The following is a 57,671-nucleotide window of genomic DNA, read 5'->3' on the forward strand; positions in this document are numbered from 1 at the left end:
GTCTATTTTACCACTAATTATAAACTGGAAGTGGGGATGGAATTTTCAGGAATTAGTTTCGCATTAAATTTCACAGACTTTTTCAGTGGCCTCGCTTTGGCGCCTGCGGGGTCTCAAGTGCCCTCTACATCCCGCAGGAGTCGAGTGTCCTTCGCTCCAATCAACAGGGAGGCAAGTCAACCTAATGTATTGCAACTCACTTTTTCTAACTTTGCCAAGTGTGTTGCAATCTTTTTTATATTTTGGCAGGCTGCGTAAGAAGAGCCTGTTCACTTGCGTTCTTCAATCCCCGTAACCGGCAATAACGAAGCCCGTGCAGCTCTTCCCGAGTCTGCGAAGCTTCGCTCAATCTTTTCCTTTCTAAGACTTGTATTCTCTATAACCCTCACGAGTTGTTGTTCTGTATGTTAATTCCTGGTTATTAGGGCAAATGTTTTGGATTCAAGGTAGAAGCGGTAGCTCTGGATTCATGTTATCTCACTAACCCTATTTGTAAGGGGCTTTCTGATCGTAAAATTTTTGGAGTTATTGCTCATAGAAGGTTTCATCCTACTACTGGTTTTTTCCCTAAATGGAAATTTACATATGAAAAAGAACAAGATATATAATGGATACAAATTCATATTCATTTTGGCTAGACTCTTTCGGCTTAAACATTGAATTCACCACGTCTTTTTAATATTTATTAGTTCAGTTGAAGTCCTTATTGTAAACACTCTGTTGATTGGTGCGGAAGGCACGAAGACTCCTGCGGGAGTACGGGACAGGGGAGACCCCACAGGTGCTTTAGCGCCGAGGAGGGTCCTCGGCACGCCCGCGAACCGCTTGTGCCTGGAGCGCCAATCAACAGACTTGTTGAGAACCCAAATATACTAATAATATTTTAACAAATTAACGCAGTGAATTGTTAAAGTGATTGAATAAAATAATTGGATGTCGAGAGTTTTTCGACAGCCTGAAAACCAGATTCTTCTGGTTTTTTCTTTTTTTTCGAAATAATTCAAAATAAATAGGCAAAAGTATACACAAATTTAGCTATTTTTATTATAATAAATCTAAAGAATTTGCACGAATGCAACTTTTGTTGATTAGCGAACAAACCTTGCGCCTATGAAAAACAAACTGAGAGAAAGGATGGTGTCTTATGAGCCAGACTAATTCAATTGCAGTTGATAAGGCTCGGGCAACAGAACATAAAACCGTTACTGCTGCAAGGGATGCCATAAATGGAAAAGTAAAAGGAATCCGAGCATTATTACCCTTCCTTGGTCCAGCCTTTATTGCATCGATTGCTTATGTAGACCCGGGTAACTTTGCCACTAATATTCAAAGTGGTGCCCGTTTTGGATATAAAATGCTTTGGGTTATTGTTTTAGCAAACCTAATGGCTTTGCTCCTTCAAAATATGTCAGCTAAGCTTGGGATCGCCACTGGAAAGAGTTTGCCGGAGATCTGTCGAGACCGAATGCCAAAATGGCTAACGATGATCATGTGGATTGTTTCGGAGCTTGCCGCAATGGCAACCGACCTTGCCGAATTTTTAGGTGCCACACTCGCTCTTAATTTACTTGCGGGAATCCCTATGCTGTATGCCACGCTCATCACTGGTGTCGTCACCTATTTAATCCTGATGCTCGAAAAATTTGGTTTCAGGCCATTAGAAAAATTTATCGCTGCCTTTGCCATGTTAATCGGCTTATGCTATTTGGTGGAAACCTTACTATCACAGCCTGATTTTTCGCAAATCGCCTATCATAGTGTGGTTCCATGGCTCGGCAATAGTGAAAGTATCATGCTTGCCGTTGGGGTAATTGGTGCCACGGTTATGCCGCACGCGATATATTTACATTCAAGTTTAACCCAAAATCGAATTGTGCCTAGAAACGATCAGGAAAAGATTAAAATCCAAAAGTTTAGTACAAAAGAGATTATTATTGCGATGACATTAGCAGGGTTTGTTAATCTTGCCATGATGTATATGGCAGCTTCTGTTTTTAACACAACTGGTCAAAGCCATGTTGCTGATTTGACAACAGCTTATCATACCCTTACACCACTGTTAGGTTCGGCTGCCGCTAGTGTTTTTCTAATCTCCTTACTTGCATCAGGTCTTTCGAGTTCAGTAGTCGGAACAATGGCTGGCCAAGTGATTATGCAGGGATTCGTTGGCTTCAGCATTCCATTATGGATCCGCCGATTAGTAACCATGGCTCCAACTGTTATTATCGTCGCACTTGGTGTCGATCCGACCCAGACACTAATTATAAGTCAAGTCATCCTAAGTGCGGTCTTGCCGTTTCCTATTATCGCTTTGATTTATTTCACTCAGAAGAAAGAACTAATGGGTGTTCTTACAAATAAGCGAATCACCACAATTCTTTCGTCTCTCTTTGCCTTAATCATCCTAGGTCTAAATATTTGGATGGTTATACAAATGATAATGGGTTGAATATTTAAACCGTTAAACAAACACCATTCTTTCCCGATGGTGTTTTTCCATTTTATTTAACTTTCTTCCTCTTCCTATTTAAAAAAACCCCTCAAAAGTGAGGGATTTAGTGGTTATGCAACCTTAATGGCTTTACCAAATGGCACGCGCGGCAAGAAATCCCCTGGGACGAGCCAAAATAATTCAAAATCAACCTTTTCAATCTCCTCAGAAAAAAATCCGGTGACATCGGTTATATAAAATAGTGTATCAATCTGTTCTTCTTTCGCCCACTCTAATACTAATGTATAGGAAGATTTCCCATGTGTCTGATACTTTATCGAATCACTTTTTACAGGGGAAATGCTTCTAATTTTAAAATCTGCTTGAACCAATAAGGTATCCGGTTTTAACTGTTCAAACAGTTTGACTATGTTATTGATAAGGATAACGGGTGCTTCATTTGTAGAGGTATCCACCGCCAATGCCACCTTTTTTCCTTGCCGCTGCTGAATCATAGAAAGTATGGTTTTATGCCATCTCAAACCCCAACAACCCCTTTGCATTGAATGAGTGAACTATCTTATTTTGGATTTTTGGGAAAGGGTTTATGATTGGTTAATTGCGGGAAAATCTTCTCCCAATATAATTTCCATTATATTTTCTCCAAAAGGATCATTTACTTATGAGACTTTTTTTATATATGGTTCATACTAGCATTAGTGGTTAAAAAACTCCTGTTTTTTCTTCAGGTACTCTTTTTCACACTTTAACAGCTGATAATGAACAGAATTTCCCTCTTTCTTTTGTTTGCCTGCCACTACCCATTCAAGGTCCGTTAGTTTTAAATGGATAGCTACGTTTGTATTATCAGGTTGTTTATAAAGTAAATAGGCTTCTTTAGGTTTTACATAAAGAGTCGGTTTACCTCGCGAGGCAACTATAAATTGTTTATGTAATGATTGATAGTTTTCATCGACTTCTTTTCCGCCGTAAATCATATGGGCAGCATCTAAATCCTTATCGGTTACTTCTATGTATTTCTTATTATCAATATCAAGCCCAAGTTCACTAATAATATCCTTCATAATGGCTTTATTATATGTTTCATCCCGATTTTGCATGTCCTCAAGGCAATCCGAGGATAATCGAGGAAGTTCATCTGCCTGGGTAATAAGCGGACAAAGGATGATCATTAGACTCCAGAACATTATGGATATTTTTTTCATAAATAATCCTCCTAACCATTTAAACTTATTATTCGGTCTTACCGAATGAACTATACGGTTAAAAGCTGACATATCTATTATTATGAATAAATTACAGCTATACAGGGACAACCATGCTATAATAAAAATACTGACTATTCAGAAATCAAATAAATATATAAATTATAAGGGGGAAGAAATTTGATCTATGATGTGATCGTGGTTGGCGCCGGACTTGCCGGCTTAGTTGCAGTTTCAGAGCTGGCTGGTGCAGGTAAAAAAGTTCTTCTTCTAGACCAAGAGCCAGAAGCATCTTTAGGTGGCCAAGCATGGTGGTCATTCGGTGGTTTATTTTTAGTTGATTCACCTGAACAAAGAAGGATGGGCATAAAGGACTCACGAGACCTGGCCTGGCAAGACTGGTTAGGAGCAGCCGGCTTTGATCGCGAGGATGATGAAGATTATTGGGGCAAAAAGTGGGCAGAATCCTATGTAGATTTTGCTGCCGGAGAAAAACGACAATGGCTATACGATATGGGGGTTCGCTTCTTTCCGGTCGTCGGCTGGGCTGAGCGTGGGGGTTATACAGCGGAAGGCCATGGTAACTCTGTACCCCGCTTTCATATTGTCTGGGGAACGGGTCCCGGAATTGTAAAACCATTCGAGGAACGAATGCGCTTGGGGTTGGCAAAAGGTCTCGTTGATTATCGTCCGCGCCATCGTGTTAATGAATTATTGAAAGAAAATAGTAAAGTTGTCGGTGTGCGCGGTGATATTCTCATCGAGAGTTCAGTAGCTCGAGGGGAAGCCAGTTCACGTGAGGTAATTGGAGATTTTGAATTCCGCTCCAATGCTGTTCTGGTGACAAGCGGTGGTATCGGCGGAAATCATGAATTGATTAGGAAAAATTGGCCGTCACGACTTGGTGATCCACCAAAACAAATGATTTCTGGTGTTCCTCTGCATGTGGATGGCAGAATGCTTGCCATCACGGAAAATGCCGGCGGGCGAATTGTCAATCGTGATAGGATGTGGCATTATACCGAAGGCATTAAAAACTGGGATCCGGTTTGGCCAAACCATGGGATTCGAATACTTCCTGGTCCCTCTTCGATATGGTTTGACGCAAAAGGAAATCGCTTCCCTTCACCAAACTTCCCCGGTTTTGATACACTAGGAACCCTAGAAGCTATCATGAAATCAGGCTACGATTACTCGTGGTTTATCCTAACCCAAAAAATTATTGAAAAAGAATTTGCCCTTTCCGGTTCTGAACAAAATCCCGATTTAACAGGAAAGAGTGTTAAAAAGGTTCTGGCCCGTATCCTACCGGGACCCACTGCACCGGTAAAAGCGTTTATGGACAAAGGGGAGGATTTTATTATAGCAAACACACTGGAGGAATTAGTGGAGGAGATGAATAAGCTGACTGGAGATAACCTCCTGAAAGTGGATGAGCTTAGGCGGCAAATTCTCGCACGTGACCGAGAAATCGATCATAAATTTACCAAGGACTTACAAATAACAGCGATGCGAGGGGCACGGAACTATTTAGGGGATAAACTTATTCGGGTGGCACCCGTCCATAAAATTCTTGATCCAAAGATGGGACCGCTTATAGCTGTCCGTTTAAATATTGTCAGCCGAAAAACACTAGGCGGGCTGCAAACGGATTTATCTGGAAGAGTACTTGATATAACAGGTAATCCGGTGCCAGGGCTATATGCTGCTGGCGAAGTCTCAGGATTTGGCGGCGGAGGCATTCATGGGTACCGTTCCCTTGAAGGTACATTTGTCGGGGGCTGTCTCTTTACTGGAAGACAGGCCGGACGGGCCCTTGTCAAGGAACTAAATTGAAGCAAGGGGATGGTTTTTATGCACACTACGTATAAAAACCATCCCCTGTTTTACATTTCACATTAATTCGTAAACATAAACTCTGTTCGACTACCAGCTTGTCCAGAAGTTACTTCGAGTCTTACATCGATTCTCTCTTTTAACTCAGGAACGTGTGAAATAATTCCCACCATCCGACCACTGCTTTGGATATCCATTAATGCCTCAATTGCTTGATCAAGTGATTCAGGGTCAAGCGTACCAAAACCTTCATCAATAAACATCGTCTCTAACGATACACCGCCGGCATAGTTCTGTACCACATCTGCTAATCCCAAGGCAAGTGATAACGATGCTTTAAAACTTTCTCCACCTGATAATGTTTTGACATGGCGTTCCTGACCTGTATATTGGTCAAACACCAGCAATTCCAAGCCACTCTGGACATTCCCTTTTGAGCGATCTGTTTTTCTTTGCAGCCTATAGCGTCCAGAAGTCATTTTTCGTAAGCGCATATTCGCTTCCCGTAAAATATCATCTAAGAAAGCAGCAAGTACATAGCGTTCAAAGGTTATTCGCAAATGATTTTGTCCCCTGGCAATATCAGAAAGATCACCAATAATGCTATACCGTTCCTCCAAGGCCTTTACCTCGTTATTCAGAAGAACGACGCGGGTATAAATTTCCTCATTATCACGCTTTTTAACAAATAAATCAGTTCGTTCCTGTGTCAGCATGTCAATTTCACTTGCAAATTTCGCTAACTCTAGCTTAATTCCCTCAACATCCGGCGTTTTTACTTCGGCTAGAAGATCGGTTAATTCCTTCAACCTGTCGGAAACAGAGCGTAACTCCTCACGATAGCTGCGGATTTCATCTTGCAGGCTTTGGATTTCTTCTTCTGTCTTTTTTGAAGCGGCATAAATACTATAATTTTCAAAACCCTGTTTAGATAGCCTCATTATAAAGATATTGCGTTCCGTCTCCAAATCCTTCTGTTTTGCAGCCAAATGCTTTTCGGCGTCTTCTAATCTTGCTTTTTGATTTGATAACTTTTCACGAACAGCTTGAAGATGTTCTTTTGCTCCTTCAAGCTGTTTTACTAACATTTCATGACGGTTTCGAGAGGAAGCTAGAGCTCTTTCATATTCCGCTTCTGAGCGTAGATTTTCCGGGATGACCTTCATCATTCTAGAAAGATCGGTTTCTTTTTTTGTAAACTGAACGGTTAAATCATTCACCAATGCCCTTAATTGATCAATCCCATTTTGTAAAACTCCTCGTTCATTCTCTCGAGAATCAATCTCTGTCTTACAACGTTCAAGATTTTGAATCTGCTCCTGCAACTTCTTTTGCTGTTGAACTAATTCATTCATTGCCGAAGCGGCTTCGGTCTTTACATTTAGTAATTCATCAAGTTTAAAATCTGGATGGTTTACCTTGATGTCACTCAAAATGTCTTCCACAGCTTCCTTTTGCGTTTTCTCTTCTGATTGAAACTGATAAAAGTTAGCCTCGACTCGTGATTTTTCTGCTTCCCATTTCGCAGATTGTTCCTTAGCAACCTTCAAGTCTTCTTCAGTAGGGATACTATTTTCTTGCCCAATTGCTGGAGCTGGATGATGCAACGAGCCACATACAGGACATGCTTCATCATTATGAAGATTTGCAGCTAAAATGGCTGCCTGCCCATGAATCCATTTTTTCTCCAACTCATCCATTAACGCCTTTGCATCATTATATCGAGCCACCGTATTTTCAAAACGTCGAGTTATTTCAGCTAGTTTTTGCTCCGTCTTTTGGTGACGCATAAGTAATATTTCTAGTTTTTCAAAACGGTCAAAATTAACTTTTAATTTTTCATGCTTACTCTTATTTTCTAAAAAAGTTACCTTTCCTTTGTCAATTTCCTCTTTTTGAACCTTCAAAAAGGCAATTCTTTCTTCTAATTGTTTTAAACTTTGTTCATCATTCACAAGATTCCCTTTAGAAGCTTTTAGCTCGGCGGCTTTCTGATTTGTCTCTTTCATTAAGGCTGCAAAAGAGTAGACATCTTCCTTCATATTTGCAAGCTGATTTAATTCAGCTTGTGCAGTTTGACGATCATCCTCACGATCAAGTTCTTTTTGCAACTGCTTTTTCGCCTGCTCTTCTTGCCCATTCAAAGTTTTAATCTCAGACATTATCGCGTTAATATTTGCCTGCATCCTGACTGTCTCCTGCTTTAACCGATGGCATAGTTCCTCTTGTTTCGCTAAAAGGGCTGCCTTTTGTGCCCGTTTTACCTGTATTTCTTTCTCAGAGAAAACGTCCTCTTGAGCACGAAGAAGCTCCTTTTGCCCTTTTAATTCTTCTTTGGTTTGCAGTTGTTTTAAAATAGCCTCAGCTTCGAAAAGAGTTTCCTTTATCTTGTCTTGCTCCTGAACCTTTTCGGTCAACTGACTAGATAATTGTTCTAGTTTGACCTCCATACCGTTCATTTCTTCTAGTAAAAGCGGCATGATGAGAATGTGGTTTTCGGGATCCGTTTCTAGTGCTAGACGGAGCTCTTGGTTTGTAACAGCTTGGATCCGTCGTAAGGCTGCGTTTCGGGTGCGTTCTTGATCTTCAACCGTCTTTTTGAGTTCAGCTGCTTCCAATTTTAGTTTTTCTTCTATTAATTTATAAACTTGAGTGTGGAACAGCCGCTGTAGGATTACTTCCTTATCCTTACTATCAGACGTTAACAGCTTCCGAAATTCGCCTTGTGGAATCATTAAGATTTGCCTGAATTGATTGGCATCGATCAACATGATTTCTTTAATTTTTTCTTCTACATCGCTTGTCTTCGATGCAATTAATTTTTTCTCGCCTTCATCCCACATATATAATTCCGCTTTGGCGCCAATAGATGTGAACCCATCACCTCTGTCTTTTTTCTTTTGCTGCTGGGGTGAGCGCGTAATCGAATATACTTTGTTACGGAGGGAGAAATCGAGTGAAACCTCTGTTAACAAATCATCTTTTGCAAATTGGCTGCGGAGTTCAGGACCATTGCGGTCTTCCCCACTGGCTTTACCGTAAATAGCATAACTAATGGCATCAAAAATCGTTGTTTTACCCGCACCCGTTTTTCCAGAAATCACAAACATTGTCCGATTGCCAAGCTGGTTAAAATCAATTTCTTCCCTCTCTGCATAAGGGCCAAATGCCTGCATCGTTAATTTTATCGGTTTCATCTCATACCCTCCTCACGCAACACCTTTTCAATAATTTCTGTCATAAGGTCCTTTTTTTCCGTTGTGAATTCAGAAGTTGTCATGTCTGAATAAAACTGTTCAAATAGGTCCATTTCTGACTTTTTCTCACTTTTATTGGCAATGTAAGATTGTATTTTCTTACTATCTGTAAGGTCTATTTTCTTTTCAAGATGAAGGACATTTGGGTATACTTGCCGCAATTTATTAATCGGGTCCATTAGTGCACCTTCGTCTAACAAAGTAATTTTCAAATAATCATCGACACGTACTTGATCATAAAAGCTCGGGTCGAGTAATTGTTCTAGATACCCTTCCATTTCCCGCATATCATGTTTAGGAGTCAGGGAACGATACCGATGCATGAAATTCCCCTTTTCATCCATTTCAATAATCGAAATCGACTTTCTTTGCTTTGCTTCTGAAAAAGAATATTTTAAGAGGGAGCCGGAATACTTGACCCTTTCATGATTAATGGCATCTGGACTATGCAAATGACCCAGTGCGGTATAAGAAAAAGGAGCAAATAATTCTGCGCCAACACATCCAGAGCCACCAACAGATAAAACACGTTCAGAATCTGAAGTTTGACCACCTAAAACAAAGGCATGTCCGACAAAAACGTTTGGTTCATTTGGATTCAACGTTTCTTCTATTTTACCAATCAGGGCCTTCATCGCCTCCTGATGGGAGTGGATGGAATCATCCTCAAGAAGTTGACGGACGACACCCGGCTCTGCATAAGGCACCTGATAAAAATTGACACCCTTTATTTGTACCGGCTTAAAATGATTCGTCAGTTTCCCAGTTAAATAGAATTGGCTATGTTTATACCATGAGCTGCCAAATGAAAGTCGTTCTGCACTATCATGGTTTCCTGCGATGGCCACTACGGGGGTTTTTAGTTCTACATTTATTTTAAAGAGAATCTCATCAAGCAACTCTACTGCATCTGTCGGCGGAACAGAACGATCGTAAAGGTCGCCGGCAATAACCACTGCATCTGGTTTCTCTTCTTCCACAATCGAAACAAATTCCATTAGTGCTGCACGTTGATTTTCCGTCATATATATACCATGTACTAATTTACCTAAATGCCAATCAGCCGTGTGAATGAATTTCATTAATGTCACCTCGTGATTAATCGAATACTACTATTATACCAAAATACCAATTGGAATGAATCTGGGAATAACTTAAATAAGTAAAAAGTAGACAATAAAAAACAGCCTGAAACCAAGTCCAGGCTGTTGTATTAGTTGTATAGGTAGAATTACTTTTTAGTTACGTTAGCAGCTTGTGGTCCACGAGCTCCTTCAACTACTTCGAAAGAAACTTCTTGACCTTCTTCTAAAGTTTTGAAACCTTCTGTTTGGATTGCAGAATAGTGAACGAATACGTCGTTACCGTCTTCTGCTTCGATGAATCCAAAACCTTTTTCTGAATTAAACCATTTTACTTTACCGTTTTTCATGTAAAAAAATCCTCCTATTGGCTTACTATCAAGCCATGTGTAAAATTCACCAAAGTACAACGTGATAGCTTTACCTTCATTTCCTCATCCAAACATCGGTTAAAACTTTGAACAAGCTAGTACATAAATCTAATCTCGTGTGCAACGGCTGTTTAAAATTTATCATTTTTACGAATTTCTGTCAAGAAAGGGCTTTACGACACAATCTTTCACAATTCTACAAAAATCTTTTTCTTCTTTTCGATATTGCTAATCTTAATATCTATTAAAAACAGAAATGTCGTTAATTGAAGAAAAATAATTAGGTACCATCTTAATTTGTACCCCTATAACTGGGATAAAAAAAAGCCAAAGACATTAAATCTTCGGCTGCGGCAGGACTTCTTCTTCTTCTTCTTTAAACTTATCTAATTTCGTAATCGTATCGACCAGGTGATTATTAAAAATCTGGCGGGCAACGGCCAGCAGTTCAATAATCATCGGATCCTTCAAAGTATAGATGACTTTGTTTCCTTCCTTAGTTCCTGAGACAATATTTTTAGCACGTAAAATGGTCAGCTGCTGTGAAACAGCCGAACCTTCGCTGCCAATAAGGGTTTGAATTTCATTCACATTCTTATCCCCTTCGGCGAGCAGTTCCAAAATGCGGATTCTCAGCGGATGGGCAAGTGCTTTAAAAAATTCCGCTTTAAATTGCTGTATTTCTAAATTCAAAACATCACTTCCTCATTTTTAAAAGGTAGCCGTTAACTTCGCCCTGTTGTCAACAACCTCATTTGCAGACAATTGCTTACATTCTCTAAAGGCAAAATGCTTACAACCCAAGCATCTATTTTCATTAATTTGTGAAAGTCCATACTGAATGGCTTCGCCTGTGTGTTCAAAAAAATGATCTTGCCCGATTAACTCAAATAAGCCCGTTTTATGAAGAACACTCTTTGGCTGCGAATTCAATCCTGATACCAACACTATACCACTTTTAGAAAAATGTTTCACAATACTTGCAAGGATGGCTTCACCGGTTGTATCCATTAAAGGCACCTTACTCATCCGTAATAAGAGGATTTTGGGATGATAGTTGATGGTTTCCATAATCGTTTTCTCAAACGTTTGGGCTGCTCCAAAGAATAAAGGTCCTTCCACATTAAAAATACTGATTTGCGGGCAATCGTGAGTATCGGTGACCATAGAGGTTTCCACTTTTCCTTGACTATGCTCGGGATTAGGCAATGCTTTCGCTGTCGTCGTAACATCACTCATGCGTTTAACAAACAGGATGGCAGACATGACCAATCCTATTTCAACTGCTGTCGTTAAGTTTACAAAAACGGTAAGTAAAAATGTTACCAAAAGGACAATGGAATCGGTTGATTTTGTTTTGACAATATGGGCAAATACCTTCCTTTCACTCATATTCCAAGCAACCACCATTAAAATAGGTGCCATGCTGGCAAGGGGAATATAGGAAGCCTTTGGCGCTAAAAACAGTAAAACAAGAAAGACAACGATTCCATGTGTGATTCCTGAAATAGGAGAAACAGCGCCATTCTTAATATTGGTTGCCGTCCGGGCTAATGCCCCTGTCGCTGGGATACCACCGAATAACGGAGTAATCATGTTCGCAATCCCTTGACCAATTAATTCCTTGTTGCTGTTATGTCGGCTGTTGGTCATACCATCTGCTACTACTGCTGAAAGAAGGGATTCGATTCCTCCGAGCATGGCAATTACAAATGCAGGTTTTAAAAGTTTGATCATAACATCTATATTAATTGCTGGAATGTGGAGTTCTGGTAATTTGCTTGGGATTTCACCGTATGCTGTTCCAATTGTCGCCACATGCCCTGGATAAAACAGTGCTGAAACACACGTTGATACTAATAAACCAATCAGTGGTCCGGGAACTTTTGGTGCAAATCTTGGAGTTAACAACACCATGATTAAACAAATCGCTGCTGTGATAAGACTAAATAAATTAATGGTATCTAAATGAACCACAATCTCCTTCAGATTTAATATAAATTCTTCATGTTTTTTAATACCTGTTAACCCTAAGAAACTAGCCATTTGTCCAGCAAAAATAGTAACAGCGATCCCCGCTGTAAAACCAATCGTCACCGGTCTAGGTATCCATTTAATCAGTGAACCTAGGCGAAAAATACCCATTAAAGTTAAAATCATTCCTGCCATAAAGCCCGCAATAAGAAGATTTTCATAACCATATGTCATGACAATCCCAAATAATATTGGGATAAATGCCCCTGTTGGTCCGCCAATTTGGTATTTGGAACCGCCAAGCAAGGAAATAAGAATACCTGCAACAATCGTGGTATAGATCCCGTACTCCGGCTTTACCCCAGAAGCAATGGCAAATGCCATCCCTAATGGAATGGCGATCACGCCGACAATCATCCCTGATAGCAGGTCTTTTTGTAAACTTCCAATAGAGTAATGATGGAATCTCTTATCAATATACATAGTAACCCTTCTTATCATTTATTTTATATATCTGATTATTTGAATATATAGTAATACAGATGAAACTTCAAGTACTTTTATTTAAAAAGTTTTTCTTGTTTTTCTACTTATTATAGTGTTATAATAAATGAGCGATGAGCTGAATTGTGTAAGTCGAGAAACATTCCTTTATGGAGCACACTATGTGGAGTGTGGTTGCTCGCCTCAATACGCAGGAGACGTCTGTTTTTACAGACGTCTTTTTTGTTATCTAAAATTAGCACTTTTTTCCTAAATTTCTTATAATAAACATAGGCATAGATAGAGTATGAAATGTGGAGGGATCTGGATGAATAACCATGAAATTGATTACAAGATTTATGGTGATGATATGCAATTTGTTGAGGTTGAACTTGATCCGCAAGAAACGGTTGTAGCTGAAGCAGGAAGTTTTATGATGATGGAAGATAACATACATATGGAGACAATTTTCGGTGATGGGTCCGGCAGTACAGGTGGCAGCGGTATAATGGGGAAATTATTTAGTGCTGGGAAACGAATCATAACCGGTGAGAGCCTCTTTATGACCACCTTTACTAACGTTGGTGCTGGCAAAAGACATGTTTCCTTTGCCTCCCCTTATCCAGGTAAGATTATCCCGATGGATTTAAGTGAACTTGGCGGAAAAATTATCTGTCAAAAAGATGCCTTTCTGGCTGCTGCAAAAGGAGTTCAAGTAGGCGTTGAGTTCCAACGAAAAATGGGCGTCGGCTTCTTCGGCGGCGAGGGCTTTATTATGCAAAAGCTTGAAGGTGACGGTTTGTGTTTTGTTCACGCCGGAGGGACCATTATTCGCAAAGAGCTGCTCCCAGGTCAATCACTACGTGTTGACACTGGCTGTTTAGTGGCGATGACCAGCAATGTCCAATATGATATTGAGTTTGTTAAGGGTGTTAAAACAGCCCTTTTTGGCGGAGAAGGCTTGTTTTTTGCAACATTACGAGGACCTGGATCTGTTTGGATTCAATCATTGCCTTTCAGCAGACTGGCCAGCAGGGTATTTGCTGCTGCACCATCCCGTGGTGGAGCTAAGGATGAAGGCAGTATTGCACGCGGAATTTTTGATATGTTTAATGGAGATTGAATTTCTAAGGCAGGGTCGTTTGTCGCCCCTGCTTTTTTTGTTCCTCGGCAAAAAATAAAAGTGACGATGTTAATCGCCACCCGTTATTTCATTTTTAAATTCTTCTTTTGCCTTTGGATCATTTGATCCCGTTCACCCCCATCAGATAATTCCTCAGAAAATTCATGTTCTGATGCTTTGCCCGTCAACTCACCAGTTTTAAGCGTTTTTGGTGGTAAATTATTATTAGGTGCTGCTTGTTCGTTCCAATCACTCATTGATTATCACCTCAGGCTTAGTATGGATTTTTGCAGGTACTTTATCCAAAACAAAAACGTTTGGAACCGTCCAAACGTTTTTGCCCTATTTAAATAATCATTTTCTTATTTTCATTTAAATTTAATTCTTGTTCTCCTAATCCATTGTGTTCACGTTTCTTGCTAATTTTAAAATGGTAAATAAAATAACAGGCTGCCACAAACGGAATTCCTAAATATAAGGCGAGACGTTGTTCAGAATCGAAAGCCAAACTAGTTAGCACAAGGCAGTTTAAAACTAGTCCAATGATTGGCAAGACCGGGAAAAACGGTGTTTTAAACTTCAAATCTTCAACCTTCCCGCCCTCACGAATAAACTTCCTGCGAAAAGCAATCTGTGAGGCTGTAATGGAAATCCATCCCACCTGCGCCCCTAACCCCGCAATCGAAAGAAGCCAAACAAAGACAGTCTCCTCTGCAAAAAATCCTGATAATAAGGACAACAATGCAATCCCAATGGTTAATACTAGGGCGTTAAACGGAACACCCTGCTTATTCACTTTTGTCAGCCTAGCATCAGCCATTTTTTCTTTCGACATTGCGTATAACATCCTAGTGGCCGCATAAAGACCGGAGTTTGCGACAGAAAGTAAGGCGGTAAGAATAACAAAATTCATCAAGTCCGCAGCATATGGGATCCCAATACTGTCAAAAACCACAACAAATGGACTTTCGACCACACCTGCTTGTTTCATTGGAATTAAACTTGCTAACACAAAAATCGCTAAGACAAAGAAAAATAGTGTACGCCAGACTGTTTGTTTGATTGATTTTGGAATGGTCTTCTCAGGTTCTTCACTCTCTCCCGCTGCAATACCAATTAATTCAGTCCCTTGAAAGGAAAAGTTAACGGTGATCATGGTAATGATCAAGGCTGTCAAACCATGAGGGAGCAACCCATGGGCGGTGAAATTGGATAAAAACGGTGCGGCTTGTCCACCTTTCATGTGAATGAATCCGAACATTGCAGCGCCGCCTAAAAGAATAAAGGCTAAGATAGCAAAAATTTTAATACTTGAAAACCAAAACTCGGTTTCTCCGAAGGCACGGGCAGAAAGTGCGTTAAGGGAGAATAATACAATCGCGAAAATAGCACACCATATCCAAACAGGAGAGTGTGGGAACCATCTTTGCATAAGTTGTCCGGCAGAAAGCAACTCTAATGCCACCGTTACAGACCAACCTAACCAATATAGCCAGCCAAGCGCAAATCCTGTTCCAGGTCCAATAAACTTTGTCGTATAGGTTTGAAATGAGCCCGAGACCGGCATTGCAACTGATAATTCCCCTAAACAAAGCATCGTTAAAAACATAATAAAACCACCGACAATGTATGACAAAATTGCCCCCATCGGACCAGCCTGGCTGATCGTATAACCAGACCCCAAGAAAAGACCTGATCCAATGACCCCCCCTAAAGAAATCATAAACAAATGCCGAGTTTTCATTGTTCTCTTTAATTCATGAGTCGTACTGCTCTCCTGTAAATTCATTAACCTTCCCCCCTCTAAATTGAATGCGTTTTCAATAAAAAATCATAAAAAAATCGTCAATAGTAAAAGGATAATAACTTTCGGCGCTGACATTAACAACGACCAAATCATTATAATTTTTTTACTATTCTTACTCTAAAACAATGCAATTTTTATGCCAAATTAAAAGCCTTTATTTATGAACATTATTTGAACATCATGCCAATTTTTTTGGCATCATCTATAAAGATTTTTGCATATTTAACGCAAAAATCCCCTTCCCACTTAGTGGAAAGGGGATTTATTCTTAAATCACTTTCGGTTATCAATAAATCATCTTTACTGCCAAGATTTTAAACCCAGCCGCGGAAACTGGATGCCTCCGCTACTTTTCTAATGCCCACCATATAGGCGGCTAAACGCATATCTACTTGGTGTGTCTCGGATGTCTCGTAAATCGTATCAAACGATTTAATCATGACCTTCGCAAGCTTTTCAGCCACTTCTTCTTCAGACCAGTAATAGCCTTGATTATTTTGGACCCATTCAAAATAAGAAACGGTCACACCGCCAGCACTCGCTAAAATGTCCGGAACAAGCAAAACACCTCGTTCTGTTAATATCGTGGTCGCTTCCAATGTCGTGGGTCCATTTGCCGCTTCGACCACAATTGAAGCCTTTATTTGGGCTGCATTTTGAGCGGTAATTTGGTTTGAAATGGCCGCAGGGACAAGAATATCACAATCTAACTCCAACAATTCTTGATTTGTAATCGTCTTTTCAAATAACTGAGAGAACGTACCAAAACTGTCTCTACGATCAAGTAGATAATCAATATCAAGACCATTCGCGTCATAGATACCGCCATACACATCGGATACGCCAATGACCTTTGCACCAGCAGAGTGCAAAAATTTTGCCAGATAGCTGCCGGCATTCCCAAATCCTTGAATCACCACTCTTGCACCTTTTAAGTCGATGCCCTTTTTCTTGACGGCTTCTTCAATACAGATGGTCACACCGGCAGCGGTTGCCGTTTCCCGTCCCTTAGAGCCGCCAAGAACTAATGGTTTCCCTGTAATAAATCCAGGGGAATCAAATTCTCGAATCCGGCTGTACTCATCCATCATCCATGCCATAATTTGCGAATTGGTATAAACATCAGGGGCCGGAATGTCTTTTGTAGGTCCAACAATTTGGCTGATTGCCCGCACATAGCCACGGCTAAGTCTTTCAAGTTCTCTAAAGGACATGTTTCTTGGATCGCAAATGATCCCACCTTTACCTCCGCCATAAGGAAGATCGGTAATTCCGCACTTTAAACTCATCCAAATCGACAATGCCTTTACTTCTTCTTCATCCACCTCTGGATGAAAGCGAACTCCGCCCTTTGTCGGCCCTACTGCATCATTATGCTGAGAACGGTAGCCAGTATACACTTTTACCGTACCGTCGTCCATCCTTACTGGAATTCTTACGGTTAATACACGAAGCGGATCTTTTAAAAGCTCATACATTTCTTCTGTATATCCTAGCTTACCTAGTGCTTTTCGAATCACGAATTGCGTGGAGTAAAAAAGATTTAACGACTCTTGTTCTTTTTGTTGTTCCTTAGACATTTCATCAACTAATGGATTAGCAGGCATCTAGGCCACCCCTTATTTTAATAGAGTAATATTTTTATGATAAAACACGCTTGATTTTTTCAACGGCCCAATTGATTTCTTCTTTTTTAATAATGAGCGGGGGCGCAAACCGAATAACAGTATCGTGGGTTTCTTTGCATAATAACCCTGCTTCTTTTAATTTTTCACAATAAGGTCTTGCAGCCTCAGATAATTCCACACCAATAAACAAGCCTTTACCACGAATTTCCTTAATGAAAGGATTGTTAATGGTTTTTAATTGATCAAGAAAATACTTCCCTAATTCAAGCGAACGTTCGGTTAGGTTCTCTTCCTCAATCACTTCTAAAGCAGCTAGTGAAACGGCGCATGCCAGTGGATTCCCACCAAACGTGGAACCATGTGAACCTGGATTAAATACGCCTAGTATATCTGTATTCGCGACTACGCAAGAAATTGGGAAAACTCCGCCTCCTAGTGCTTTTCCTAGAATCAACATATCGGGCTCAACTTCTTCCCAGTCACAAGCAAACATTTTACCAGTACGTGCTAAACCTACCTGGATTTCATCGGCAATAAATAAAACTTTATTGTCTTTACACAAGTCAGAAGCTTGTTTTAAAAATCCTTCAGGAGGTAAGATAATCCCTGCTTCACCTTGAATCGGCTCGATTAAAAATCCAGCTGTATTTGGTGTAATCGCAGCTTTTAATGCGTCTATGTCACCATAAGGAATCAATTTAATACCAGGAAGCATAGGACCAAATCCGCGTTTATATTCTGGATCAGAGGAGAGCGACACAGCCCCCATTGTCCGCCCATGGAAGTTTCCTATACAAGCTATGATTTCAGCCTGATTTTCAGCAATCCCTTTTACATCATAGCCCCAGCGCCGTGCTGCTTTTAGAGCGGTTTCAACTGCTTCCGCACCTGTATTCATTGGCAGAGCCATATTCTTTTTTGTCAGCTTACATATTTTTTCGTACCATGGACCCAGTTGGTCATTATGGAAGGCACGAGAAGTTAGCGTTACTTTGTCAGCTTGATTTTTTAAAGCTTGAATAATTTTCGGGTGACGATGTCCCTGATTCACAGCCGAATAGGCGCTAAGCATATCCAAATATCGTTTGCCTTCAGGACTTTCCACCCACACCCCTTCTGCTTTTGAAATAACAATTGGCAGTGGATGATAGTTATTTGCACCAAATTTATTTGTTTGATCAATAATCTCCGTAGTTTTAGTCGTAATTGTCATGTCGTTTCCCCCTTTTTTCTTAAAGAGAACATCGCTAGATGCCCTCAATTCATACAATCCTAGAGCATTTCGGAAGTTGTTTTTGCCTGCATATGAAGAAGTAGATAGTCAGGTCCACCGGCTTTTGAATCTGTTCCCGACATATTAAATCCGCCAAATGGCTGATAACCAACAATAGCGCCCGTACATACCCGGTTAAAATAAAGATTCCCTACATGGAATTCTTCTTTTGCTCTCTCAATGTGTTCGCGATTATTGGAAATTAGTGCTCCTGTTAAACCGTAATCTGTGTTGTTAGCAATCTTCATCATATGATCAAAATCACGGGCTTTACAGAAAGCTAACACTGGTCCAAAGATTTCTTCCTGCATGAGGCGGGCATTTTCATCCATGTCAGCAAAGACGGTCGGTTGAATAAAGTAACCTTTTGAGTCATCCCCTTCACCGCCTGTCAGTAATCGCCCCTCTTCCTTGCCAATTTCGATATAATTCATTATCTTTTTGAAGGATCTCTCATCTATTACCGGTCCCATATAAGTTTCTTTTAATTCTGGGTTACCGATGGTAAGTGTTTTTGTTAAGGCAACAGCCTTTTCAAGGACAATGTCATATACGTCTTGATGGACAACTGCGCGAGAGCCAGCTGAACATTTTTGTCCAGAATAGCCAAAGGCTGAGTAAACAATTGAAGCTGCAGCTAGATCCAAATCGGCGTCATTATCAACAACAACCGTATCTTTACCGCCCATTTCTGCAATGACACGCTTTAACCAAATTTGTCCTGGATTAACCTTAGCCGCCCGTTCATATATACGGCAGCCTACCTCCCGTGAACCAGTAAAAGAAACAAAACGGGTTTTTGGATGATCCACTAAGTAATCACCTATTTGGGCTCCGCTGCCAGGTACAAAGTTTAAAACCCCATTTGGCAGACCTGCTTCATGCATGAGCTCCACAAATTTAGCAGCCACGATTGGTGTTGAGTTCGCCGGCTTTAACAGAACAGTATTGCCAGAGACAATCGCAGCAACCGTTGTACCTGCCATAATCGCAAGTGGGAAGTTAAACGGTGAAATAATGATTCCAACTCCGAGCGGAATATAGTGAAACTGATTTATTTCACCTTTACGGCTTTTAACTGGAACTCCATCTTTAATCAATAACATTTGTCTAGCGTAAAACTCAAGAAAATCAATGGCCTCTGCCGTATCTGCATCGGCTTCTCCCCAAGGCTTTCCTGCTTCTTTTACTAGATAGCTAGAAAATTCATGTTTACGACGTCGCAACATGGCCGCTGCACGAAATAAGATATGGGCACGGTGCTCTGGTTTCCACTTTTTCCAAGATTCGAACGCTGTTAAAGCAGCCTGCATCGCTTTTTCTGCTAGTTCTTGATTGGCCATTGAAACACTGCCAATCACCTCTTCTTTATTTGCCGGATTAATGGATTGCATTTTTTCCTCTGTTGTAATGGATTTACCGCCAATAATGACTGGATAGTGTTTTCCTAATTGACTTTGAACGAAGGCAAGAGCATCTTTGAATTCTTGTATATTTTTTTCCTCAGTAAAATTCGTAAATGGTTCATGTGAGTATGAGTACATGATATTTCCCCCTTTTTGATATTCACTAATTTAAATTGCAAATTTCGTGCCAACTATGATTTTGCAGTTTAACAGCTTTCTAATGATATTTAGAGCAAATATTTTTTGCGTAAAATGAAAAATTTTTATTTAAAACGCAAAAATATTTTGCATTATAAAGGTTTCTTTGTTTAAATAAGTGCATAGAGGAAAAACAAGGGGTATGTATATCATGGAAAAAACAAATAAGCATTTACTTTACTTAACCCATATATATAAACGGATATTGGATGAGATTGATGTCGGAGTTCATGCCGTCGATGAAACGGGTAAAACGATTATTTATAATAAAAAAATGATGCAAATTGAATCAATGGATTTTCAAGATGTTATCGATAAAAATTTGTTAGATGTGTTTATGTTTAAAGATGATCAATCAAGCACACTAGTAAAAGCGCTTCAAGAAGGAAAAGAAACAAGTAATGTTAAGCAGACCTATTTTAATAATAAGGGGCGTGAAATTACCACTATTAACAACACAATCCCTATCTATTCAAACGATCAATTAGAAGGTGCTGTTGAAATTGCCAATGACGTAACTAAACTTGAACGCTTAATCAAAGGCAACATGAATAAAGGGAACACTAAATATACTTTTGATAACATTATTGGGATTAGTCCCGCCATTCAAGAAGTCATAGAATCAGCCAAACGTGCAACAAGAACCTCCTCTTATGTATTGATTGTAGGGGATACTGGTACAGGAAAAGAACTGTTTGCCCAAAGTATACATAATGGTAGCGAGCGATTGTCCGGGCCATTTATTTCTCAAAACTGTGCAGCTTTACCGGATAATCTAATTGAGAGCCTTCTGTTCGGAACCAAACGCGGAGCATTTACAGGAGCGGTCGATACACCGGGATTATTTGAACAAGCAAACGGCGGGACCTTGCTGCTTGATGAAATTAATTCCTTAAATTTAAATCTTCAAGCAAAATTACTTCGAGTCCTTCAAGAAAAAACAATAAGAAGGATTGGGGATACAAAGGATACACCTGTTGATGTCAGGGTCATTGCCAACATGAATGAAGATCCGATTGATGCGGTGGCTAATAATCGGATGCGTAAAGACTTGTATTACCGGCTCGGTGTCGTTACGATTTTTGTTCCGCCATTAAGTGAACGGAAAGAAGATATCCCATTACTGGTAGAGCATTTTATTGAGAAATATAATGAACGTTTTCAGATGCGGGTTAGGGGGCTTTCCGAAGAAGTTAAACAGTCTTTCTTTGAATATGAATGGCATGGAAATATTCGCGAATTGGAGCATATTATTGAAGCTGCCATGAACATCATGATGGATGATGAAGACTTCATTCGATACCGCCATTTACCATACCAGTATCGAAACAAAATGCAGTTAAAAGAAAGATTAATGCCTCTCTCTACAGTGGATACCTTTATGAAAGAAAATGGAGATGTGACGGTGCCTTTAAAAGATCAATTAGAACTATTTGAAAAAACCTATATTGCCCATGTACTAAAGAAAAATAATTTTAATATTTCAAAGACTGCCATGTTACTTGGCTTAAGCCGTCAAAGCTTACAATACCGATTGAAAAAATTAAATTTAGATATGGATAACTAAAAAAATTGTACAAGCATTACATCAGAAGAATCACTATTTGAAAGCTTTTTCATATCATATATCAACAGGAAAATATAACGATTAATAACTTAGTAAGCATTCCCTTTTATGATATAAAAACATGCAAGCATAAATATTCCATTTTTCCCCCATACTAAGTAAAAACGATGAGGTGAAGAAAATGGGACTACTCAACTCATTTAATCAATGGAAAGAGGCTAGATACCAAAATCATGTCTCCAATATGAAGGAGCAAGGCAAATGCCCAGATTGTGAAGGAAGAGGGTACACTGTGTATCCTTATAATGAATTTGCCTACTTTAATTCATTTGAATGCCCAGGATGCCAAGGCAGCGGTCAATACGCGGATTGGGAAGAAATGAAGTAATGAAAGAGAATTCCCCCTTAAATAAAATTCCCTGCATGTTTGGACATGCAGGGATTTCCTATTTTTCGCATAATAAACTTATCATTTTTAGACTGCTAACTGACAGATTCAGCCATTAGAACTATGAATAATAAGTGAGAGATAGACAAATAGTAATACTTAGGTTTTGCTTCAATAAATGGAGGTGCTTTTATGTCTGTTTATGTGTATCAGACGTTTATCATTAAACAAGACAAATTTCAAGAAGGGATCGAAAATTTAAGGGAGATTAAAAAGTTTAGAAATGAAAACTATGATCAAAAGGTGGAAATTCTAACTCCCATTTCCGGAGAAGATCACACGTTCGCCCTCCTATCGATTTATGAAGGGCTTGCTGAAATGGAATTACAAAACAAAAAAATGTTTGATGATGAAGAATACATAGAACTTATCGGTCCCTTCTTTTTAGAAAATATTGAGCAGGGCAGTATGTATACACAAATTTATCGTACCTTAAGTGACCGTAAAATGGATAAGAAAAAAGATAAAGAGAAGGAAAAATAAGTTTTTAGAGGAAAAAGGGCGATAAGCCCTTATTTTTTTATCTGTCTAAAAATGACTGATTGAATTTCCTTAACAGCTTCCCAAAAACCTGACGCTCTTCTTCCGGCCAATCTTGTAGTAATTCGGTAATTCGTTCTAAACGAGACTTCATATGATCATGTAATTCTGTTTGTCCTAACTCTGTAATTTGAAAGGTATATGCCCTTCCATCTAACGGATCAGGTATTTTATACAAGTAGCCCTTTTGCTCTAGAGCGGCTGCTTGTCTGCTGACAGTTGATATATCCAATTGAAATTCACCTGCTAAAACCTTTACCCCCACTGCCCCTTTCATTGCAATGCGACGAAGTAATAAATAGGCAGCACGATCAAGATTCCCACTTTTTTTATTGGTGGCAGATGTAGTTCGTCGCAGCAGAATCGCTAATTCAAGTTCAATCATTTCCAGAGCATTATCATTCATTTCTGTGACCTCACCATATTCAAGTTACTAACATAATCATATCATAATCAAAATTATTTACGAATTCATAACGAAAGACTTTTTAAAACATCATTGACGTAGTAGAAAATAGTTGTATAATACAATCATATAGTTTCATTATACAACTATATCTAATATTATTTCAAATTATTAAGGAGAGATGTGAATGTCATCGAAGCCGCAGTCAATTGCGTCAACCTCAGCAAACACTTCAAAATCAGATTCGCAGGGCTCACTATTAAAACAACCAAAAGCAGTATGGGCTGTTTTTTTTGCCAGCATTATTGCGTTTATGGGCTTAGGACTAGTTGACCCTATTTTACCAGCCATTGCAGTACAATTACATGCCACACAAAGTCAAGTTACCCTATTATTCACTAGCTATAATGCAGTTATGGCAGTTGCCATGCTGATTACGGGTATGATTTCATCAAGGCTGGGAATTAAATGGACCCTTCTTTCTGGGATTGTTATTATTGCAGTCTTTTCAGCCCTTGGCGGCTTATCAAATGGTATTTGGTCGCTAGTTAGTCTTCGTGGCGGCTGGGGACTAGGAAATGCATTATTTGTTGCAACTGCTCTTGCAGCGATTGTCTCGCTTTCTAATAGCGGAACAGCAAAAGCCATTATCTTGTATGAGGCTGCCATTGGTCTAGGAATATCAGTAGGTCCGCTTCTAGGTGGCTGGTTAGGAGCAATGTCATGGAGAGGTCCGTTTCTTGGCGTTGCCACACTAATGGTCGTAGCTTTTATCGGGTTAATTCTCTTAATGCCCAAAGCAAGCCAAGATCAAAAAAGCCAAACAAAAACTTCTTTGGCAGATCCTTTCCGTGCACTAAAACACCGTTCACTCTTGGTTTTCGGGATTGCGGCAGCACTCTATAATTTCGGCTTTTTTACATTGCTTGCCTATGCCCCATTTGTTATGGGATTGGATGAACATGGGCTTGGATTTGTATTCCTAGGCTGGGGTGTTTTACTGGCAATTACCTCTGTCTTTATGGCTCCAAAACTGCAACAAAAGTTTGGAACGATTAAATCAATGTGTGCCATGCTGATTATGTTTGGAATCCTACTTTTTGTCATGGGTACATGGACATCTACACAAATGGTTATCATTATTTGCGTCATTGCGGCTGGTGCCTTATTAGGTAATAATAATACACTGATTACAACAGCGGTTATGAATGCAGCACCTGTACAACGCTCTACAGCTTCTGCCGCTTACAGCTTCCTTCGCTTTATTGGCGGTGCCATTGCACCTTATATGGCCGGAAAACTTTCGGAGATTTATAATCCCTCTGTTCCGTTTATTGTCGGGGGATGCTTTGTACTTATCTCTGTAATATTCATATTAATAAACAAAAAGCACATTAACCATGTTGACGAGGTTGAATTAGGTCATTAATTATTTTCAGGTGGGATCTGTCAGATAGATAGATCCTTTTCTTTTATCCATTTGTGAAACATTCAGTGAATATCCCGCTTTTTAAAACGACCGCCTCTAACTTCAGCTATGTCTGCAATAGCTAAAAATGCTGTTGGGTCAATTTCTTCCACAATAGTGGTTAATTTTGATTCTTCTAATCGGGAAATGATACTGAAAATGACCTTCTTATTATCTCCTGTATAGGCACCTTCACCGTTTAAATAGGTTACTCCCCGTCCTAATCGGTCATTAACGGCATTTCCAATTTCTTCTGCATTGTCACTAATAATCCAGACTGATTTTGTTTCTTCAAGTCCCTGGACAACTGTATCAATTGCTTTCGATGCAATCACATAGGCTAATAAGGAGTACATGGCACGATCCCAGGTAAAGACAAAACCGGCCGCTCCTAAGATAAAAATGTTCATAAACATAATAATTTGCCCAACTGAAAAAGGAACTTTTTTACTAATAACTAGAGCTAGTATTTCTGTGCCATCTAATGCTCCACCATTACGAATGACAAGACCAACTCCTATTCCTAAAATCATTCCGCCAAAAAGGGTTGCTAGGAGGATATCTTCTGTAAAAGGAGGAATGGGGTGAAAAAACGAAGTAAAGATGGATAAAACAATAATTCCATATACGGTTGAAAAAGCAAAAGTTTTTCCCATTTGTTTATAGCCCAGATAAACGAAAGGCAGGTTCAATACAAATAGAAAGAGTCCCAATTTCCATCCAGTAATATGCGCCAACATAATAGAGATACCTGTAATGCCCCCATCAATGACATTGTTGGGAACTAAAAATATTTCTAGTCCTGTTGCCATGAGAATGGCTCCAATGGTTATGGCAATGATTCTAATAATGATTCTGCTGAGAGGAAGTTTACGATGCTGAAGATTTTCCTTGATTAATTCGGTCATTCAATCACTCCTTATTCATTGTATTCTGCCATACGATCATCCAATCTATTAGGAATAGGAATACCTATAAAAACGTTCTATATAGTATTATATCATATTTTTCATAAAAAATGAACTGGAGTTCAGATTCTTATTATAAAAAGGGATTGCAGCTGAACTGCAATCCCTTTGTTTTTATACCATAACCTTACAAATATTATTTGTAAATTCAACCGGATCCTCGATTGGTAGTCCTTCTATAAGCAATGCCTGATTATATAACAAGTTTGTGTATAACGTTAACTTCTCTTGATCCTTTTCAAAAGCATCCTTTAATGATGCAAATACATCATGATGCACATTAATTTCAAGGACCTTGTCTGCCTTTACATTTTGACTGTTTGGCATCGCATTTAGAATTTTTTCCATCTCAATTGATACCGCACCATCTGTTGTTAAACAGACAGGATGAGTTTTAAGTCGTTTTGATATTCTTACATCCTTAACCTTTTCAGAAAGAGTATTTTTCATAAAATCAAATAACCCTTTGTTCTCTTGCTCCTCAGCAGCAGTATCTTGGCTTTCATCAGCAGTAAAGCCTAAATCTCCACTTGAAACAGATTTAAACTCTTTTTCTTTGTAGGACATGACCATTCTAATCGCGAACTCATCAATCTCCTCAGTGAAATATAAAATTTCATATCCTTTATCTGCCACTAATTCCGTTTGCGGCAGCTTGTCAATCCGCTCATTGGACTCTCCTGTTGCATAATAAATATATTTTTGATCTTCTGGCATTCTTGAAACATACTCATCAAGCGTGACCAATTTTTTCTCTTTAGATGAGTAGAACATTAATAAATCCTGAAGTTCATCTTTATGGGTTCCGTAATCACTGTATACTCCAAATTTTAACTGTCTGCCAAATGCCTTGAAGAACTCTTCGTACTTTTCTCGTTCATTATTTAAAATTGATAATAATTCACTTTTAATTTTCTTGTTGATATTCTTGGCAATCAGCTTCAATTGACGGTCATGCTGAAGCATTTCTCTTGAGATATTTAATGACAGGTCCTCAGAGTCTACCATCCCTTTAACAAAGCTAAAATAGTCAGGAAGCAAGTCCGCACACTTATTCATGATTAACACACCATTAGAATACAACTCCAACCCTTTTTCATATTCTTGTGTGTAATAATCAAATGGGATGTTCTCAGGAATATAAAGAATCGCATTATATCTTACTGCACCATCCACGCTGATATGAACATGTTTAAGCGGTTTGTCAAAACCGTAGCGTTTCTCAGCATAAAAATGCTCATAATCCTCCTTTGTTAAATCCTTCTTATTCTTTCTCCAAATCGGAACCATACTATTAATCGTTTGCTCTTCAACTACATCCTCATACTCACTTTCACTACCTTCTTTTAACTTTCTTTCTGTTACATCCATCTTAATGGGGTAGCGAATAAAATCTGAATATTTTTTGATGATAGACTTTAAACGATATTCTTCAAGGTACTCATCATAGTTTTCATCTTCCGTATTTTCTTTTATTTTTAAGGTAATTTCTGTACCAACGGAATCCTTTTCAACTGGAGTGATCGTGTAACCATCAGCACCTTGTGATTCCCACTTATAGGCTGCTTCACTGCCCAATGCTTTACTGATAACGGTAACTTCATCAGCAACCATAAATGCAGAATAAAAACCTACACCAAATTGGCCGATGATGTCATATCCATCTTTAATTTCATTTTCCTTTTTGAAAGCTAATGATCCACTTTTGGCAATGGTACCTAGATTATTTTCAAGCTCTTCCAAAGTCATGCCAATGCCGGTATCAGTAATTTTCAGGACTCTATTGTCCTTATCAGCCGTTACTTTTATGTAGTAGCTATCTTTATCAAAGGTCAACGAATCATCTGTTAAGGCTTTATAATATATTTTATCAATGGCATCGCTTGCATTCGACAATAACTCTCTTAAAAAAATCTCCCGGTGAGTATAAATTGAGTTAATCATCATGTCTAATAGACGTTTGGACTCTGCTTTAAATTGCTTTGTTTCCATCAAGACCTCTCCTTTTTCAACCAAATATACCTTTATTTTAGCACTCTAAACAATTGAGTGCTAACCCATTATTTTAATAACATATTTATTGAATTTTTGTCAAGAAAAAATAGCATCACAACGGATGCTAGATAAATTAATCATTATATTTGTTATTGAATAATTTTTGAAGCCCTTGCCAGTTCCGACGTCTTTTGGATTTGTTTGCTCAAAGGTTTTTTCAAAATAAGTGCTAATAGAAAGCTGGCTGCAATAAAAATTAGCAAAAATAACACATCTCTTCTTACCACATCTACTACCATCCCTCCAACGGTCTCCCGAAGCATACTGACAGCATAAGTAAAAGGCATAAACGGATAAATCATTTGAAAGAAGGCAGAGGTGGTACTAACAGGAAAAGTCGCGCCTGAACTTGAAATTTGCAAAACCAATAGAATAATCGCTAAACCTTTCCCCAGTGTGCCGAAAACAGAACGTAATGTAAACGTGATGATGACAAATACCATCCCAATAAATATACTCAAAAGGACAAACCAAACTTTATCAACCGCATAGGTATGAAGGATAAATAAATCGCCCAGTGACACAATAGCAGCTTGAAAAATCCCAATCGTAAGAAAAGTAAGTAGCCTTCCAAAGTAAACTTGATAACTCTTATATGCTTGTTCTGATTCATCAACATCTACTCGAAGTGAAGCAATTAAGAATGTTGCTCCTACCCAAAGTGCCAGCATCGTATAAAAAGGCGTCATCGCAGATCCATAATTTGGGATGGGAAAAATTCTTTTGGTGTTTAACAGAATAGGGCTGGCTAAAAAGTTACTCTCTGCCTGCGGGTTATGCTTTAAGAATTGAATTAAATCTGTAATATTAATACTCCCTTTTAATCTTCGAAGTTTATCAGCCGTACTTCTTATTTGGGCTTCAAAGCTTGGTAAGTCATTTCTGGCAATGTCCGCTGCTTTGTGGACTACTTTTTCCAATTCAGGAAGCCTTGTACGAACAAGACCAGCTGCCTTGTGAAGATCTTTTTCTAGTGCTGGCAAATCATTACGAACAAAATCAGCCGCTTTATGAATTTTCCCTTCAATGACTGGAAGATCATTTTTGATAAAATCGGAAGAGCTGTTAACGATTTTTTCCCCTTCTGAAACTTTCTGCTGAAGGTCAACACGCGTTTGTTGAATCTGATTGTGAATACTTAATAGTTCATCATGGAGCTGTGTCAATTGTTCCTGATTTCCATTGGTTACTCCATTAGAAGCGGCTTGTGCGGAACGATCGATTGACTGAGTAATGTTTGTTTCCATTTCGGACAAAGAATCTTCCACTTGGGTAACTAGTTGATTAATACGATTCATATCACTCAATTTTTTTTGCAGTGCCAATACCTTTTCGCCAGCTTCATTTATAAGCGTCAGATTCGCTTCAACTTTTAAAATACTATTCCCTGCCTGTTTAATCTCAGGTATTCTTTGTTCTAATTCGATTACCTTTTGTGCCTTTTCCTTAATCTCAGGAAGCTGTGCCTCTAGTTCAATGGCCTTCTTCCCCATCGCATCAATTTGCGGGAGAGCTTTTTCTAATGTGAAAATTTCTTTCTCCATATGTTGAATTGATGGTAATTCCTTCTCCAACTCAATTCCAGCCTTATAAAAACCTGAGAACAGGGCATCGCCAACCGTTTTCACAAAAGCCTGACTAATTTGATTCATCACATTTGTGGCTCCAGAGCTGGCGATTTTCGGTGCAACTGCATTGATTTTTTCATTTACACCAAATAAAATTTGCGGTTTACTCGGGTTTATTTCGAGAATACTGGAAAGTTTCTTAGAAAAGTCCTGAGGTATGATCAAATAAGCATAGTACCCTCCTTTTTTCACACCATTTACGGCTGTGGAGCGATCGACAAATACCCAGCCAAGTTTTTTATTCTTCCTTAGGTTTTGCACAATCTCGTTTCCTACGTTTATTTTCTTCCCTTGCACTTCTGCCCCCTTATCTTCATTGACAACAGCCACTTTAATCCCAGAGGTGTTGCCGTATGGGTCCCACATTGCTTTAATATTCACCCAAGCATAGGCCGATGGCAAAACAGTCAATGCTGCTAATAAGATGATAACAATTGGGATCTTAAATATATTTTTCCAATCAGTGGTATAGATTCTCCATATTTGCCGCATGTTTCCCCTCCTCGCAAGTAGTCTTCTTATTAGCTTTCACTATTTGGAAAACTAGATTCAAAGGAGTCCGTGAGAATTTTATAAGAAAAGCGCAAGCGCCTTGGTCAGCCCCGACAAGCTTAAGACGCTTCCAAAAAGAAGGCGCTTTTTGCCTTCATTTTGGGAGTGGCTTAAGACCTCGAGGGGCTAGGCGCTGGAGCTAGACAATTCTCGAAGTAGAAATTTATACTTTCTTATAATTTAAGCTCTGTTAATCGTTTATGTTGATATTTGCTAAAAACGAACACTTGTTCTATAATAAGTTTATGAGAACATATATGGGGCGGGGTTCGGAATGGCACTTAAGGACATTATTAAAGAGATCCAACAACTTAACGATGCAGATCAATTGCGGTTAAAAGACTTTTTCATAAAATCAATCGTCTCTTATTCCGCAAGCGGTCCCATCTTTAAAGAAATATCCGAACAGAAACATAAAGATGGCTACACCTGCACCCATTGCCATTCCACAAATGCTGTCCGCTTCGGAAAATATCGAATCAAAGCGGGAGCGAAAGTGATTGAACGCCAGCGGTACCGTTGTAAGGACTGCGGGAAGACATTTACGGATGTAACCAATACCCCGTTAAAAGGATCTCACCTTCCCCATAAATGGTTGGATTTTATCCATTGTATGATTGAAGGGTATTCTTTACGAAAGGCATCAGAGCTAATCGGCGTTCATCACGTCACCCTGTTCTACTGGAGGCACAAAGTTTTATCCGCCTTGAAGCAGATGGAGATTGACCATTTTTCAGGTATCGTCGAAATGGACGAGACCTATTTCCTGTACTCCGAAAAAGGGAAACGGAAGATAACTGGCCGCAAAGCCCGCACACGTGGCGGTGCATCCAGATTCCGTGGCATCAGTAAGGAACAGGTCTGTGTATTGGTTGCGAGGGACCGCCAAAAACAAACCTACTCAAAAGTATTGGGACAGGGCCGCATTGTTAAATCGAAACTTGACCAAGCGATTGGTTCCAAGGTATCTGTTACGAATACCCTTTGCACAGATGCCTGGAGAGCTTTCAAAGCCTATGCAAAAGAAAAAGGGATTGAACATTACCCGTTTAAATCCGATGGTAAGGAACGGGTTAAAGGGCTTTATCATATCCAAAATGTCAATAACTATCACAGCCGCTTAAAGGGCTGGATGAATCGATTCAATGGTGTGGCGACCAAGTACCTCGACCATTATTTGAGCTGGTTTCTGTTTCTGGATACGATCCGCTTCCGAAACGATTCTACAACTGTTAGTAAGATGATTGTCGAAAGCTGCTTATATCCGACTGTGGCGACTTATGGTAAATTGAGGTTATCTACGTTCAAAGTTTCATAAGCCTTGTTTAACTATCGGGGCAGGTTTGTTGAAGAAGGATAAATAGAAAACGATAGATAATTTATAAAGGAAACACGATTCTTCATATTTGTTTTTTTGGGGGGGAAATTGATGGAAAATAATAAATATATATTGAATGAAAAAAATTACATTCCTACATATTTTTCATATATGGTAAGAAATAAGTTTACAGTTGCATACAATGACTATCATTTCTTTTCAACAAAGAAACTCCCATTAGATAATAATCCATATTCTTTTAAAGAATCGCCAAATAAACTGAAATTTTCAACCCTTGAATACTTACATAAAGGAAAAAAAAGAATTGCTGACTTTAAACAGTTTATGGAGAATACAGGAACTACTGCATTACTTATTATTAAAAATGATACTATTTTTTATGAAGGTTATTTTAATGGACATAAAAGAAATACTCCTCAAAAGCTGTTCTCCATTACAAAATCATTTATTTCTACTCTTGTTGGAATAGCTATTGATAGTGGTTATATAAAAAGTGTAGATGATTTCGTTTCTTCGTATATACCCGAAATAAAACTAAGAAATATTAGAATCAAACATCTCCTTCAGATGGATGCAGGGATAAAGTTCAAGGAAGGTCATTTTCCGTGGAGAGATGAGGCAAAAGTTTACTTGTATCCGAATGCAAGGGAATTGGCACTGACCGTTGTAGAAGATACGAATGATACATTTTTTCATTATAATGATTATCATTTGTTAATACTAGGGCTTATTCTTGAAAGGACAACAGATAAAAGTGTAACAGACTTTTTTTATGAGAAAATATGGAGTCAGTTAGGAATGGAATTTCCAGGCTTTATGATATTAGACAGTGAAAAGCATTCATTTGAAAAGATTGAGAGTGGGCTAGTAATGACTGCAATAGATCTAGCTAAGTTCGGTAGTTTATATTTGAATAATGGGGAATGGAAGGGCAAACAGATTATTAGTAAAGACTGGATTGAGGAATCAGTTAGTCCAAATAATGTGCCCACTAATGTTCAGCATTTCCGCTATTATCAAAACCAACCTTGGGGAAAAATGTGGTTTAATCAAAATAAAGCATATTATAAATATTTATGGTGGGGACATCTAAATAACAACACGAATAATGACTATTTTGCGTTAGGGGCATTAGGTCAAGTTCTATACGTTAGCCCAGATAACAATACAATTGCTATTCGTCTTGGAAGAAAGTGGGGAGTTATGGACTGGTGGCCTACAATCTTATATAAATTAATAAATTCTTCAACCTGATTACATCGTGCATTTAATTAAATCATTGTTGAATAGAAGATTGTGAAGGAGTGTACTTAAGCTAACGGGTGCTAATCTTCAAAAAGGCTTTAAAACAAGGACCCCAAAGCGGGTCCTTGTTTTTATAATCATTTATCAACAATATTATTTAACATAGCTATAATTTTAAAAAAAGGCTGCCAGTATTCGGCAGCCTTGATCATGGTTATTTTGTGATTTCATTTTTGTGCGAAGCATTATAATCATATTTTGTCCGGTCCACTGGAGTGAAGCCTTTTGGAGTGTAGAAACGTAATAAATCCCCGTTTACCACTTTATCCGAGAACGTTAATTTTTGCTGGACCAAATCTTTGTATTTCTTGGCCTCAGCCAACTTGTCTGCTCCTAATTTTAAACCGGTAGTTGTATCATAATATTTACCATCAACAGAGTAAATTGTTGGGCTGACATAGTCACCATTTCGGAATGCCACTACACTATCATGCTGTTTTGATAATAAGTCTGTACCAAATTGAACATAATCTTTTGTATCAATGCCTAATAGGTGAAGAAGTGTTGGAAGAAGGTCAACCTGTCCACCATACTCATGGTTTACCCCACCTTGCATACCTGGAACACGGATAAACAATGGTACCCGTTGTAAGCTAGCACTTTCAAATGGTGTAATTTCCTTACCCATGATTTGTGCCATCGCTTTATTATGATTTTCCGAGATTCCATAGTGATCACCATACATAATAATGATGGAATTGTTATATAGCCCTGACTTCTTAAGGTAATCAAAGAATTGTCTTAACGCTTCATCCGCATAACGTGCCGTTTGGAAATATCCATCCACGGACTTATCACCTGTTGTAGCAGGTGCGATGGTTGCATCTTTTTGATTCATTGCATATGGGTAGTGATTTGCCACCGTAATAAATTTGGTATAAAAAGGCTGCGGCAATGATTCTAACATAGGAATCGACTGCTGATAGAATGGTTTATCCATTAATCCATATTCAGCTTCATCGCTAGAATTAATCTGATAATAGTTCGCATCATAGAAATGATCAAACCCAAATGATTTGTAAATTTCATTGCGGTTCCAGAAGCTTCCGGAATTACCATGGAAAACTGCTGAAGTATAGCCGTTCTGCCCCAAAATAGCAGGTGCAGCTTGGAATGTGTTTAAGCCTTTAGTTGTAAAGACTGAGCCTTCCGGTAAGCCGAACAGTGAATTCTCAAGCATAAATTCGGCATCAGATGTTTTCCCTTGCCCTGTTTCATGGAAAAAGTTATCAAAGTACATAGTATTTTGATCTTTAATTAACGAATTCAAAAACGGTGTGACCTCTTGTCCATTTAACTTGTAATTGATTAGAAAGTTTTGAAAGGATTCAAGATGTAAGTAAATCACATTCATGCCCTTACCTTTTCCAAAGTAAGCCGGGTTGGGTTCAGCATAATTCGACTTCGTATAGTTTAAGACATCGGTAATATCGTCACTATTGGCCATAACCCTTTGTGCAGAGGCATGTGTACTTTTCACCGCATCATAGATCGTGTAGTTATACATCCCTAAATACTTCACAATATAATTCCGGTCAAATCCTCTAGTTAATAATTGCGGACGATCCATTTCTGCGAGCGATAAGTTCGCACAAGAAATCATCAGTGCTAATGAATACAAAACAGAAATCTTTCTCCGCTTTAGATCGATCAATTCAATCTTAACAAATCGGAAAGCAAGTAAAGCCACTAAAACGATAAAATCCACAAAGAAAAGAATGTCATAAGGCTTTAATAAAGTAACAACACTTCCACTCACGTCACCAAAGTTTTGCGTCTGTGTTAATGTAGGCAATGTGATAAAGTCATTAAAGAATCGGTAAAAAACCACATTCGCAAATAATAGAAAAGATAATAAAAAATAAATTACCATTAACGAAATATATTTTTTTCTCCCTTTAAAAAAGGCAGATATACCTAAGAAAATCAAAGAAGAACCCAATGGGTTTAAGAATAATAGAAATTTCTGTAATGAGTTTTCAATTCCTAATTGAAACTGAGTTAATTGGACAATATATGTTTTTAACCATAATAAAAGAACAGACAAAAAGAAAAAGCCAAGATATTTATTTAAAATACTTTGACCCTTGTTAAGTATCTTATTCATTCTTTATATCACCTCATAAAGCATTATTATACAGAAAAAAAGGGACTGGGAAATAGATAATTTGCACCAAATTCACTAATATCTATCATAACAGGTAAATATGAACAATTTATGACCAACCATTGAATTATGCTTGCAAGAAGATTAGGTTGTTTTCCACTCATGAAAAACGGCTTTAATTTATAGAATTAATTTTAATGCTGTAGGAAAACTATCCTTGTGCGCTTCAAGAAGGGAGGCACTTATCCTGTATAGCTTTTCAAATACCTTAAGGAGGGTAACAATGGGAATATTAAGTGGTAATCCAAAAGAAGAGCCATTACATTATGGCGAGGTCTTTGATATTTGGGCATCACATTTAGCTGGCAACAATATGATCGCCGGTTATAAAACCATGATAAATCATGCTGGTGATGAAGATTTAAAAAAGATACTTATTGAAGCAATTGAAATTGGGGAACAACAAAAGAAACAGATTGAGGAAATTTTAAAGGAAAATGGCATTGGTTTGGCTCCTGCACTGCCTGACCCTCCGGAAGCTTGTTTAGAGGATATTCCAATTGGAGCAAGAATTCCAGACCCGGCAATTGCTGCTACACTAGCCGTTGATACGGCTGCCGGTTTAGTCGCCTGCAGTCAAGTCATGGGTATGTCTATTAGAGAGGATATCGGCATTCTGTATGGACAATTTCATATGCAAAAGGCAACTCTTGCCGCAAAAATCCTTCGCTTAAATAAAGAAAAAGGCTGGTTGATTCCTCCGCCGTTACATTTTAATAAACATCACGAATGCTAGTAGTATTCATAATTCAACATGAGGTGAACTAAATGGCAGCTCAAGATTCTAAACAACAAAATCGAAATACAATAAATAGTGCTCAAGGATCTGGTTCTGAATATCATCGGGAGCATGCAGGCAATGTACCAGATTATGGTGGAAACAGTATGGAACAGATTGCAAAAGACGAACTAAATAATCAAACTGATAGAACCAATAAGTAGTTTTTTTCAAATTATTGTTCCTCAATAAAATACATTATAAGAAACCAGCCCTTTACAGGCTGGTTTTATAAAAGTTTATTTTTAAACCTATCTTTATTCCAATCATCCTTAAGAGGAGACTACCTTGTTTTCTAAAACTCCTAGATTTATCTTGTCATCCGATGACTTGATCTCGCAACAAATCAAATCCCCTGCTTTTAAATAATTAGGTAAATTCTTTTGATTGATAATCGTATGTTTTTTTTCTTCAAAAGCAATTGCAGGACTTTGCAGCACTTCCATCTCTTGAGGTGTTAAATGCATTGCCACACCACCCGGAGTTCCAGTCATAATTAGATCACCTGGATAGAAATTCATAAGACCTGATAACTCTGTTAAGGTCTCTTCTGGCTTAAATAATAACTGTGATGTGTTAGCGGATTGGCGTACCTCTCCATTTACGGTTAGTGTAATATCTAAATTATGTAAAATCGGCAGCTCTTGTTTATCCAATAAATAAAGAAAAGGGCCTGTTGGACAGAATGTTCGATAACTTTTTCCTTTATACCATTGTAAATGGGTAAATTGTATATCTCTTGCGGAAATATCGTTGGTGATGACAATTCCGGCCACATATTCGTGGATATTCTCTTTTGTTATATTTAGTTGTTCTGTAATTTCTTTACCAATAACTAGACCTACTTCTATTTCATAATCTAATAGCTCTACATGTGGTGGACAAATAATTTCATCACCAGGCCCCGCGAGAGTACTTGAAGCCTTTGTAAAGATGAGATTAAAAGATGGTCTTTTTACATCAAGACCTGTTTCGGCTCTATGGGCTGAATAGTTAGTCCCTTGGCAGACGATTTGTGCTTGTTGAGTGATGGGACTTAATAATTTTACATCACTAAGTGCTAGACTTGAATCTCCCTCCGATGCAACTTTTTTAGCCTCCGTAATGCCATTTTCTAAAAAAGATTTTAGCGTTTCAAAGTTTTCCTTTAATGGATAAATCCGCTCATTTTCCACCACACCCCAATGAACCTCACCATTGTTCTCAAAACGTGCTACATATATTCCCATTGATACTCCTCCTTAAGCTGTTAAGCTTCTATTCCTATTTTATTTTAAGCTATTTTATGTTGTTTTGCAGGAAGTCTGGATTAGCATAAAAAATAGACATAAAAGTAATAGGTACTTTTATGTCTCCTTATTTTGAATAGGCACCTTCTGTCTGGTTGGCCACAATCGCTCCACCCCATAAAAAATCTTTAGGAAATGAAAACCTTGTCATTCATAGAATGCTTCCCTTCTAACCAATTATTATACTTTATTATTAGTAGAATGTTCAGAATTTGAATTGAATCGAAGCAGACACTATTTTAAAATTCGAACCGGACCAAGAAGGCCTGTAGGTTCTTGAATCATAAATTGTGATAAATAATCCTGCTGTTGTTTTCCAAGATTATTTGTAACCTCAATCACTATTTCATTTTTCCCTTCCTTTAATACCTCTTCTACTTCAAAAATGTACGGAGGATTAATCTTTACTCCAAAGTTTTTACCATTTACAATCACTTCAGCTACTTCATATACACGTCCCAAATCGATAGCTGCCTGATCCGCTTTTTCATTAAGTTCAAACTCAATTTGATATCTGATGGTTCCAGAGAATGTTTCTTTTCCCTCTATTCTTGAAATATCTTGCAGATGGGTCATTATTTTTTCTGAAGTGAAAACAGGATATGATTCAGCAGTAGCAAAAGAAATATTCCATTGTCCTTCCACTTCAGAAAATACTTGTAATGGTACCTCATTTCTCTCAAGTTTTTCTGGGCCTTCTAAAACTATGATAGATTCATAAGGAGATAGAGTTATATTTATTTCGGTTTGTCCATCTACAATTTCTTGGGAGATAGGAACAAGTTTGTTCGTGAATCCATTGTAGCCAACTACTTGGGTTCGGCGTCCTAACGAAATCGTTGTTTCAATTACTTCGTATGGATCTTCATTAAAGAACATATAGAGATTACCGTCTTCCTGCTGGTAATGATAGTAGCGCAGGTATGGTTGGTATTCAGAAACTTTAATATCGTTGTGATTACTATCCTTTAACTCCGTGATGAATTCATTTAAACTTGAAACCTTTACACCTTCTAAAAGATTTTGATTCACATCATTTCCCAGTTCATTTTTTAACGGTAGGCCATCGATAAACTGAACCAAAATACCAGCTAGTGCCATTTCTTTTGTTTTCACTAATAATCGTTGCGGCAATGCTTCAGCATAAGGAATGACAAGAGCACTAAACGTTTCACCATTAATCGTATACGTTTTTTCACCAATCTCAGCTTCTACGATTAAATCAATCGGAATGACATCAAAGTCAATTTGATTCTGTGTCAACTCACGTGCGGGCTTCTGGAAAAGCATATAATCTCCAAGCCATTCTGCTTCAGCATGGTAAAGGAGACCGACATTGGCAACATGTTTACCTCCATTTAACAAATGACTGACACGATTGAGATAATCGAATAATACACGCATAAATCTGTATTGTGGATTATGCCCCCTTGCATAGAAGTGTGGAGGACAGTCTGGGTCTGGAAAGTCCTTCGGTGAGAATGCATGTGGAACAAAATGAGTTACACCGCGGACTAACATATGATCAGTAATCCATTTCATTAATTTAATTCCTTCAGACCAACCATATGCCCCATAAACCTCACACATAGTCCTGTTTTTCTTCTTAGGGTCAAGATGCCCGAGAGATGTTCCCATTTTAGCTAGGCCATAATGGAAAAACTCACCATCCCATCCATTAGAGGTCATCGATTTAAAGGAACCTTTGTCCATCCCAGGCATAATTTGATTCAATACAACATCAATACCAGACATATCTTGTTCCCAAATCGCACGGAAGAAATGCCCTGCACCATATCCAAGTCTTGCATGGGCATTGTTGTCTTCGATTAAATGACCGATATATTCCACACCATGTTCGCGACACCATGCTGCCAATGTTCCTGTGAAAGATTTTCCATACATCTTGCTGACCATATCCATGTACTTATAACGTATAGATTGTTCTTCTCCTCCAGCTTCAATAGGTGAAAGCAATGGAAGTTTTAAAAAATCTTCCGCTGTGAACAATTCCTCTAATCCCCTTTTCCATGGAAGCACCATATCAAATCTACCGATAGAACCCATCGCTCCATGCATATTGCCAAAACGGGGCTCATCCGAAAAGAATCCGGCTAAGGTTTTTCCAAAGTCATCCTTATAGTGGCGATAGTGGGATTCATAGACCTCATCAATAAGCACTTGAACAGCTTTTGGGTCAAGCGGATTAAGATATCCTTCTGTTTGGGGTTCTCCGCCATGAATGGTCTCGAGCATAACAAAAATTCTCCATTCCCCTTCCGGTAGATCCCAGTATACGACGCCATCTCTTTCATTAGCCGTTACATCTATAAGTGTAGAAGGATCAATGCTGTTAGCCCCTGTTTTCTTGGCTGCAATAATCCCCAATATATGATCATTTACAGGTGTCATCATACCTTTGAGAGACATCCGATTTCCGGGGCTTGCCCATTTTACTAGAAACGAAGCATCCTGTAAGGGTCCGACAAAGTCTAGTTGATGTATTTTAAGATATTTCTTTACTAAGTCAGGGTAGTCAGAAACAATTTTTCCATTCGCATACCCGGTTGGAAAATGGGAATCATCAAGAATCCATACTTTCATTCCGCGTTTTCTGGCCTCATCCATGATAATATCCATGTCCCGCCACCATTTATCACCGCAAAAGTCGGGATGTGGTCTTGATTCTATACATACTGCCTTAATACCGGCATCATATATCTTTTCCATCACTTCTCTCAAGATAGCTTCTTCTTCACCATGCATCCAGAAAAACGGAAGGATATAATTTTCCTGTCTATTCTCCAATACTTCTGTTAATCTTTTCACTAAAATCATTCCTAACTGTATATATTTTCATTTGAGTAATTTATTCTAAATCTATCTATTTACGCTGTTCTTATATTGAAATGGTACCAAATAAATGTTTTTCGGAATATCATCATTACTTAACCAATTGACTTACCAAACTTAACTTCTTATAATCATCATTTAGAGGTGAGATAACGATGAACCGTGAAGAATTAAGAAACCGGCTGAAAGAAATGTCAGAAAGTGAATTACGTCATAAAAAAGATCCTGAACGAGGGTTAAAATTATACGAGAATTTTAATAGAGTTAATCACGAATCCAAAGAACCGATATATATTTTTGATTTTGATACTGATTTGAATCGAATCTCCTATCGGAACACCAAATTCCCAAGGAACTCTGACCATAGTGATCTCAACCTGCAACTTGCGATTACCCAGCATTCAAGGTACTCAAAGTTACCCATACATATTCACAATTATGTGGAAATGAACTATGTCTATACCGGTCAGTGTAAGCAGTTAATCAACGGAAAATTAGTCACTCTACAGGAAGGCGACATCTGTATTTTGGATACCAATGTACCGCATACGATTCTTGAAACAACCGAAAATGATATCATTATCAACTTTATTATGTTGAAACCTTTTTTTACGACTTCTTTTTTAAGCAGGCTGGCAGGCACCGGAATCATTTCCAATTTTCTTGTAAATGCCATCTCACAAACCCAAAACCATAATCGGTATATTATCTTTCAAACTGGTAACAACATCTCATTTAAAGAGATGATGGAGAATTTAATGTGCGAATTTTTTAATCCCCAAATTTGCTCGAAGGAAATCATTGAATCCTATATGGTCATTGTTTTCAGTGAGTTAATTCGAACATTTCAAAAGAACCAAGCAAAGGATTATAATGCCTCTTCTAATACAGATCTGGTTAATATCCTAAAATACCTAGAGGATAACTACAAAGACTGTACGCTTAATTCACGGCAGAGCATTTTAATTTTCATCCCAACTATTTTACGGCTTTTCTAAAAAAAGTAACTGGCTATTCGTTTAAAGAATTAATCCAAATGCAAAGAATGACGAAGGCAAGTATCCTATTAACGAATTCTTCTTTAACCGTACAAGAAATAGCGAATGAAATTGGTTACAACAATCTAGGTTTTTTCTATAAAAAGTTTGTTGCCTATTTTGACCAGACTCCGAGTGAATATCGAAAAAGATTCAGTTAACCTTCTGATGATAAAAGCCCTGTACTCGAAGCAAATAATATTGCCGCAAGTCAGGGACTTTTATATGCCGGAAGAATGTTTTAATTCACTGTTAGAACCAATTCTCCTATATTCACTTTTTTATTTTTATCAACTTTTAAGATAACAGATTGATAGTCTGCCGTATTTGTAACAATTATTGGTGTTGTAATATCATAGTTTTTTGTACTGACTAATTTCCAGTTAACTTCAGCTATAAGCTGCCCCTTTTTAATTACTTCATTATCCTTTACCTTGATCTCAAATGGACTACCGTTAAGTTCTACTGTATTAATCCCCATGTGAATGAGTAGTTCTACTCCATCATTAGAAATTAAACCAATAGCATGTTTGGTACCAAAAACCGATAAAACCTTGCCATCAAATGGAGCATAGACTTTATTATCATCAGGAATAACAGCAAACCCATTCCCCATTGCACCACTTGAGAAAACTTCATCTTTTACTTCGCTTAAAGGAATAATCGCTCCTTGAATGGTGTTATAAATGTTAAGATTGTCTTTACTGTCTCTATACTCATTACTCTCTAGATTTTTCGTTTGTGCCTTATCTTTGTATCCAAAAAGATAGGTTAGGAGTGCCGCTCCAATCACTGCTACCAGAGCTGAGATTAAAAAGCCATAAAAACTTGAATCGATTCCTTTAGGATTAATAAACATTGGGGCAGCGAAAATTCCAGCCCCACCAAATCCAAACATCTTTGCCCCCATTGCTGCGGTTATACCACCGCCAATTCCGCCAGCAATACCAGCCATTACAAAAGGTTTTTTATACGGTAAAGATATACCATATATTGCAGGTTCTGTAATGCCTAGTAAGGCAGAAACCGTAGCTGATCCAGCGATGCTACGTACTTTTTTGTTTTTCGCTTTTAAGAATACACCCAATGCAGCACCTACCTGAGCAAATACCGTAACGGTTAAAATAGCATTTACTGGATCGTAGTGAAGCGTTGTCATGTTATTGATCAGTACAGGTATAAAAGCATAATGTAATCCAAAAATGACTACTAATTGCCAAAAAGCTCCTAATATAACACCTGCGATGATTGGGCTTAAATGATAGATCCCCATCGTAATATTTGCAAGTAGTGAACTAAATTCATTAAGGACAGGACCTACAGCCAAAAATGTCAGTATTCCAGTTACAACCATGGTAATCAGTGGTACAAAGATCAATTTTAGAGATGATGGTAATTTCTTTTCCAGCCATTTCTCTATCTTTGCGGCTACCCAAGCGGCCATGATAATTGGAAACAATGATGATGTATAATTTGTAAGTATAATAGGTATACCAGCAAAAGTTAATGCTTTTCCAGCACTAACAGCAGCCACAACGGCTGGATAAACCAATGCTGCTCCAATTGCAGCTGGTATATATGGGTTAGCATTAAATGTCTTACCAGCCGAGAAACCAACCATAATAGGAAGAAAATAGAATAAACCGTCACCAAGTGCATTTAAAAGAATGTACGTTCCGTCTGTAGCTTGTAACCAGTGCAAAGCAGTAGACGCTCCAATTAATCCTTTTAATATACCTGATGCTGCTAATAGTCCCATCATAGGAGAAATAATTCCGATTATTACATCAATAAAACGATTAAAGGCATTTTTTTCCTTTGTTTCTGCAGCCTCTCCTCCGTTTCCCGAGTAAGAATTTCCAAGAATGTTAATTACTTCATTAAATACATCTTTAACTTGGTTTCCAATCACAACCTGATATTGTCCCCCACTCATAACAACGGTTATGACGCCATCCATTTCTTTAATTTTATCTGTATTGGCAAGAGAATGATCTTTTAAACTAAATCGTAAGCGCGTTACACAATGGATAACACTATTAATATTTTCCTTTCCTCCAACATTACGAATAATATCACTGGCTAATTTGCGAAAATCCATCTTTACCCCTCCTTATTTCATGTAAATGTTTTTTTAAATTCATATTAAAAAATCGTTTCACATTCCTCTATATAGCATACATTGAAACGCTTTCTATTAAGCGTTTACATCATTTCTAAAAAACGTATTAAGAAAAAATATATCATTACTAGAATAATCTTGTCTTGATCAAACATGTAATTTATATAAAGATACTAACTTCACTCCCTGCTGCATTTCCTGTATCAAATAAGATAAGGGCCCTTACCTTCTTCAATACTTTATATTTCATATGGTATCAACAATTCTATCCTTACAATAGAGTCCGTACTTAACCACTTGACTTACCAAACTTAATATCTATTTTACTCTATTTATTAGGACATGGATTAAAATCAGAACTATAAAATATGCTAACAAAGCACTATCCCAACTTCCATGTTAGGAAACCTAACACAAACAGTGCAATCCTCTTTTTTCTCCTTTATACTTCAACGTATCAACCACATAAAGGTTTCTCATTTTAAAAATCGGGAAACAAAATTTGCTTTCTAGGGTTCCGTTTAAAAATTTTTAAAGTCTGGACCGAGAGAGAGCGTACAGTTCGGCTGTATACACGGAGGGATAAAAGCCCGGGAGAATTTTTTTAATAAAAATTCTCCCGGGCTTTTACTTTTCCAATCAAATTATGGAAAAGGATGGATCAAAAATGAACGAAAAACCAACACTTGCCAAATCACTAACACTAAGCCAAGTTGTTTTTATGGGGCTCGCTTGGATGACACCGATGATTTATTTCACTGTTTACGGGGTTGCCTTCGAGGCTGCTGGAGGAATGCTCGCAGCGGCTTATGTCACCGCATTTATTGCAATCTTCTTTACTGCTTATAGCTATAGTCAAATGGTAAAGGCCTATCCTATTTCTGGTTCAGCCTATATTTATACCAAAAAAGCTGTTCACCCCATTGCTGGTTATTTAGTTGGCTGGGCCCTTCTATTAGACTATATTTTCTCTCCCATTATTGCGATCCTTACTTTTGGCATCTTTATGAATACCGAATTTCCTTCCATACCTGTTTTTGTATGGATTATCGTGATGAATGTAGTCCTTTCGCTCGTCAATATTATCGGGATTAAATCAGCTGCTCGCGTAAGCGGTTTGTCAGTCCTCTTCCAAATTGCGTTTATCATTCTCTTTTGTATTTTAGTAGCGAAGGATATTCTAACTGGTCAAACGGATTCCACTTCTATTTTCACTTTAGCACCGTTTTTTAATGATCATACGTCAGTTGGCGGAGTTTTATCAGGAGCTGCTTTGATCTGTTTCTGTTTCCTTGGTTTTGATGCTGTTACCACAATGGCTGAAGAGACAATTGAAGCAAAGAAAACTATTCCTAAAGCCATTTACCTGATTGTCATTATTGCGGTGGTTATGTATGTAGCGATTTCCTACTTATCACAAATTGCTTTCCCGAATTTCACTTTTACAAATCCAGATAATGCCGCATACAGTCTTGTTCAGCTTGTTGGAGGCAACTTATTAAGCTCGATTTTTATCATGGTATTAATCGTGGCGACCTTTACACAGGGTGTCTCATCTGTCACAAGTGTCAGCCGCTTCCTTTTTGCTCTTGGACGTGAATCGATATTGCCCAAAAAATTATTTACGACGATTCATCCAAAATACAAAACACCCGTTTCAAACATTGTCTTTGTTTCAGTCATTTCTCTTTCAGCAGTGTTTATCAATCTTGATTCTGCCGTGCTTTTTGTAAGTTTTGGTGCTCTAACTGCGTTTACGTTTGTGAATCTTTCTGTCATCTTCCATTACTATATCAAGCAGAAAAGAAGGTCACCTAAGGAGACGTTCATGTACCTAATCTTCCCACTTATTGGGGCTGGTTTCATCGGATGGCTACTAACATTGCTTGATAAAACAACTCTTATGATTGGATTGATTTGGGTGACGATTGGGTTCATATACCTGTTCGTTAAATCAAAATGGGAATCAGCGCGTGATAGAAAATACGCAATCACCGAGGTGAAACAACTAGTTGACTAGCAAAAACTATGTTAGAAAATCTAACACGAATGTTGTTGGATCTCACATTCAAACGATATACTAAAACCATCTTAAATAAAGGTTCCCACAAATGGTTGGGAACAAAAAGCTCTCTAGGGTTCCGTTTAAAGAAACATCTTTAAAGACTGGTCCGAGAGAGAGCGTACAGTTTAGCTGTATACACGGAAGGATAAAAGCCTGGGAGATTCATCTCCCTATGGTTTTTATCCTTTTTAATTTTATGACGAGGAGGAAAAAACATATGTACACTCTATCACCATCCCAAATATCAAAAACGATACCCGCGGGAGGAAAATGGTCTACCCCTATTAGCCGCGGAAAACAAATCACTTTTACAGCACTCGAGGACGGTGCAAATATTTCGCTTCTGCTATATAACGCCCATGATCCAGCAGAGCGTTATAATATGCCAGATACACTAAAAGCAAAGCACACTTCTCATTTAACAAAGGGACACGTTTTAATGAGCGACAACGGCAGGGTGCTTGCGAGCATCATTGAAGATACTCTCGGCTGGCACGATACCATTTCGGGGTATACCTCTCGGGCACTGACCAACCAAAAATATGGCATCACCTCTTACCAAAAACAACGAAATGATTTTTACAGAAGCGGGGAAGAAAATTTTTCAGTTGAGCTATTCCGTAATGGTTTAACACCTAGAGATCTGACACCAGTCATCAATCTATTTTCTAAGGTTTATGCTGACCATGAAGGAAATTTACATTATGTCGCGGAACATAGCCAAAAAGGTGACACTGTGACGCTTCGGACAGAAATGGACATTATTTTGGTCTTATCCAATACGCCGAACCCACTCAATCCAGCAACGGCATACCCTTCCGTTCCTGTTCAAATATCGATTTCTGAAGCTGATCCAGTTCAAGAAAATGATCTTTGTTTAAATTATCGACCTGAAAACCGTCGTGCATTTGAAAATACATGGGAATACGTTTTACTTTCCAAAGGAGGAATTCGCTAATGGCTGTTTTAAATCATGCAGTAAGTGAGAGAAAAATGGAAAATGCCTTTTATAACAAAACCATCCCGGCTGGTGAAGGATGGATATACACCCTCGAGCCTGGGCAGGTCCTTCGAATTGTCGACCTAGAAGGCAATCAAGCAGCGGATACCCTTTTCTATGACGCAGACCATCCTTCTGATCATTATAGTGCAGTCAACACTATTCAAAGACAGGGCAATGTTTATCTGTCAACTGGATCCGTCCTTGTATCCGAATCCGGAAAAGAACTTGTTCAAATTGTCGCCGACACTTGCGGCCGTCACGATACCCTTGGTGGTGCCTGTTCCGCACAAAGCAACACGGTAAGGTATTCGCATGATACACTGCCAATGCATAATTGCCGTGATACCTTTATGCTCCAATTAGCGAAATACGACAGCAGATTCACAAAGCGGGATTTAGCTCCCAATGTCAATTTCTTCATGAACGTTCCTCTTACACCTGAGGGAGGATTGACATTTGCAGATGGTGTGTCTGCACCAGGTTACTATGTAGAACTAAAAGCAATCTCGAGAACACTCGTTCTAATCAGTAACTGTCCGCAGCTTAATAACCCTTGTAATGCGTATAATCCGACACCTATTCAAGTATTAGTCTGGGATAAATAATAAGAAAAGCGCAAGCGCCTCGGTCAGCCCCGACAAGCTTAAGACCTCGAGGGGCTAGGCGCTGGAGCTAGACAATTCTTGAAGTCGATTTTAACGTTCTTAACATCTCAACTAAAGGAGTGTTCATCCATGTTTAAAAAGATATTAATTGCCAACCGTGGCGCCATTGCTGTTCGAATTGAAAGAACATTGCGAAAGATGGGCATCCAATCTGTCGCTGTATATACGAAAGCCGATCAAGACAGCCTTCATGTAGACTTTGCCGATCAGGCCATATTAATTGGCGAAGGTCCTGCTAAAGATAGTTATTTAAATGCTGACCTCATTTTACAGGCAGCGATTGACAACGGAGTAAATGCCATTCACCCAGGCTATGGATTTTTAAGTGAAAATGCTGATTTCGCTCGTGCTTGTCGTGAAAAAGGAATTACTTTTATTGGACCAACTCCAGAGCAGATGGAGCTGTTTGGCTTAAAACACTCTGCACGTGAAATTGCGGTAAACGCAAATGTTCCCCTTCTTCCAGGAACATCTCTTATTACCGATTTAAACACGGCTCTTTTAGAGGCTGAACGGATCGGCTATCCGATTATGTTAAAAAGTACGGCCGGTGGCGGCGGAATTGGAATGCGAGTTTGCCACGATTCTCTCTCCCTCCGTGAGGCGTTTGATTCTGTGTGTAGATTAGCGGAGGCGAATTTTAATAATGGCGGTGTATTTTTAGAGAAATACATTCAAAAAGCCCGACATGTAGAGGTTCAGATATTTGGAAATGAGTATGGTGAAGTGGCTGCACTTGGTGAACGTGATTGTTCAATCCAGCGCCGCAACCAAAAAGTGGTTGAAGAAAGTCCCGCTCCCTGCTTCCCTTCTGCTGTAAGAGAAGAAATGCTTGCCTCCGCGAAACGATTAGCATCTGAAGTTGGCTATCGTAGTGCCGGTACGGTTGAATTTTTATATGATCCCAACGAGGAACGCTTTTATTTTCTAGAAGTCAACACCCGTCTTCAAGTGGAGCACGGTGTAACCGAAGAAGTGTTGAACATTGATTTGGTTGAATGGATGGTCCGGGAAGCTGCTGGTGAATTACGTTCCTTAGATTCACTCTACTCAGCTCCAAAAGGACACAGTATTCAGGCTCGTATCTATGCCGAAGATTGCTTAAATGACTTCCGTCCAAGTGGCGGTCAGCTTGATAAGGTTGTGTTTTCCGACAATGCGCGTATTGAAACATGGGTTCGTGATGGTCTAGTGGTTACTCCCCTTTATGACCCAATGTTAGCGAAAATTATTGTTCATGCGGACACCCGGGAAGAAGCACTGGATCAGTTGAGTTTAGCTCTTGAAGATACTCGCCTATATGGTGTTACCACAAATCTTCAATATATTCAGGCTCTATTGGCTGAAAAGGATTGCCGGACTGGAAATGTCCATACACAAATGTTAAAGGAGTTTTTCCCAGACGAATCTGCGATTGAAGTGCTCGATGGCGGAATCCAAACAACTGTTCAAGACTGGCCTGGTCGAGTTGGACATTGGGATGTAGGCGTTCCCCCTTGTGGACCGATGGATCCGTTCTCTTTTAGAATCGGTAATAAATTACTTGGCAATGAAGATCATGCTGCTGGTCTTGAATTGACACTTCGCGGCGGCTCCTATCGCTTCCGTAGTGATATGACGATTGTTTTATCGGGTGCAGATATGAATGCCAAGCTTGATGATCAGAAAGTACCAATGTATAAGGTTCTTGAAGTTCAGCGTGGACAGGTTCTTTCCTTTGGAGAAGCCGCTTCTGGTATGCGTACTTATTTATTAGTAGCTGGCGGATTGGATATGCCGCTTCATCTCGGTAGTGCATCAACCTTTACTCTCGGTGGCTTTGGCGGTCATGGCGGCAGAGCTCTTCGAACCGGGGATGTGTTACGCGTTAATCGAAGTGAGATTACTTTGACAAACGAGCTTCCTGCTGTAAAGCAACCTACTATCGAACAGAACTGGACGATTGGCGTGATCCCTGGTCCGCATTGTACAGAAGAATTTCTATTACCTGACTACTTAGATCAATTAACAAGCACAAGCTGGGAAGTTCATTTTAACAGCTCACGGACCGGTGTCCGCTTGATAGGTCCCGCTCCCCTTTGGGCACGAGAAGATGGTGGAGAAGCAGGTCTTCATCCATCCAATATTCACGATAACGCCTATGCAATTGGTACATTGGATTTAACTGGTGATATGCCAATTTTACTTGGACCGGATGGCCCTAGTTTAGGTGGATTCGTTTGTCCTGTAACCACTGCATCAGCCGAATTCTGGAAGATTGGCCAGCTACATGCCGGAGACCGGATTCAATTCCGCTTACTTACTCTTGAAGAAGCAGATAAGCTTCGTAAACAGCAAGAGCAATTTCTAGAATCAGTTGGCACAATGGATACTGGTATTGACGAACTTCCCTCCTTACCTAAAGAGGTTAAATCATTTTCAACGGACTACCCTGTTCTTCGTAGAGTTTCTAACGGTAACTTTCCGATGACGATTCGTGCAGCAGGAGATGCGAACATACTAATTGAATACGGCGACTTGGAGCTGGATCTTCTACTTCGTTTTCAGGTGCATGCCTTAATGGAAGCAATCAAAATGGAGTCAAACATTCCGGTATTAGATTTGACACCAGGTATTCGTTCCCTTCAGGTCCATTTTAATGCAACGGAAATGTCCATTTTATCTGCAGTTGAGATGATTGTTTCGATTCATGAGAAACTGCCTCGATTAGAAGAAATGGAAGTTCCGTCCCGTATTGTTCGCTTGCCGCTTTCGTGGGATGATCCGGCAACAAGACTTGCCATCGATCGTTACCAACAAAATGTACGACCTGATGCACCTTGGTGCCCAAGCAATCTTGAGTTCATCCGCCGCGTTAATGGACTAAAGGACATTGAAGAGGTAAAACGAGTTGTTTTTGATGCCAATTACCTTGTACTTGGTCTAGGTGATGTTTATCTTGGGGCCCCTGTTGCAACACCTGTAGACCCTCGTCACCGGTTAGTAACAACGAAATACAATCCTGCTCGAACATGGACACCGGAAAATGCTGTTGGAATTGGCGGAGCATACATGTGTGTATATGGAATGGAAGGACCTGGTGGATATCAATTTGTTGGGCGTACTGTCCAGGTTTGGAACCGTCTGCGCGAGACAAAAAGCTTCCAGAGAGACACACCATGGCTGCTTCGGTTCTTTGACCAAATTCAATTCTATCCAGTCAGTGCCGAAGAACTACTCGAAATGCGTGAAGACTTTTTACGAGGCCGCTTTGAAGTGGATATTACCGAAACAACTTTTAAACTTGGCGATTATTTAACTTTCCTAGACTCTATCAAAGAGAGCACGGAACAATTCCGTGAAACACAGCAAGCAGCCTTTCGTGCGGAACGAGAAAACTGGCGCAAAAATGGTCTTGCCGAATTTGTTTCAGAGCATGAAGTTGAGGAAGCTGTTGAGGAAGTTCTGCCAGAAGGTGCTGAAGGAGTTCGGACCGCCTTGCCAGGCAGCATATGGAAAGTACTAGTTGCCCCAGGCGATGAAGTAAAAAAAGGTGATACTTTAATTATTGAAGAAAGTATGAAAATGGAATTTCCACAACTGGCACCATGTGACGGCTTTATTCATTCGATCTATGTTTCACCGGGAGATGAAGTTCATGCAGGTCAGTTAATTGTCTCCATTACAAAGGAAAAGCGAGGTGCAACCAATGCAAACGATCAAAATACCGCAAACGCTGTGCATTCATGAGTTGAAGAAAAACTATCAATCTAATACACTTACACCGGAAGCCGTTTGTAAGGAAATTATCAAACGTGCAGAGGCAGATAAAGAGTTTAATATTTGGATTACCCCTCCTTCCATGGAGCTTATGCAGCCCTACCTCAATCGATTAAAGCAAATGGACCCAGAGCAAACACCGCTCTGGGGAATCCCTTTTGCGATCAAGGACAATATCGATTTAGCCAAAGTTTCGACCACTGCGGGCTGTGCAGAATTTGCCTATACCCCAACGGAACATGCTACAACAGTAAAGCGGTTAATTGAAGCAGGAGCCATTCCTGTTGGTAAAACCAATCTTGATCAATTTGCAACCGGACTTGTAGGAACACGGAGCCCCTTTGGAGAAACGAATAACGCTCTTAATCCTGAACTCATTAGCGGTGGCTCTAGTTCTGGTTCAGCCGTATCCGTTGCCCGTGGTCTTGCTTCTTTTTCTCTAGGTACAGATACCGCAGGGTCTGGACGTGTACCCGCTGCCTTAAATAGACTAGTAGGGTTTAAGCCTAGTCTTGGCGCATGGCCAGTTAAGGGTGTTGTTCCAGCTTGCGCGAGCATTGATTGTGTTACAGTATTTGCTAATAGTTTCAAGGAGGCCTTGCTTGTAGACGAAGTAGTCCGTGGGATTGACGAAGAAGATTCTTGGTCTCGTCCAATAAAGCGCCGTCCTAATGCACTCCCTGAAAAAATTCTTTTATTAAAAGAAGAACATGAATTTTTTGGACCCTATGCAGCCGAATATCGTCATGCATGGGAAGCTGCTATTGATCGGATTAAGCGCCTTTCGATTCCTGTTGAATACATTGATGGTAAATTTTTATCCGATGCAGCAGCAACTCTTTATGATGGACCGTGGGTAGCTGAGCGCTGGGCAGATTTAGGCTCCTTCATTACTTCTAACAAAGAGATCGCTTTTCCTGTAACAGAAAAAGTCCTCCGTAATGGTGCAAATCCGAAATATGATGCTGCTTCTGTTTTTAAAGCGATTCACAAGCTGCAAACTTATAAACAAAAAGCACATCAACAGCTTACCAATGCTGTATTGGTAATGCCAACAACCGGAGGGACATGGACACGTGACCAAGTTCGGGAGAATCCTATTGAAACGAACAGTAAAATGGGGCTTTATACGAATCATTGCAACCTTTTAGACCTCTGCGCCATTGCGGTGCCAAGCGATGATGCCGCAGAAAATCTGCCATTTGGCATTACAATGTTTTCTGGAAATGAAAACGAACACTTGATTTCCGGTCTTGCGGAACTTTTTCTACACGGGGTAAAATCTTCATCAAATACCACTACCGCCCTTGTCGCTGTATGTGGCCTGCACATGAGAGGATATCCACTGGAGAAACAGATGATTGAACACCAAGCTGTATTTGTTCGCGAGACCAAAACAGCTGCTAAATACAAAATGATCAAGTTAGCCACTGTTCCAGCAAAACCTGGTTTAATTCGGAATCATGCAGGAACTTCGATTGAATTGGAGTTGTGGGAAATGCCACTTTCAGAGGTTGGTTCTTTTGCTTCCTTAATCCCTTCCCCGCTTGGTCTTGGGAAAGTAGAGCTCGAAGATGGCAGCGAAGTTTTAGGATTTGTCTGCGAGGCAATCGCTGCGGAGGGTTCTGAAGATATTTCGTATACTGGCGGTTGGCGCTATCTTTAATTAAGAAATGTAGAGAGCCCATATAGAATTGTTCTACGTGGGCTCTTTGATTTAGGGGCTCATGAACCTTCTTATCGCCCATTGTCTAGCTTTTTTGCTTTTTCGGGACTTATAAACCCATCTTATCGACTATTCCGCTAGCTTTTTTGCTTCTTCGGGGCTTATGAACCCTTCTTATCGACCGTTGTGCTAGCTTTTTTGCTTCTTCGGGGCTTATGGACCCTTCTTATCGACCGTTGTGCTAGCTTTTTTGCTTCTTCGGGGCTTATGAACCCTTCTTATCGACTATTCCGCTAGCTTTTTTGCTTCTTCGGGGCTTATGAACCCTTCTTATCGACTATTCCGCTAGCTTTTTTGCTCCTTCGGGGCTTATGAACCCTTCTTATCGACCGTTGTGCTAGCTTTTTTGCTTTTTCGGGGCTTATGAACCCTTCTTATCGACTATTCTGCTAGCTTTTTTGCTTCTTCGGGGCTTATGAACCCTTCTTATCGACTATTCCGCTAGCTTTTTTGCTTCTTCGGGGCTTATGGACCCTTCTTATCGACTATTCTGCTAGCTTTTTTGCTTCTTCGGGGCTTATGAACCCTTCTTATCGACCGTTGTGCTAGCTTTTTTGCTTCTTCGGGGCTTATGGACCCTTCTTATCGACTATTCTGCTAGCTTTTTTGCTTCTTCGGGGCTTATGAACCCTTCTTATCGACCGTTGTGCTAGCTTTTTTGCTTCTTCGGGGCTTATGGACCCTTCTTATCGACTATTCTGCTAGCTTTTTTGCTTCTTCGGGGCTTATGAACCCTTCTTATCGACCGTTGTGCTAGCTTTTTTTCTTATTCGGGGCTTATGAACCCTTCTTATCGACTATTCCGCTAGCTTTTTTGCTCCTTCGGGGCTTATGAACCCTTCTTATCGACCGTTGCGCTAGCTTTTTTTCTTATTCGGGACTTATGAACCCTAATCGACTAATTCCACTTCAAGCCATTTCCGTACACTATTTATAAACCAAATCTTCGAGCTTAATCGTAAGTCTGCAATCGTTAAGATTCTTTCACGAATGATCCCTTCTTTTAATAACCTCTCTCTGAAGGTACCAGCTAACAAGCCACTTTCTACAGGTGGTGACCATAGCTCCCCCTCCATTTCCAAGACAAGGTTCCCATTCGTAAATTCAGTTAACTCTTCATCCTTATTCCATAGTAATACATCAAAAACATCAGAAGGCTTGTCCTTCTGAAATGCACTATAAATGGAACGATTTGTCGTTTTGTGATAAAGAAACGGATTGTTGGAATCGATTGGCTTACTAGCAAGCTGCACCTTTAAAATAGAGGACGGTGCAAATACAGGTTGAGCATCTAGTGTTACTTCCCCATTCTTGGTTATAGTTAAGCGAACTTTGAATTTACCACTACTGTTTTGACCAGCAAATCCATCTAGGCACTTTTGGAGTTCCTCTATTTGAATTGAAAATCCAAAGTATTTTGCTGACTTTTTTAACCGGTCAAGATGTTCTGTTAACAAGAAATATTCTCCATCGTCTAATAAAATGCTCTCTAACAGTTGGAACTCTGGACGATCTTCCTCCAGTAAACTTGCTTTTGCAAGTACTTCATCATATTCACCCCGAGAGGTGGAATCCCAGGTGATCCCTCCCCCAACCCCATAGGTGGCCACTCCTTTTTGCTGATCAATCAGTACGGTCCTAATGGGTACATTGAAAACTGCTTCTTTATTTGGGGTAATATAACCGATTGCCCCACAATAGACTTCACGGGGCTGCTTTTCCAAATCATCAATGATTTTCATCGTGCTGACCTTTGGTGCGCCAGTAATCGATGCACACGGAAAGAGTGCTTTAAAAATATCAACGATCCCTTTATTTTCAGCCACTTTTGCTGTTATGGTGGAGGTCATTTGATAGACCGTTGGATAGGGTTCAATCTCGTATAATTTGGGTACTTTAACCGTTCCTAATTCCGCCACAACAGATAAGTCATTTCGCAACATATCAACAATCATAACATTCTCTGCCCGGTTTTTTTCAGATTGATAAAGCCAAAGAGCATTGGCCTCATCCTCTTCAAAGAACCTCCCTCGCTTAATCGTCCCTTTCATCGGTCGGGTAGTAATCTCATCACCATCCAAACGGAAAAATAACTCAGGAGATGCGGATAAAACACTATATTCTCCTGTGTTGATATACGCACAATAATCAGAAGACTGCGCTTTTTTCAGCTTCTGAAAAAAAGCAAAATCATCTCCCTGGAATTGGCTATGTAGCCGAATTGTATAATTGGTTTGATAGGTATCGCCTCTTTCGATTCCCTCCTTTATAGCTTCAATTGATTGTGTGTATTCCTCCATACTTACGGAAGACTGCCATTCTGATAGCGTATAATCCCCTGTATGACCTAAGCATTGTTGTTCTGGTTCTGAAAAAATACCAAACCAGATAAGTGGCATCTGATAATTTGAATTTGTGACAAAGGCAGAATCAAAGGCAGGCGCACTTTCATAAGATAAAAATCCTGCAGCATAATAACCATTATTAACTTCTTCCTGAACTTGCTCGAAACATGGTAATACTTCATTTATGGAAAAAGCAGCCATTACTTTTAGCGGTTCTTTAAATATGAGAGGGTTAATTTCTCCGTTTAAATTTGCGAATTCAAAAACTAGCCATGGTTCTTTTGTATTCATCGTGACGTCCTTTTAATAATTAATTTTTTTTACAGTATAAATAGTGACAATAATTAATGCGAAACGCAACTCTTTTCCTTTTATTTTATCTACTATTATAATATGTTAATGAAGATTGTATGTAGATAAAGGAGTTTTTGAAATGATTAATGTTTTATTTGTATGCCTCGGCAACATTTGCCGCTCACCGATGGCGGAAGCTTTATTTCGTGACCAAGTAAAAACAGAAAATTTATCGGACAAAATTAAAGTGGATTCCGCTGCGACGAGCTCGTGGCATATTGGTTCTCCACCACACAAAGGGACTCTCGCAATTTTAAAGAAATATAAAATCTCTGCACAAGGTCTCGTAGGACGCCAATTAACAAAGGGGGACTTCGAGCAGTTTGATTATATTGTAGGGATGGATAATAGTAATGTTCAGGACATTTCAGAGATAACTGGAATGCCAAAACATCCCAAAATTATTCGTCTGCTGGATTTAACGGAACACAGAAAAGATGTACCCGATCCATATTATACCGGGGATTTTGAAGAAACCTATAACCTAGTTTCTGAGGGGTGTAGCGCATTATTGGAGAAAATTTATGAGGAATATAACTTATCCTAATAGGGTTGGAAAAATTGATTTTCTGAATATACCAACTTAGATTGACTTCCTACAGACACGCGTGATTTCTGGCGTGTGTTGTCCGAACTTCGCTTGACTTCGGACAGCTCCGCGTGATTTCTGGCGTGTGTTGTCCGAACTTCACTTGCCTTTGGACAGCTCCGCATCATTTCTGGCTTGGGCTGTCCGAACTTCGCTTGACTTCGGACAGCTCCGCATCATTTCTGGCGTGTGTTGTCCGAACTTCGCTTGACTTCGGACAGCTCCGCGTGATTTCTGGCATGTGTTGTCCGAACTTCGCTTGACTTCGGACAGCTCCGCGTGATTTCTGGCGTGTGTTGTCCGAACTTCGCTTGATTTCGGACAGATCCGCATCATTTCTGGCTTGGGCTGTCCGAACTTCGTTTGATTCGGACAACCCCTATCATTTCTGGCTTGGGCTGTCCGAACTTCGCTTGACTTCGGGCAGCATCGCATCATTTCTGGCTTGGTCTGTCCAAACTTCGCTTGACTTCGGACAGACCCGCGTGATTTCTGGCTTGGGCTGTCCGAACTTCTCTTGCCTTCGGACAGTTCCACATCATTTCCGGCTTTGGCTGTCTGAACTTCGCTTGACTTCGGACAGCTCCGCCGAATACGGAACTGTTTCGGACAGGAAGGCCCGTATTCAGACAATCTTCTGCTCTACCCTGGAGATTTCTCTCTATTAAATAAGAAACTATCATAAAAGATAGTTTTTTTTAGTAGAATTTTAACTTTCTCTGTTCACGATATATGTCATTAAATGCTTCAGAAAAGTGATATTCATAGGCATCTCTTGCAGTACTTCCATGGCTAAACAATAATGATTCCACATCTCTTTTCTAGCACCAGCCAGACCTAAGATGGATACAAAAGTGGAATTGTTATTTTCAGCATCTTTACCAATAGATTTTCCAATACTTTTAAATTCCCCTTCCACATCCAATACATCATCCTTAATTTGGAAGGCTATTCCGGCATGATAGGCAAATTTCCTTAATGCACCCATTTCAGCTTCACTAGCCTGGGCGAGCATCGCAGGCATAATAAGAGAAGCTTCGAAGGCAATTCCAGTTTTATAGAAAGATAGACGATTCAATTGTTCAAGTGTCAATAGTTTCCCTCTAGACTCCAGGTCCATCGCTTGACCCTGACACATCTTTTCTGTTACTTGAGATGAATATTGAATCAAACGTAAAACAGTTTTTGCATCAAACTGTTCAAGACATGTTTGTTCCTCAATAGCCCGCTGTGTCAAATAGAGTCCGGTCAATTCAGCTACAGCAACATTATATTTCTTATGGACAGTAAGGCGCCCTCTACGGGTCGACGAATCATCTTGAGATGGCAAATCATCAAAAATTAAGGAAGCTGTATGCATATACTCTAATGAGCGAAGCAGAGGTTTTATCGCCGATTGGGATAATCCAAAACCACTAACACCAACCACCCAAGTAATGATCGGTCTCAACCGCTTCCCATTACCTTCAAGACTAAAATTGGCAGCATCTATGATGGCTTTGTTAACAGGAACATCCTCTGTCTTAAGAATGCTCAAACTACTATTGATCTGATTACGAACATATTCAATCGTATCCAAAAAGTCTTCCTGTTCGTTTCGTTCCTGTTTTAAAGTCAAAATCATATGGTCCCTCAGTAGTTTATCAAAAAAATCTACATCATCTGCTTTAACGACCATTTGTTGAATAAGACGATTAAAATCTGGATTTCTAGAAGAAAAAAGGTCCATTATTTCATTGTATTTTTCGGTCCCAATTCGCTCTTTAAAGCGTTTCAATCCGTTAATAGCACGATCAAGCATAACCTCACAGGTCCTTTGATCAGAGTGATACACATTATGGATTAAATGAGCAATGACCGCCCAGTATAATTCAAATGGATTAATCAAATCTGGACGCTGTTCATGGTATTTTAAATAATACGTATAGGGTGTCACGGCGCCAGCCTTTAAATCATCAAACATATCAGCAAAATCATCGGCCAGCTGATTGTAAATACCATAATAAAATGTCCGATTGTCAAAGCCCTCATCCTCAGAAGCACTAATGACAGAGCGGACAATCAAACGAGAAGAAGATGATTTTATAATTACCGGTATAAAGAGCTCTTCATTAGTATAATCAGACCTGTTTAAATCCCTGTCACGGTCTATTTCTTGTGAATTAAAAAACACATAGGATTGTTCAAAAAAGGATGTTAATGTTTCCGGACGCTGTTCATTTTTAATGTATTCATAAGCCTCACGAAGCTCTGCGTGGATATATTGAATCAAATCTTTATTTTCACCTGTCCAATCTCCCAGTTCCGGTACAGATCCAGTAATGAGGGTGGTCCGTATTAAGGTGGAATATTGTTTTTTTTCGCCAGCGGATAAAACGGTGGAATCAAGCAGGTCGTCAATGAAGGGATAGGTTAGTCCATACGAAAGCCCAAGCCTTAACGCTTTGTCCAGTCTTTGTTTCCGTTCTTCCGGAGATACGTTGTCATCCATTTCTTCAACCACATGCATGATGACCCCAGCAATAATTTTGATTAGTTTTCGCTGGGC

At 39.3% G+C, this 57,671-nt stretch carries 42 protein-coding genes, 3 pseudogenes and 2 riboswitches (1 of these 47 only partly in view); of the genes and pseudogenes, 20 read left to right on the plus strand and 25 right to left on the minus strand.

Annotation, left to right across the window (positions count from 1 at the left end; translation table 11 throughout):
- Positions 1-176 precede the first annotated feature (176 nt).
- Positions 177-432, minus strand: a pseudogene (locus JOC76_RS19640) (transposase); the annotation flags it as partial.
- Here JOC76_RS19640 and JOC76_RS19645 point away from each other — a divergent pair.
- Positions 429-602: pseudogene (locus JOC76_RS19645) on the plus strand (IS5/IS1182 family transposase); the annotation flags it as partial. The pseudogenes JOC76_RS19640 and JOC76_RS19645 overlap by 4 nt on opposite strands.
- 542 nt (positions 603-1,144) lie before the next feature.
- Positions 1,145-2,449: an Nramp family divalent metal transporter gene (locus JOC76_RS19650; protein WP_205180485.1), complete on the plus strand. Its 1,305-nt coding sequence runs from the start codon at positions 1,145-1,147 to the stop codon at positions 2,447-2,449.
- Between the two features lie 113 nt (positions 2,450-2,562).
- Here the strand turns inward: JOC76_RS19650 and JOC76_RS19655 are convergent, their stop codons facing one another.
- A complete protein-coding gene (locus tag JOC76_RS19655; protein WP_372441977.1) occupies positions 2,563-2,946 on the minus strand; it encodes a vWA domain-containing protein in 384 nt (127 codons plus the stop codon).
- Positions 2,947-3,147: 201 nt separating this feature from the next.
- Positions 3,148-3,657, minus strand: a complete 510-nt coding sequence (locus JOC76_RS19660; protein WP_205180487.1) for a hypothetical protein — start codon at positions 3,655-3,657, stop codon at positions 3,148-3,150.
- Positions 3,658-3,837: 180 nt separating this feature from the next.
- Here JOC76_RS19660 and JOC76_RS19665 point away from each other — a divergent pair, with 180 nt between their 5' ends.
- Positions 3,838-5,493 (plus strand): FAD-binding dehydrogenase, encoded by a 1,656-nt coding sequence (locus tag JOC76_RS19665; RefSeq protein ID WP_205180488.1) that lies wholly within the window; start codon positions 3,838-3,840, stop codon positions 5,491-5,493.
- 62 nt (positions 5,494-5,555) lie between these two features.
- Here JOC76_RS19665 and JOC76_RS19670 read toward each other — a convergent pair whose 3' ends face one another.
- The 5 genes from JOC76_RS19670 to JOC76_RS19690 all read right to left on the minus strand — a co-directional run bounded on the left by JOC76_RS19670 (position 5,556) and on the right by JOC76_RS19690 (position 12,660).
- A complete protein-coding gene (locus tag JOC76_RS19670) occupies positions 5,556-8,690 on the minus strand; it encodes an SbcC/MukB-like Walker B domain-containing protein (RefSeq protein ID WP_205180489.1) in 3,135 nt (1,044 codons plus the stop codon).
- Positions 8,687-9,832: an exonuclease SbcCD subunit D gene (locus JOC76_RS19675; protein ID WP_205180490.1), complete on the minus strand. Its 1,146-nt coding sequence runs from the start codon at positions 9,830-9,832 to the stop codon at positions 8,687-8,689. Before JOC76_RS19675 ends, JOC76_RS19670 begins: the two co-directional genes overlap by 4 nt.
- A gap of 149 nt (positions 9,833-9,981) precedes the next feature.
- On the minus strand, positions 9,982-10,182 hold the full coding sequence (locus tag JOC76_RS19680) for a cold-shock protein (RefSeq protein WP_007083969.1): 201 nt from the start codon (positions 10,180-10,182) through the stop codon (positions 9,982-9,984).
- A gap of 357 nt (positions 10,183-10,539) precedes the next feature.
- Positions 10,540-10,896, minus strand: coding sequence for an ArsR/SmtB family transcription factor (locus tag JOC76_RS19685; protein ID WP_205180491.1), 357 nt, complete (start codon positions 10,894-10,896; stop codon positions 10,540-10,542).
- Positions 10,897-10,914: 18 nt separating this feature from the next.
- A complete protein-coding gene (locus JOC76_RS19690; RefSeq protein WP_205180492.1) occupies positions 10,915-12,660 on the minus strand; it encodes a SulP family inorganic anion transporter in 1,746 nt (581 codons plus the stop codon).
- Between the two features lie 328 nt (positions 12,661-12,988).
- On the opposite strand from JOC76_RS19690, the gene JOC76_RS19695 reads away from it, so the two are divergent.
- Positions 12,989-13,783 (plus strand): TIGR00266 family protein, encoded by a 795-nt coding sequence (locus JOC76_RS19695; protein ID WP_205180493.1) that lies wholly within the window; start codon positions 12,989-12,991, stop codon positions 13,781-13,783.
- An 83-nt stretch (positions 13,784-13,866) separates the two neighbouring features.
- Here the strand turns inward: JOC76_RS19695 and JOC76_RS19700 are convergent, their stop codons facing one another.
- The 5 genes from JOC76_RS19700 to pruA form a co-directional block, all read right to left on the minus strand.
- Complete coding sequence (locus JOC76_RS19700; RefSeq protein WP_205180494.1) at positions 13,867-14,040, minus strand: hypothetical protein; 174 nt, start codon at positions 14,038-14,040, stop codon at positions 13,867-13,869.
- A gap of 89 nt (positions 14,041-14,129) precedes the next feature.
- Positions 14,130-15,572 (minus strand): amino acid permease, encoded by a 1,443-nt coding sequence (locus JOC76_RS19705; RefSeq protein WP_205180495.1) that lies wholly within the window; start codon positions 15,570-15,572, stop codon positions 14,130-14,132.
- A 332-nt stretch (positions 15,573-15,904) separates the two neighbouring features.
- On the minus strand, positions 15,905-17,197 hold the full coding sequence (locus tag JOC76_RS19710; protein ID WP_275591380.1) for a Glu/Leu/Phe/Val family dehydrogenase: 1,293 nt from the start codon (positions 17,195-17,197) through the stop codon (positions 15,905-15,907).
- Between the two features lie 34 nt (positions 17,198-17,231).
- Positions 17,232-18,431, minus strand: coding sequence for an ornithine--oxo-acid transaminase (locus JOC76_RS19715; protein WP_205180496.1), 1,200 nt, complete (start codon positions 18,429-18,431; stop codon positions 17,232-17,234).
- A 59-nt stretch (positions 18,432-18,490) separates the two neighbouring features.
- Positions 18,491-20,035, minus strand: a complete 1,545-nt coding sequence (pruA, locus tag JOC76_RS19720; RefSeq protein ID WP_239557838.1) for an L-glutamate gamma-semialdehyde dehydrogenase — start codon at positions 20,033-20,035, stop codon at positions 18,491-18,493.
- Positions 20,036-20,246: 211 nt separating this feature from the next.
- Between pruA and JOC76_RS19725 the strand changes: the two genes are divergently transcribed.
- The 3 genes from JOC76_RS19725 (at position 20,247) to JOC76_RS19735 (ending at position 22,593) form a co-directional block, all read left to right on the plus strand.
- Positions 20,247-21,662 carry a sigma-54 interaction domain-containing protein gene (locus JOC76_RS19725; RefSeq protein WP_205180497.1) on the plus strand — a complete coding sequence of 472 codons (1,416 nt, stop codon included), beginning with the start codon at positions 20,247-20,249 and terminating at the stop codon, positions 21,660-21,662.
- 181 nt (positions 21,663-21,843) lie between these two features.
- Positions 21,844-22,050: a DnaJ-like cysteine-rich domain-containing protein gene (locus tag JOC76_RS19730; RefSeq protein WP_205180498.1), complete on the plus strand. Its 207-nt coding sequence runs from the start codon at positions 21,844-21,846 to the stop codon at positions 22,048-22,050.
- A gap of 192 nt (positions 22,051-22,242) precedes the next feature.
- Positions 22,243-22,593, plus strand: coding sequence for a hypothetical protein (locus JOC76_RS19735; RefSeq protein WP_205180499.1), 351 nt, complete (start codon positions 22,243-22,245; stop codon positions 22,591-22,593).
- A 37-nt stretch (positions 22,594-22,630) separates the two neighbouring features.
- Here the strand turns inward: JOC76_RS19735 and JOC76_RS19740 are convergent, their stop codons facing one another.
- Complete coding sequence (locus JOC76_RS19740; protein WP_205180500.1) at positions 22,631-23,056, minus strand: MarR family winged helix-turn-helix transcriptional regulator; 426 nt, start codon at positions 23,054-23,056, stop codon at positions 22,631-22,633.
- Positions 23,057-23,243: 187 nt separating this feature from the next.
- On the opposite strand from JOC76_RS19740, the gene JOC76_RS19745 reads away from it, so the two are divergent.
- Positions 23,244-24,485, plus strand: a complete 1,242-nt coding sequence (locus JOC76_RS19745) for an MFS transporter (protein WP_205180501.1) — start codon at positions 23,244-23,246, stop codon at positions 24,483-24,485.
- 62 nt (positions 24,486-24,547) lie between these two features.
- Here JOC76_RS19745 and JOC76_RS19750 read toward each other — a convergent pair whose 3' ends face one another.
- From JOC76_RS19750 to JOC76_RS19760, 3 genes are all read right to left on the minus strand, one after another.
- Positions 24,548-25,432: a YitT family protein gene (locus tag JOC76_RS19750; protein WP_205180502.1), complete on the minus strand. Its 885-nt coding sequence runs from the start codon at positions 25,430-25,432 to the stop codon at positions 24,548-24,550.
- Between the two features lie 174 nt (positions 25,433-25,606).
- Positions 25,607-27,484 carry a molecular chaperone HtpG gene (gene htpG / locus JOC76_RS19755; RefSeq protein ID WP_205180503.1) on the minus strand — a complete coding sequence of 626 codons (1,878 nt, stop codon included), beginning with the start codon at positions 27,482-27,484 and terminating at the stop codon, positions 25,607-25,609.
- A 152-nt stretch (positions 27,485-27,636) separates the two neighbouring features.
- Entirely contained in the window at positions 27,637-29,667 is a 2,031-nt protein-coding gene (locus JOC76_RS19760; RefSeq protein ID WP_205180504.1) for a YhgE/Pip domain-containing protein, read from the minus strand.
- A 334-nt stretch (positions 29,668-30,001) separates the two neighbouring features.
- On the opposite strand from JOC76_RS19760, the gene JOC76_RS19765 reads away from it, so the two are divergent.
- Positions 30,002-31,045, plus strand: a complete 1,044-nt coding sequence (locus JOC76_RS19765) for an IS1595 family transposase (protein WP_205180505.1) — start codon at positions 30,002-30,004, stop codon at positions 31,043-31,045.
- 111 nt (positions 31,046-31,156) lie between these two features.
- Positions 31,157-32,320 (plus strand): serine hydrolase domain-containing protein, encoded by a 1,164-nt coding sequence (locus JOC76_RS19770; RefSeq protein ID WP_205180506.1) that lies wholly within the window; start codon positions 31,157-31,159, stop codon positions 32,318-32,320.
- 205 nt (positions 32,321-32,525) lie between these two features.
- Here JOC76_RS19770 and ltaS read toward each other — a convergent pair whose 3' ends face one another.
- Entirely contained in the window at positions 32,526-34,478 is a 1,953-nt protein-coding gene (ltaS, locus tag JOC76_RS19775; protein WP_205180507.1) for a lipoteichoic acid synthase, read from the minus strand.
- A gap of 283 nt (positions 34,479-34,761) precedes the next feature.
- Between ltaS and JOC76_RS19780 the strand changes: the two genes are divergently transcribed.
- Together JOC76_RS19780 and JOC76_RS19785 are read left to right on the plus strand one after the other, a co-directional pair.
- Positions 34,762-35,274, plus strand: a complete 513-nt coding sequence (locus tag JOC76_RS19780) for a DUF3231 family protein (RefSeq protein WP_205180508.1) — start codon at positions 34,762-34,764, stop codon at positions 35,272-35,274.
- A gap of 32 nt (positions 35,275-35,306) precedes the next feature.
- A complete protein-coding gene (locus tag JOC76_RS19785) occupies positions 35,307-35,480 on the plus strand; it encodes a hypothetical protein (RefSeq protein WP_205180509.1) in 174 nt (57 codons plus the stop codon).
- A gap of 108 nt (positions 35,481-35,588) precedes the next feature.
- Here the strand turns inward: JOC76_RS19785 and JOC76_RS19790 are convergent, their stop codons facing one another.
- The 3 genes from JOC76_RS19790 to JOC76_RS19800 all read right to left on the minus strand — a co-directional run bounded on the left by JOC76_RS19790 (position 35,589) and on the right by JOC76_RS19800 (position 39,443).
- A complete protein-coding gene (locus JOC76_RS19790) occupies positions 35,589-36,545 on the minus strand; it encodes a fumarylacetoacetate hydrolase family protein (RefSeq protein ID WP_205180510.1) in 957 nt (318 codons plus the stop codon).
- A gap of 127 nt (positions 36,546-36,672) precedes the next feature.
- Complete coding sequence (locus JOC76_RS30905) at positions 36,673-36,756, minus strand: family 1 glycosylhydrolase (RefSeq protein ID WP_205180540.1); 84 nt, start codon at positions 36,754-36,756, stop codon at positions 36,673-36,675.
- Positions 36,757-36,839: 83 nt separating this feature from the next.
- Positions 36,840-39,443, minus strand: coding sequence for a glycosylhydrolase-like jelly roll fold domain-containing protein (locus tag JOC76_RS19800; RefSeq protein ID WP_239557839.1), 2,604 nt, complete (start codon positions 39,441-39,443; stop codon positions 36,840-36,842).
- A 170-nt stretch (positions 39,444-39,613) separates the two neighbouring features.
- On the opposite strand from JOC76_RS19800, the gene JOC76_RS19805 reads away from it, so the two are divergent.
- Positions 39,614-40,456: a cupin domain-containing protein gene (locus JOC76_RS19805; protein WP_239557840.1), complete on the plus strand. Its 843-nt coding sequence runs from the start codon at positions 39,614-39,616 to the stop codon at positions 40,454-40,456.
- 14 nt (positions 40,457-40,470) lie between these two features.
- Positions 40,471-40,656 (plus strand): annotated as a pseudogene (locus tag JOC76_RS30130) (helix-turn-helix domain-containing protein); the annotation flags it as partial.
- Positions 40,657-40,736: 80 nt separating this feature from the next.
- Here JOC76_RS30130 and JOC76_RS19810 read toward each other — a convergent pair.
- On the minus strand, positions 40,737-42,596 hold the full coding sequence (locus tag JOC76_RS19810) for a beta-glucoside-specific PTS transporter subunit IIABC (RefSeq protein WP_205180512.1): 1,860 nt from the start codon (positions 42,594-42,596) through the stop codon (positions 40,737-40,739).
- A gap of 519 nt (positions 42,597-43,115) precedes the next feature.
- Positions 43,116-43,216: riboswitch (guanidine-I (ykkC/yxkD leader) on the plus strand.
- A 68-nt stretch (positions 43,217-43,284) separates the two neighbouring features.
- Here JOC76_RS19810 and JOC76_RS19815 point away from each other — a divergent pair.
- The 5 genes from JOC76_RS19815 to atzF all read left to right on the plus strand — a co-directional run bounded on the left by JOC76_RS19815 (position 43,285) and on the right by atzF (position 51,775).
- Positions 43,285-44,637 (plus strand): APC family permease, encoded by a 1,353-nt coding sequence (locus tag JOC76_RS19815; protein ID WP_205180513.1) that lies wholly within the window; start codon positions 43,285-43,287, stop codon positions 44,635-44,637.
- 102 nt (positions 44,638-44,739) lie between these two features.
- Positions 44,740-44,844: riboswitch (guanidine-I (ykkC/yxkD leader) on the plus strand.
- A gap of 55 nt (positions 44,845-44,899) precedes the next feature.
- Entirely contained in the window at positions 44,900-45,640 is a 741-nt protein-coding gene (locus JOC76_RS19820) for an urea amidolyase associated protein UAAP1 (protein ID WP_205180514.1), read from the plus strand.
- Positions 45,640-46,290, plus strand: a complete 651-nt coding sequence (locus JOC76_RS19825) for an urea amidolyase associated protein UAAP2 (RefSeq protein WP_205180515.1) — start codon at positions 45,640-45,642, stop codon at positions 46,288-46,290. The genes JOC76_RS19820 and JOC76_RS19825 overlap by 1 nt, the downstream gene beginning before the upstream one ends.
- Before the next feature lie 129 nt (positions 46,291-46,419).
- Positions 46,420-50,079, plus strand: coding sequence for an urea carboxylase (uca, locus tag JOC76_RS19830; protein WP_205180516.1), 3,660 nt, complete (start codon positions 46,420-46,422; stop codon positions 50,077-50,079).
- Complete coding sequence (gene atzF / locus JOC76_RS19835; protein WP_205180517.1) at positions 50,039-51,775, plus strand: allophanate hydrolase; 1,737 nt, start codon at positions 50,039-50,041, stop codon at positions 51,773-51,775. Before uca ends, atzF begins: the two co-directional genes overlap by 41 nt.
- A gap of 950 nt (positions 51,776-52,725) precedes the next feature.
- Here atzF and pabB read toward each other — a convergent pair.
- Positions 52,726-54,471, minus strand: a complete 1,746-nt coding sequence (pabB, locus tag JOC76_RS19840) for an aminodeoxychorismate synthase component I (protein ID WP_205180518.1) — start codon at positions 54,469-54,471, stop codon at positions 52,726-52,728.
- 142 nt (positions 54,472-54,613) lie between these two features.
- Between pabB and JOC76_RS19845 the strand changes: the two genes are divergently transcribed.
- Positions 54,614-55,081 carry a low molecular weight protein-tyrosine-phosphatase gene (locus JOC76_RS19845; RefSeq protein WP_205180519.1) on the plus strand — a complete coding sequence of 156 codons (468 nt, stop codon included), beginning with the start codon at positions 54,614-54,616 and terminating at the stop codon, positions 55,079-55,081.
- Between the two features lie 141 nt (positions 55,082-55,222).
- Here the strand turns inward: JOC76_RS19845 and JOC76_RS19850 are convergent, their stop codons facing one another.
- Together JOC76_RS19850 and JOC76_RS19855 are read right to left on the minus strand one after the other, a co-directional pair.
- A complete protein-coding gene (locus tag JOC76_RS19850) occupies positions 55,223-55,756 on the minus strand; it encodes a hypothetical protein (RefSeq protein WP_205180520.1) in 534 nt (177 codons plus the stop codon).
- Between the two features lie 76 nt (positions 55,757-55,832).
- Positions 55,833-57,671, minus strand: the 3' portion of a protein-coding gene (locus JOC76_RS19855; protein WP_205180521.1) for a polyprenyl synthetase family protein. The gene runs 531 nt beyond the window's last position; only the last 1,839 of its 2,370 coding nucleotides appear in the window; its start codon lies off the right edge, out of view; it ends in the stop codon at positions 55,833-55,835.

It is taken from the genome of Neobacillus cucumis (assembly GCF_016908975.1).
Classification (GTDB): Bacteria; Bacillota; Bacilli; order Bacillales; family Cytobacillaceae; genus Neobacillus; species Neobacillus cucumis.

Excerpts from the sequence above, each read along its gene's own strand:
- JOC76_RS19770 (WP_205180506.1), top strand. The coding sequence starts at position 31,157 with ATGGAAAATAATAAATATATATTGAATGAAAAAAATTACATTCCTACA.
- JOC76_RS19785 (WP_205180509.1), top strand. The coding sequence starts at position 35,307 with ATGGCAGCTCAAGATTCTAAACAACAAAATCGAAATACAATAAATAGT.
- JOC76_RS19730 (WP_205180498.1), top strand. The coding sequence starts at position 21,844 with ATGGGACTACTCAACTCATTTAATCAATGGAAAGAGGCTAGATACCAA.
- JOC76_RS19810 (WP_205180512.1), bottom strand. The coding sequence starts at position 42,596 with ATGGATTTTCGCAAATTAGCCAGTGATATTATTCGTAATGTTGGAGGA.
- JOC76_RS19680 (WP_007083969.1), bottom strand. The coding sequence starts at position 10,182 with ATGAAAAACGGTAAAGTAAAATGGTTTAATTCAGAAAAAGGTTTTGGA.
- JOC76_RS19695 (WP_205180493.1), top strand. The coding sequence starts at position 12,989 with ATGAATAACCATGAAATTGATTACAAGATTTATGGTGATGATATGCAA.
- JOC76_RS19710 (WP_275591380.1), bottom strand. The coding sequence starts at position 17,197 with ATGCCTGCTAATCCATTAGTTGATGAAATGTCTAAGGAACAACAAAAA.
- htpG (WP_205180503.1), bottom strand. The coding sequence starts at position 27,484 with ATGGAAACAAAGCAATTTAAAGCAGAGTCCAAACGTCTATTAGACATG.
- JOC76_RS19690 (WP_205180492.1), bottom strand. The coding sequence starts at position 12,660 with ATGTATATTGATAAGAGATTCCATCATTACTCTATTGGAAGTTTACAA.
- JOC76_RS19670 (WP_205180489.1), bottom strand. The coding sequence starts at position 8,690 with ATGAAACCGATAAAATTAACGATGCAGGCATTTGGCCCTTATGCAGAG.
- ltaS (WP_205180507.1), bottom strand. The coding sequence starts at position 34,478 with ATGAATAAGATACTTAACAAGGGTCAAAGTATTTTAAATAAATATCTT.
- JOC76_RS19705 (WP_205180495.1), bottom strand. The coding sequence starts at position 15,572 with ATGAATTTACAGGAGAGCAGTACGACTCATGAATTAAAGAGAACAATG.
- JOC76_RS30905 (WP_205180540.1), bottom strand. The coding sequence starts at position 36,756 with ATGACAAGGTTTTCATTTCCTAAAGATTTTTTATGGGGTGGAGCGATT.
- JOC76_RS19735 (WP_205180499.1), top strand. The coding sequence starts at position 22,243 with ATGTCTGTTTATGTGTATCAGACGTTTATCATTAAACAAGACAAATTT.
- JOC76_RS19765 (WP_205180505.1), top strand. The coding sequence starts at position 30,002 with ATGGCACTTAAGGACATTATTAAAGAGATCCAACAACTTAACGATGCA.
- JOC76_RS19675 (WP_205180490.1), bottom strand. The coding sequence starts at position 9,832 with ATGAAATTCATTCACACGGCTGATTGGCATTTAGGTAAATTAGTACAT.
- JOC76_RS19750 (WP_205180502.1), bottom strand. The coding sequence starts at position 25,432 with ATGACCGAATTAATCAAGGAAAATCTTCAGCATCGTAAACTTCCTCTC.
- JOC76_RS19745 (WP_205180501.1), top strand. The coding sequence starts at position 23,244 with ATGTCATCGAAGCCGCAGTCAATTGCGTCAACCTCAGCAAACACTTCA.
- pabB (WP_205180518.1), bottom strand. The coding sequence starts at position 54,471 with ATGAATACAAAAGAACCATGGCTAGTTTTTGAATTCGCAAATTTAAAC.
- JOC76_RS19650 (WP_205180485.1), top strand. The coding sequence starts at position 1,145 with ATGAGCCAGACTAATTCAATTGCAGTTGATAAGGCTCGGGCAACAGAA.
- JOC76_RS19825 (WP_205180515.1), top strand. The coding sequence starts at position 45,640 with ATGGCTGTTTTAAATCATGCAGTAAGTGAGAGAAAAATGGAAAATGCC.
- JOC76_RS19790 (WP_205180510.1), bottom strand. The coding sequence starts at position 36,545 with ATGGGAATATATGTAGCACGTTTTGAGAACAATGGTGAGGTTCATTGG.
- JOC76_RS19800 (WP_239557839.1), bottom strand. The coding sequence starts at position 39,443 with ATGATTTTAGTGAAAAGATTAACAGAAGTATTGGAGAATAGACAGGAA.
- JOC76_RS19780 (WP_205180508.1), top strand. The coding sequence starts at position 34,762 with ATGGGAATATTAAGTGGTAATCCAAAAGAAGAGCCATTACATTATGGC.
- JOC76_RS19740 (WP_205180500.1), bottom strand. The coding sequence starts at position 23,056 with ATGAATGATAATGCTCTGGAAATGATTGAACTTGAATTAGCGATTCTG.
- pruA (WP_239557838.1), bottom strand. The coding sequence starts at position 20,035 with ATGTACTCATACTCACATGAACCATTTACGAATTTTACTGAGGAAAAA.
- atzF (WP_205180517.1), top strand. The coding sequence starts at position 50,039 with ATGCAAACGATCAAAATACCGCAAACGCTGTGCATTCATGAGTTGAAG.
- JOC76_RS19725 (WP_205180497.1), top strand. The coding sequence starts at position 20,247 with ATGGAAAAAACAAATAAGCATTTACTTTACTTAACCCATATATATAAA.
- JOC76_RS19660 (WP_205180487.1), bottom strand. The coding sequence starts at position 3,657 with ATGAAAAAAATATCCATAATGTTCTGGAGTCTAATGATCATCCTTTGT.
- JOC76_RS19760 (WP_205180504.1), bottom strand. The coding sequence starts at position 29,667 with ATGCGGCAAATATGGAGAATCTATACCACTGATTGGAAAAATATATTT.
- JOC76_RS19700 (WP_205180494.1), bottom strand. The coding sequence starts at position 14,040 with ATGAGTGATTGGAACGAACAAGCAGCACCTAATAATAATTTACCACCA.
- JOC76_RS19815 (WP_205180513.1), top strand. The coding sequence starts at position 43,285 with ATGAACGAAAAACCAACACTTGCCAAATCACTAACACTAAGCCAAGTT.
- JOC76_RS19845 (WP_205180519.1), top strand. The coding sequence starts at position 54,614 with ATGATTAATGTTTTATTTGTATGCCTCGGCAACATTTGCCGCTCACCG.
- JOC76_RS19820 (WP_205180514.1), top strand. The coding sequence starts at position 44,900 with ATGTACACTCTATCACCATCCCAAATATCAAAAACGATACCCGCGGGA.
- uca (WP_205180516.1), top strand. The coding sequence starts at position 46,420 with ATGTTTAAAAAGATATTAATTGCCAACCGTGGCGCCATTGCTGTTCGA.
- JOC76_RS19715 (WP_205180496.1), bottom strand. The coding sequence starts at position 18,431 with ATGACAATTACGACTAAAACTACGGAGATTATTGATCAAACAAATAAA.
- JOC76_RS19805 (WP_239557840.1), top strand. The coding sequence starts at position 39,614 with ATGAACCGTGAAGAATTAAGAAACCGGCTGAAAGAAATGTCAGAAAGT.
- JOC76_RS19655 (WP_372441977.1), bottom strand. The coding sequence starts at position 2,946 with ATGATTCAGCAGCGGCAAGGAAAAAAGGTGGCATTGGCGGTGGATACC.